The sequence below is a fragment of the Streptomyces venezuelae genome (genome assembly GCF_008642375.1).
Classification (GTDB): Bacteria; Actinomycetota; Actinomycetes; order Streptomycetales; family Streptomycetaceae; genus Streptomyces; species Streptomyces venezuelae_G.
In genome coordinates this window covers 8394051-8451242 of record NZ_CP029194.1, presented here as the reverse complement: position 1 = coordinate 8451242, position 57192 = coordinate 8394051, and the positions used below count along the sequence as shown (strand labels likewise).

General features: G+C 70.4%; 51 protein-coding genes and 2 pseudogenes (2 of these 53 running past the window's edge). 26 read left to right on the top strand and 27 right to left on the bottom strand.

Annotated elements, in window-relative coordinates; translation table 11 throughout:
- From DEJ46_RS38340 to DEJ46_RS38325, 4 genes are all read right to left on the bottom strand, one after another.
- Positions 1-845, bottom strand: partial view of a hypothetical protein gene (locus DEJ46_RS38340; protein ID WP_223835407.1) — the 5' portion only. 289 nt of this gene lie to the left of the window's left edge; only the first 845 of its 1134 coding nucleotides appear in the window; its start codon is at positions 843-845; its stop codon lies beyond the left edge, outside the window.
- 83 nt (positions 846-928) lie between these two features.
- Complete coding sequence (locus DEJ46_RS38335; protein ID WP_150273795.1) at positions 929-1732, bottom strand: hypothetical protein; 804 nt, start codon at positions 1730-1732, stop codon at positions 929-931.
- A 411-nt stretch (positions 1733-2143) separates the two neighbouring features.
- On the bottom strand, positions 2144-3391 hold the full coding sequence (locus DEJ46_RS38330) for an MFS transporter (protein ID WP_150273793.1): 1248 nt from the start codon (positions 3389-3391) through the stop codon (positions 2144-2146).
- Entirely contained in the window at positions 3388-4755 is a 1368-nt protein-coding gene (locus tag DEJ46_RS38325) for a GH1 family beta-glucosidase (RefSeq protein ID WP_150273791.1), read from the bottom strand. Before DEJ46_RS38325 ends, DEJ46_RS38330 begins: the two co-directional genes overlap by 4 nt.
- Positions 4756-5099: 344 nt before the next feature.
- Here DEJ46_RS38325 and DEJ46_RS38320 point away from each other — a divergent pair, with 344 nt between their 5' ends.
- The 11 genes from DEJ46_RS38320 to DEJ46_RS38270 all read left to right on the top strand — a co-directional run bounded on the left by DEJ46_RS38320 (position 5100) and on the right by DEJ46_RS38270 (position 18994).
- Positions 5100-7160: a discoidin domain-containing protein gene (locus DEJ46_RS38320; RefSeq protein ID WP_411757806.1), complete on the top strand. Its 2061-nt coding sequence runs from the start codon at positions 5100-5102 to the stop codon at positions 7158-7160.
- Between the two features lie 208 nt (positions 7161-7368).
- The gene (locus DEJ46_RS38315) at positions 7369-8496 is read left to right on the top strand and encodes a hypothetical protein (protein WP_150273788.1); all 1128 of its coding nucleotides are present in this window, start codon (positions 7369-7371) and stop codon (positions 8494-8496) included.
- A gap of 935 nt (positions 8497-9431) precedes the next feature.
- Complete coding sequence (locus tag DEJ46_RS38310; protein WP_223835406.1) at positions 9432-9911, top strand: HPP family protein; 480 nt, start codon at positions 9432-9434, stop codon at positions 9909-9911.
- A gap of 61 nt (positions 9912-9972) precedes the next feature.
- Positions 9973-10611 (top strand): HD domain-containing protein, encoded by a 639-nt coding sequence (locus tag DEJ46_RS38305; protein WP_150273784.1) that lies wholly within the window; start codon positions 9973-9975, stop codon positions 10609-10611.
- Between the two features lie 69 nt (positions 10612-10680).
- Complete coding sequence (locus tag DEJ46_RS38300) at positions 10681-12177, top strand: vanadium-dependent haloperoxidase (protein ID WP_150273782.1); 1497 nt, start codon at positions 10681-10683, stop codon at positions 12175-12177.
- The gene (locus DEJ46_RS38295; protein ID WP_150273780.1) at positions 12177-12596 is read left to right on the top strand and encodes a cupin domain-containing protein; all 420 of its coding nucleotides are present in this window, start codon (positions 12177-12179) and stop codon (positions 12594-12596) included. Before DEJ46_RS38300 ends, DEJ46_RS38295 begins: the two co-directional genes overlap by 1 nt.
- A 106-nt stretch (positions 12597-12702) precedes the next feature.
- Entirely contained in the window at positions 12703-13179 is a 477-nt protein-coding gene (locus DEJ46_RS38290) for a cobalamin B12-binding domain-containing protein (RefSeq protein WP_150273778.1), read from the top strand.
- Positions 13176-14468 carry a methylaspartate mutase gene (locus DEJ46_RS38285; protein WP_150273776.1) on the top strand — a complete coding sequence of 431 codons (1293 nt, stop codon included), beginning with the start codon at positions 13176-13178 and terminating at the stop codon, positions 14466-14468. Before DEJ46_RS38290 ends, DEJ46_RS38285 begins: the two co-directional genes overlap by 4 nt.
- On the top strand, positions 14465-16321 hold the full coding sequence (locus tag DEJ46_RS38280) for an FAD/NAD(P)-binding protein (protein WP_150273774.1): 1857 nt from the start codon (positions 14465-14467) through the stop codon (positions 16319-16321). Before DEJ46_RS38285 ends, DEJ46_RS38280 begins: the two co-directional genes overlap by 4 nt.
- Positions 16318-17997 carry an AMP-binding protein gene (locus DEJ46_RS38275; RefSeq protein WP_150273772.1) on the top strand — a complete coding sequence of 560 codons (1680 nt, stop codon included), beginning with the start codon at positions 16318-16320 and terminating at the stop codon, positions 17995-17997. The genes DEJ46_RS38280 and DEJ46_RS38275 overlap by 4 nt, the downstream gene beginning before the upstream one ends.
- Positions 17998-18106: 109 nt before the next feature.
- Positions 18107-18994, top strand: coding sequence for a LysR family transcriptional regulator (locus DEJ46_RS38270; RefSeq protein WP_223835405.1), 888 nt, complete (start codon positions 18107-18109; stop codon positions 18992-18994).
- On the opposite strand, the gene DEJ46_RS38265 is transcribed toward DEJ46_RS38270, so the two are convergent.
- From DEJ46_RS38265 to DEJ46_RS38250, 4 genes are all read right to left on the bottom strand, one after another.
- On the bottom strand, positions 18937-19341 hold the full coding sequence (locus tag DEJ46_RS38265) for a hypothetical protein (RefSeq protein ID WP_150273770.1): 405 nt from the start codon (positions 19339-19341) through the stop codon (positions 18937-18939). The genes DEJ46_RS38270 and DEJ46_RS38265 overlap by 58 nt on opposite strands.
- Positions 19342-19644: 303 nt before the next feature.
- Positions 19645-21786 carry a SpoIIE family protein phosphatase gene (locus DEJ46_RS38260; RefSeq protein WP_190623101.1) on the bottom strand — a complete coding sequence of 714 codons (2142 nt, stop codon included), beginning with the start codon at positions 21784-21786 and terminating at the stop codon, positions 19645-19647.
- A gap of 153 nt (positions 21787-21939) precedes the next feature.
- On the bottom strand, positions 21940-25053 hold the full coding sequence (locus tag DEJ46_RS38255; protein WP_150273766.1) for a glycoside hydrolase family 3 protein: 3114 nt from the start codon (positions 25051-25053) through the stop codon (positions 21940-21942).
- Positions 25054-25101: 48 nt separating this feature from the next.
- Positions 25102-27015 (bottom strand): ricin-type beta-trefoil lectin domain protein, encoded by a 1914-nt coding sequence (locus DEJ46_RS38250; RefSeq protein ID WP_150273760.1) that lies wholly within the window; start codon positions 27013-27015, stop codon positions 25102-25104.
- Between the two features lie 321 nt (positions 27016-27336).
- Here DEJ46_RS38250 and DEJ46_RS38245 point away from each other — a divergent pair, with 321 nt between their 5' ends.
- Positions 27337-28518 carry a glycoside hydrolase family 16 protein gene (locus tag DEJ46_RS38245; protein WP_150275165.1) on the top strand — a complete coding sequence of 394 codons (1182 nt, stop codon included), beginning with the start codon at positions 27337-27339 and terminating at the stop codon, positions 28516-28518.
- A 229-nt stretch (positions 28519-28747) separates the two neighbouring features.
- Here the strand turns inward: DEJ46_RS38245 and DEJ46_RS38240 are convergent, their stop codons facing one another.
- Positions 28748-30169 (bottom strand): DUF5685 family protein, encoded by a 1422-nt coding sequence (locus tag DEJ46_RS38240; protein ID WP_150273757.1) that lies wholly within the window; start codon positions 30167-30169, stop codon positions 28748-28750.
- Between the two features lie 243 nt (positions 30170-30412).
- A complete protein-coding gene (locus DEJ46_RS38235) occupies positions 30413-31927 on the bottom strand; it encodes a DHA2 family efflux MFS transporter permease subunit (protein ID WP_223835404.1) in 1515 nt (504 codons plus the stop codon).
- 410 nt (positions 31928-32337) lie between these two features.
- Here DEJ46_RS38235 and DEJ46_RS38230 point away from each other — a divergent pair, with 410 nt between their 5' ends.
- The gene (locus DEJ46_RS38230) at positions 32338-33261 is read left to right on the top strand and encodes a serine hydrolase (RefSeq protein ID WP_150273756.1); all 924 of its coding nucleotides are present in this window, start codon (positions 32338-32340) and stop codon (positions 33259-33261) included.
- A gap of 170 nt (positions 33262-33431) precedes the next feature.
- Here the strand turns inward: DEJ46_RS38230 and DEJ46_RS39435 are convergent, their stop codons facing one another.
- On the bottom strand, positions 33432-33608 hold the full coding sequence (locus DEJ46_RS39435) for a hypothetical protein (RefSeq protein WP_190623097.1): 177 nt from the start codon (positions 33606-33608) through the stop codon (positions 33432-33434).
- A gap of 183 nt (positions 33609-33791) precedes the next feature.
- On the opposite strand from DEJ46_RS39435, the gene DEJ46_RS38225 reads away from it, so the two are divergent.
- Entirely contained in the window at positions 33792-34244 is a 453-nt protein-coding gene (locus DEJ46_RS38225) for a hypothetical protein (RefSeq protein WP_223835403.1), read from the top strand.
- A gap of 472 nt (positions 34245-34716) precedes the next feature.
- Here DEJ46_RS38225 and DEJ46_RS38220 read toward each other — a convergent pair whose 3' ends face one another.
- Positions 34717-35367, bottom strand: coding sequence for a carbonic anhydrase (locus DEJ46_RS38220; protein ID WP_150273754.1), 651 nt, complete (start codon positions 35365-35367; stop codon positions 34717-34719).
- 461 nt (positions 35368-35828) lie between these two features.
- Between DEJ46_RS38220 and DEJ46_RS38215 the strand changes: the two genes are divergently transcribed.
- Entirely contained in the window at positions 35829-36539 is a 711-nt protein-coding gene (locus tag DEJ46_RS38215; protein WP_223835402.1) for a helix-turn-helix domain-containing protein, read from the top strand.
- 58 nt (positions 36540-36597) lie between these two features.
- Complete coding sequence (locus tag DEJ46_RS38210) at positions 36598-37152, top strand: dihydrofolate reductase family protein (protein WP_150273750.1); 555 nt, start codon at positions 36598-36600, stop codon at positions 37150-37152.
- 220 nt (positions 37153-37372) lie between these two features.
- On the opposite strand, the gene DEJ46_RS38205 is transcribed toward DEJ46_RS38210, so the two are convergent.
- The 10 genes and pseudogenes from DEJ46_RS38205 to DEJ46_RS39430 all read right to left on the bottom strand — a co-directional run bounded on the left by DEJ46_RS38205 (position 37373) and on the right by DEJ46_RS39430 (position 46549).
- A complete protein-coding gene (locus tag DEJ46_RS38205; RefSeq protein ID WP_150275160.1) occupies positions 37373-38188 on the bottom strand; it encodes an NAD(P)H-binding protein in 816 nt (271 codons plus the stop codon).
- 361 nt (positions 38189-38549) lie between these two features.
- Positions 38550-38657 (bottom strand): annotated as a pseudogene (locus DEJ46_RS38200) (IS5/IS1182 family transposase); the annotation flags it as partial.
- Between the two features lie 186 nt (positions 38658-38843).
- Positions 38844-39776 (bottom strand): hypothetical protein, encoded by a 933-nt coding sequence (locus DEJ46_RS38195; RefSeq protein WP_223835401.1) that lies wholly within the window; start codon positions 39774-39776, stop codon positions 38844-38846.
- A gap of 114 nt (positions 39777-39890) precedes the next feature.
- The gene (locus tag DEJ46_RS38190) at positions 39891-40541 is read right to left on the bottom strand and encodes a Type 1 glutamine amidotransferase-like domain-containing protein (RefSeq protein WP_150273747.1); all 651 of its coding nucleotides are present in this window, start codon (positions 40539-40541) and stop codon (positions 39891-39893) included.
- A gap of 343 nt (positions 40542-40884) precedes the next feature.
- Positions 40885-41574 carry an alpha/beta fold hydrolase gene (locus tag DEJ46_RS38185; RefSeq protein ID WP_150273745.1) on the bottom strand — a complete coding sequence of 230 codons (690 nt, stop codon included), beginning with the start codon at positions 41572-41574 and terminating at the stop codon, positions 40885-40887.
- Positions 41571-42326, bottom strand: a complete 756-nt coding sequence (locus DEJ46_RS38180; RefSeq protein WP_150275159.1) for a DUF1295 domain-containing protein — start codon at positions 42324-42326, stop codon at positions 41571-41573. Before DEJ46_RS38180 ends, DEJ46_RS38185 begins: the two co-directional genes overlap by 4 nt.
- Positions 42327-42382: 56 nt before the next feature.
- Positions 42383-43693, bottom strand: coding sequence for an SAM-dependent methyltransferase (locus DEJ46_RS38175; RefSeq protein ID WP_150273743.1), 1311 nt, complete (start codon positions 43691-43693; stop codon positions 42383-42385).
- A complete protein-coding gene (locus DEJ46_RS38170) occupies positions 43690-44442 on the bottom strand; it encodes a DUF1365 domain-containing protein (protein WP_223835400.1) in 753 nt (250 codons plus the stop codon). The genes DEJ46_RS38175 and DEJ46_RS38170 overlap by 4 nt, the downstream gene beginning before the upstream one ends.
- Positions 44439-45695 carry an NAD(P)/FAD-dependent oxidoreductase gene (locus tag DEJ46_RS38165; protein ID WP_150273741.1) on the bottom strand — a complete coding sequence of 419 codons (1257 nt, stop codon included), beginning with the start codon at positions 45693-45695 and terminating at the stop codon, positions 44439-44441. Before DEJ46_RS38165 ends, DEJ46_RS38170 begins: the two co-directional genes overlap by 4 nt.
- Entirely contained in the window at positions 45692-46549 is an 858-nt protein-coding gene (locus DEJ46_RS39430; RefSeq protein WP_190623095.1) for an RNA polymerase sigma factor, read from the bottom strand. The genes DEJ46_RS38165 and DEJ46_RS39430 overlap by 4 nt, the downstream gene beginning before the upstream one ends.
- A 416-nt stretch (positions 46550-46965) precedes the next feature.
- Between DEJ46_RS39430 and DEJ46_RS38155 the strand changes: the two genes are divergently transcribed.
- Together DEJ46_RS38155 and DEJ46_RS40650 are read left to right on the top strand one after the other, a co-directional pair.
- A complete protein-coding gene (locus DEJ46_RS38155) occupies positions 46966-47406 on the top strand; it encodes an SRPBCC family protein (RefSeq protein ID WP_150273740.1) in 441 nt (146 codons plus the stop codon).
- A 258-nt stretch (positions 47407-47664) separates the two neighbouring features.
- Positions 47665-47787 (top strand): hypothetical protein, encoded by a 123-nt coding sequence (locus tag DEJ46_RS40650; protein WP_263411773.1) that lies wholly within the window; start codon positions 47665-47667, stop codon positions 47785-47787.
- Positions 47788-47800: 13 nt separating this feature from the next.
- Here DEJ46_RS40650 and DEJ46_RS38145 read toward each other — a convergent pair whose 3' ends face one another.
- Positions 47801-48280, bottom strand: coding sequence for a hypothetical protein (locus tag DEJ46_RS38145; protein ID WP_223835549.1), 480 nt, complete (start codon positions 48278-48280; stop codon positions 47801-47803).
- A 217-nt stretch (positions 48281-48497) separates the two neighbouring features.
- Here DEJ46_RS38145 and DEJ46_RS38140 point away from each other — a divergent pair, with 217 nt between their 5' ends.
- The 3 genes from DEJ46_RS38140 to DEJ46_RS40355 all read left to right on the top strand — a co-directional run bounded on the left by DEJ46_RS38140 (position 48498) and on the right by DEJ46_RS40355 (position 49308).
- Positions 48498-48788, top strand: a complete 291-nt coding sequence (locus DEJ46_RS38140) for a LysE family transporter (protein WP_317852224.1) — start codon at positions 48498-48500, stop codon at positions 48786-48788.
- Complete coding sequence (locus tag DEJ46_RS40360) at positions 48710-48937, top strand: hypothetical protein (RefSeq protein ID WP_223835399.1); 228 nt, start codon at positions 48710-48712, stop codon at positions 48935-48937. Before DEJ46_RS38140 ends, DEJ46_RS40360 begins: the two co-directional genes overlap by 79 nt.
- Positions 48938-49134: 197 nt before the next feature.
- The gene (locus DEJ46_RS40355; protein WP_223835398.1) at positions 49135-49308 is read left to right on the top strand and encodes a hypothetical protein; all 174 of its coding nucleotides are present in this window, start codon (positions 49135-49137) and stop codon (positions 49306-49308) included.
- Here DEJ46_RS40355 and DEJ46_RS38130 read toward each other — a convergent pair.
- Positions 49275-49946 carry a response regulator gene (locus tag DEJ46_RS38130; protein ID WP_150273736.1) on the bottom strand — a complete coding sequence of 224 codons (672 nt, stop codon included), beginning with the start codon at positions 49944-49946 and terminating at the stop codon, positions 49275-49277. The genes DEJ46_RS40355 and DEJ46_RS38130 overlap by 34 nt on opposite strands.
- Positions 49943-51142 (bottom strand): sensor histidine kinase, encoded by a 1200-nt coding sequence (locus tag DEJ46_RS38125; protein WP_190623093.1) that lies wholly within the window; start codon positions 51140-51142, stop codon positions 49943-49945. Before DEJ46_RS38125 ends, DEJ46_RS38130 begins: the two co-directional genes overlap by 4 nt.
- Positions 51143-51274: 132 nt before the next feature.
- Between DEJ46_RS38125 and DEJ46_RS38120 the strand changes: the two genes are divergently transcribed.
- Together DEJ46_RS38120 and DEJ46_RS38115 are read left to right on the top strand one after the other, a co-directional pair.
- Positions 51275-52186 carry an ABC transporter ATP-binding protein gene (locus DEJ46_RS38120; RefSeq protein ID WP_223835397.1) on the top strand — a complete coding sequence of 304 codons (912 nt, stop codon included), beginning with the start codon at positions 51275-51277 and terminating at the stop codon, positions 52184-52186.
- A complete protein-coding gene (locus DEJ46_RS38115; protein ID WP_150273732.1) occupies positions 52183-53064 on the top strand; it encodes an ABC transporter permease subunit in 882 nt (293 codons plus the stop codon). Before DEJ46_RS38120 ends, DEJ46_RS38115 begins: the two co-directional genes overlap by 4 nt.
- A 224-nt stretch (positions 53065-53288) precedes the next feature.
- Here the strand turns inward: DEJ46_RS38115 and DEJ46_RS38110 are convergent, their stop codons facing one another.
- A complete protein-coding gene (locus DEJ46_RS38110) occupies positions 53289-53825 on the bottom strand; it encodes an NUDIX domain-containing protein (protein WP_150273731.1) in 537 nt (178 codons plus the stop codon).
- A gap of 129 nt (positions 53826-53954) precedes the next feature.
- On the opposite strand from DEJ46_RS38110, the pseudogene DEJ46_RS38105 reads away from it, so the two are divergent.
- A pseudogene (locus DEJ46_RS38105) lies at positions 53955-54357 on the top strand (transposase); the annotation flags it as partial.
- Between the two features lie 307 nt (positions 54358-54664).
- Positions 54665-55198 (top strand): GNAT family N-acetyltransferase, encoded by a 534-nt coding sequence (locus DEJ46_RS38100; RefSeq protein ID WP_150275153.1) that lies wholly within the window; start codon positions 54665-54667, stop codon positions 55196-55198.
- Between the two features lie 317 nt (positions 55199-55515).
- Here the strand turns inward: DEJ46_RS38100 and DEJ46_RS38095 are convergent, their stop codons facing one another.
- Positions 55516-55758, bottom strand: coding sequence for a hypothetical protein (locus tag DEJ46_RS38095; RefSeq protein WP_150273729.1), 243 nt, complete (start codon positions 55756-55758; stop codon positions 55516-55518).
- Positions 55759-56852: 1094 nt separating this feature from the next.
- Between DEJ46_RS38095 and DEJ46_RS38090 the strand changes: the two genes are divergently transcribed.
- Positions 56853-57192, top strand: partial view of an NUDIX domain-containing protein gene (locus DEJ46_RS38090; RefSeq protein WP_150273727.1) — the beginning only. Its footprint extends 755 nt past the window's final position; the window shows 340 of its 1095 coding nt (coding positions 1-340); the start codon lies at positions 56853-56855; its stop codon lies off the right edge, out of view.

Sequence of the window (57192 nt, the reverse complement as noted above, 5' to 3'; positions counted from 1 at the left end):
AGCCGGAAGGTGATGTCGTCGACGGTGCGGACGATGTCGATGTACTTCTTGCCTCCGGGGTTGCCCGTATAGCCCTCGCCGAGATGGACCCCGGCGCCCGGGATGAGCGGCGGGTCGACCAGCCAGTTGACGCCCTTGCCGGCCGGGCCGCCGGTGTCCGCGGCCTCGGAGCCGTTCAGCTTGATGAGCTCCTGGGCGGAGAAGGCGTCGGAACTCACCTTGACCTTCTTCAGGAGCAGGGAGACGTGCGGTTCGTGGCCCGCGATGGTGCCGGCCACGGCCGCCGCGACATCCTCGTTGCTCTTGTGCGCCACGTACACCATGCGCTCGCTGACGAGGCTGCCGACCACCACGGCGGGGTCGGAGGCTCCCTTGGCGAGCATCGCGACGCCGATGCGCTCCATGCCGTCGGCCACGGGGGCGACGACGTGCTCGGCCAGCTTCACGATGGCGGGGGTGGGCGTCGGCTGGCCGCCCGTCGGGGTGCTGACGGACAGTGCGGTGCCGGCGAAGAGGACCAGCTGCACGTTGACCGTGCCCATCTTGGCGAGCGCGTCATCGTAGGCGTTGGCCTGGGCGAGCCGCACGCCCCAGACCTCGCTCGGCCCCGGCTCCTGCACGAGGGCCGTCGCGATGGCATCACCGAGGGGCCCGGCGGCGATCCTGCGGGCCTCGTTGACGTCGGTGAACAGCGTGGGGACGTTGGGTGCGAGGAAGTCCTCGGGCGGGTTGGCCGGCGGGGTCGCGACGCCGATGATGCCGACGTTGCCGTAGGCGCGGACGGCGGGGGCGAAGGGGACGCCCTCGGTCTTGACGCGGACGTAGCGGACGGGACTGTCGGGCATGGGACCTGCTTCCTTCCGGAACGGGGACGGTCTTCGGGCTCGCCGGCCGGTGGCCCGGACGAGCCCGGCGGGCGGCGGTCGCGTCAGGTCAGGAACACCGCAGCCATGCCCGCGCCCTCCAGCAGACTCTCGATCTGCGCCCGGGTGAGCCCCGGCTCGGCGGGCGGCGGCAGCGGTACGGGGGCGGGGAAGGCGGCGACGAGCGCGTACGGCGCGACGCGCACCCCGAAGGAGCCCGGCGGCAGCGGACGGTCGCGGGCCGCGGCGGCGACCAGACGGGCCGCCCGTACCGCTCCCGCGACGTCGTCGGTGGCGCCGACGATCACGGCGGCGTCCACGGTGACGGTCCGCCGGTTGCCGGGGTGCCCCGGGTCGAAGACGGGCGGGCGGCGCAGCTTCACCTCGGTACGGAGGTACTCGCCGGACTCGCGCAGGTCCTCCACGGTGACGAGGCCATGGCTGCGCATGAAAGCGTCCAGGTCCAGGAAGCGGAACCGGTCGCGGAACTCGTCCAGGGTGTCGTACGCGTCGACGGCCTTCACCACGAGGGAGTCGAGGCCGCCGGGGTCGGTCTCGGCGACGACGTCGATCTCCAGCTCGGCGAGCACGTCGATCCACACCGGCTCGGTCGTATCGCCTTCCCAGCGGAAGTCGGACAGGGTCGTGCCCGGGACGACCTGGCTCCAGCTCCCCCGGCGGGCGTCGAGCGGGAAGACCGGCCACTGGGCCGCGACCTTCCGGACCCGCAGCGCCGCCACCGAGTCGATCCGCTCGTACTCCAGCTCATGGGTCCGCTCGACGAGGAGCCGGGCCCGGGGTTCGAGCAGCTCGCCGAGTAGGACCGGATCGGCGAGCCGGGCCATGGCCCGGTCCTGGATGACACCCATGCAACGCGTCCTTTCGCACCGCGGCGGACCGCGGAGCGACTGCGCGGCTCCGGCTGGCGGCAGGACATAGGGACGCACGTCGGAACACCGCGCGACAAGGCCTTCTACTCCGAGCGGTGGAGAAGAAGCACCGATCGAGCGATTGCACCGCGATGGGCGTTTTCGCCGCCCTCCCCCGCCCCTTCGGGCGAGCGCACGTGCGCGGTGGAAGGGTTGTGCGGCGGGGGCGCGCGTTCGGTTGGGTCCGTCGGCAATTTCCCTGATCTGCAAGGGTCCTGACGCCACCTCACGTGCATTCGACGCCGTTCCGGCGTCAACGCGAGTCCCTCGGACGCGGCCGGTGGCCGCGAAGGATCAACCGACGGCGAATCCTGCCGACGGGGAGGATCGAGGTCGGCGCGGAAGTCGTGTTCAGAGCACCGAGCGAATACGGCGGACCAGGAGCGAGCCCGCGAGGGCCAGGCCGCCCGCGAGGGCGTAGAGGGCTGTGTATCCGCCGAGGTGGGTGACGACCGGGGCCGCGATCACCGGGGCCAGGACCTGGGGCAGTGCGTTGGCGATGTTGATCACGCCCAGGTCCCTGCCCCGGTCCTGCGCGGTCGGCAGCACGTCCGTGAGCAGGGCGAAGTCCACCGCCGTGTACACGCCGAAGCCGAGGCCGAGGACGAGAGAGGCGACGATCGCGCCGGGCCAGGTCTGCCAGACGGCGAGCAGCAGGGTGGCCGCGGCGATGACCAGCCCCGACCGGATGACGTAGGACTTCCGGCGACCGCTGCGGTCGGAGCGGATGCCGCTGATCACCACCGTGGAGAGCAGGGTGAGCGCGTTGAGCGCCGTGAGGATCAGTACGCCGGTGTCCGCGTCGCCCCCGTAGCGCACCGCGTCGGTCAGGTAGTAGAGCAGGTACATCGTGCTGATGGAGTACGACAGGTTCATCAGGAACCGGGTGAGCCAGGCCCAGCCGAAGTCGGGATGGCGGCGCGGGTCGATCCAGAAGCCGGCGAGGAAGGTCCGCCACCGGAAGGCCGGCCGGGCGGCGGGGGCGAGCACCGAGTCGCGCCGCATCAGGACGTACGGCACGGCCGCGAGCACCGAGAAGCCCGCGCAGGCCAGGTAGCCCGCGGTGATCCCGCCCGCGACGGTGGCCAGCGCCGTGCCGACCAGGATGCCGACGACCTGGGAGACCCCGAGCCAGCCGCCGACCATGCCGCGCCGCCGGGCCGGGACCTGGTCGGGGACGGCGGCGGTGAGTGCGGCGAAGGCCGCGTTGAGGGCGAGCTGGACCAGGCACCAGCCCGCGATCACGGCCGTGACGCTCGCCGCCAGGGAAAGGGCCACCAGGCCGGCGGCCCCGCCCGCCACCCCGGCGACGACCCAGGGGATCCGACGGCCCGTGCGCGCCGTCGTACGATCGGACAGCGCTCCGAAGACGGGGTTGGCGACCATCGAGACGGTCGCCCCCAGTCCCGTCACCAGGGCGAGAGTGGACGCCTTGTGGTCGGGGGTGAGGTGCTCGGCCTGGCGCGCCAGGAGCAGTTGCAGCGGGCCGAACCAGCCGACCCACACCCCGAGGTTGGCGAGGGACAGCGCGCTCACCCACCGGCCGCCGGGCGCAGTGCCCGCATCGACGGCTACCGCGGCCTTCGGCTCGGCGGTCATCTGCAGCTCTTGATCAGGTCGCGGTACCAGGCGTAGGACTCCTTGGGCGTCCGCGCCAGCGTCTCGTAGTCGACGTGGACGAGCCCGAACCGCTGCCGGTACCCCTCCGCCCATTCGAAGTTGTCGAGGATCGACCAGATGAAGTAGCCGCGTACGTCGGCCCCTTCGGCCATCGCCTGGTGCAAGGCGCGTACGTGGCCGTCGTGGTAGGCGATCCGGCGCGCGTCCTCGACCCTGCCGGTGCCGGCGTCCGGCCCGTCGCCGTACGAGCAGCCGTTCTCGGTGATGTACAGGGGCGGCAGCCGGTCGCCGTAACGTTCGCGCAGGGTGCCGAGCAGCTCGCGCAGTCCGTCCGGGACCACCGGCCAGTCGAAGTCGGTGCGTTCGTACCCCTCGATCTCCCGGAGGGCGAAGGGGAGTCCGGAGGGGATCTCGATTCCGCCGAAGGCGGAGGCGCCGGCCGGCGTCGGCGCGCCGACGAGCATCGGGTTGTAGTAGTTGACCCCGTACCAGTCCAGCGGGGCCGAGATCGTCCTGAGGTCATCCGCCACCGGGCCGGGCAGGAGGGAATCCAGGCCGTCCGGATAGGTGCCGGTCAGGATCGGGTCGGCGAAGAGGCGGTTGGTGAGCGTGTCGTACAGCTCGGCGGCGGCACGGTCCTCGTCGCTGTCGTCGGCGGTCCAGACGGGACTGTGCGAGGCGGCTATGCCGATCTGGCGGGCACCCGCCGCGCGCAGGGCCTGTACACCAAGACCGTGAGCCAGGAGCTGGTGGTGGGCGGCGGGCAGGGCGTCGAAGACGAGCTGCTTACCGGGGGCGTGTTCGCCCAGACCGTATCCGAGGAGGGTGACTTCGGCGGGCTCGTTGATGGTGATCCACATGGGCACGCGGTCGGCGAGGCGCTGCGCGACCACCGAGGCATAGGCGGCGAACTGCTCGGCGGTGTCGCGCTCCAGCCAGCCGCCCCGTTCCTCCAGGGCGAGCGGGGTGTCCCAGTGGAAGAGGGTGGGCACCGGGGCGATCCCCGCGGCGCACAGCTCGTCGACGAGCCGGTCGTAGAAGTCCAACCCCGCGCGGTTGACCGGGCCGTGGCCGTCGGGCAGGACGCGGGACCAGGAGACCGAGAACCGGTAGGCATCTACGCCGAGTTCGCCCATCAAGGCCACGTCCTCGCGGTAGCGGCGGTAGTGGTCGGTGGCCACCTCCGCGTGCGAGCCGTCCTTGACGCGTCCCTGCTCCCTGGTGAAGGCGTCCCAGGAGGAGGGGCCCCGGCCGTCGGCCGTGGGCGAGCCCTCGATCTGGAAGGCGGAGGCGGAGACTCCCCAGAGGAAGCCTGCCGGGAACTCGGGCACGGGCGCTGTCATGCGGACTCGCTTCGGTCGGGGGAACGCGGATCCCCGACACGGGTGCGGGGGCGCTGTCGGGCCAGCTGCTCCAGGCACTTTCGGGTCCCGGGGCCCGCCCTGTCAATGGAAAGTGAACAATCCTCAACTTCTGTCGGATGAGGCCACGCCCCGCCGTCCCGACTCGGCCCCAGGACCGCTCGACTCTCCGCCGGCCCCTCAACTGGCGACACCGGGGCATGAGTTCACCGGAATCATCAGGTCAGTTGTCCCGGACTATTGACTTCACCGACGGCGGTCGCGACTCTCAACTCGCCAGTAACCTAACGGGGCATGTCAACCAAGGGTGAGTGATGGTGATGGCCATGATTCGACCTCAGCGCCGCAGACTCAGATCCCTCACGGTGGTGTCACTTCTCCTCGCCGTGATCACCCTGCTCATCGGCCCGATGCCCAGCTCCGCGGCCGAGCCCGACTGGTGGACCCCGGCCGCGCGGCCCGCACCCGACTCCCGGATCGACGTCACGGGCGAGCCCTTCAAGGGCACCGACGCCCAGGGGCGCGTCAGGGGCTTCGTCGACGCCCACGACCACATCACGTCCAACGAGGGCTTCGGTGGCCGGCTGATCTGCGGCAAGCCGTTCTCGGAGCAGGGCGTCGCCGACGCGCTGAAGGACTGCCCCGAGCACTACCCCGACGGCACGCTCGCCGTCTTCGACTTCATCACCAAGGGCGGGGACGGCAAGCATGATCCCAACGGCTGGCCCACGTTCAAGGACTGGCCCGCCCACGACTCGCTGACCCACCAGCAGAACTACTACGCCTGGATCGAGCGGGCCTGGCGCGGCGGCCAGCGGGTGCTGGTCAACGACCTGGTCACCAACGGCCTGATCTGCTCGGTCTACTTCTTCAAGGACCGCGGCTGCGACGAGATGACCTCCATACGTCTCCAGGCGCAGAAGACGTACGACATGCAGGCCTACATCGACAGAATGCACGGCGGCCCGGGCAAGGGCTGGTTCCGCATCGTCACCGACAGCGCGCAGGCCCGCGAGGTCATCGAGCAGGGCAAACTCGCCGTCGTCCTGGGCGTCGAGACCTCCGAGCCGTTCGGCTGCAAGCAGATCCTGGACATCGCGCAGTGCTCCAAGGCGGACATCGACCGCGGCCTGGACGAGCTGCACAAGCTGGGCGTGCGCAGCATGTTCCTGTGCCACAAGTTCGACAACGCCCTGTGCGGGGTTCGCTTCGACTCCGGCGCCCTCGGTACGGCCATCAACGTGGGCCAGTTCCTGTCGACCGGCACCTACTGGAAGACGGAGACCTGCCGCGGACCGCAGCACGACAACCCCATCGGCAACGCGGTGGCCTCGGAGGCGGAGAAGCAACTGCCGGCCGGGGAGGAAGTCCCCACGTACGCCTCGGACGCGCAGTGCAACACCCGCGGGCTGACCGCCCTGGGTGAGTACGCGGTGCGCGGCATGATGAAGCGCAAGATGATGCTGGAGATCGACCACATGAGCGTCAAGGCCGCGGGTCAGGCCTTCGACATCCTCGAATCCGAGTCGTACCCGGGCATCATCTCCTCGCACAGCTGGATGGACCTGGGCTGGACCGAGCGGCTCTACAAGCTCGGCGGGTTCATCGGCCGGTACATGAGCGGATCCGAGGCGTTCAGCACGGAGGCCAGGCGCACGGACGCCCTGCGCGAGAAGTACGGGGTCGGCTACGGCTACGGCACCGACATGAACGGTGTCGGCGGCTGGCCGGGCCCACGGGGCGGGGACACCTCGAACCCGGTGAAGTACCCCTTCCGCAGCACGGACGGCGGCTCGGTGATCGACAAGCAAACCACCGGCGAGCGCACGTGGGACTTCAACACCGACGGCGCTGCGCACTACGGCATGGTCCCGGACTGGATCGAGGACATCCGGATCGTCGGCGGCCAAGACGTCGTGGACGACCTCTTCGCGGGCGCCGAGTCCTACCTCCGCACCTGGGGGAACTCCGAGAAGCACAAGTCCGGGGTGAACCTCGCCTCGGGCGCGGCCGCCTCGGCCTCCACGTCGGAATGGTGGAACCCCTTCGTCAGCTTCGCACCCGGCCGGGCCGTGGACGGCTACAAGGGCACCCGCTGGGCCAGCGAGTGGAACAACAACCAGTGGCTGCAGATCGACCTCGGATCCGCCAACCTGGTCAAGCGCATCACCCTCGACTGGGAGGCGGCGTACGGAAAGTCGTACCGCATCGACCTGTCGCCGGACGGTGCGAACTGGCACACCGCCTGGTCCACGACCACCGGTGACGGCGGCCTGGACACGGCACGGTTCGCAGGAACCCCGGCACGCTACGTACGGATCCAGGGGCTGCAGCGCGGCACCCAGTGGGGCTACTCGCTCCACGAGGTCGGCGTCTACAGCGACTGACGGCAGCGGGGGTGCGGTGCCCAGGGCCGGGGCCGGTCCGATCAGCTCTCCTGATCGGGCCGGCCCCGGCCGGCTTCCGGGCGCGCCACGCAGAGCGGCTCGCGCTCTGCCCTGAGCTGTTTCAAAGAGGTGAAACATCCTCCGTGGGCCGGCGCGTCAAGGAGATGAGCACCCGTACGACACCCGACTCCCTGCGAGGAATCCCGTCATGAACCTCTCCCTGCCCCGTGCGGCCACCGCCGTCGCCGTCGGCCTCGCCTCGTTCGTCGCCGTCGCCGCGGCCCCTGCCGCCGCGGAGACCCGGAACTGGCGGAACGTCAGCCCGCCGGGCAGCAACGGCAGCGTGCTGTTCGACGTCGAGACCGCGGGCGGCGCGACCTGGGCCGTCGGCAAGCACGACGACGCGACCACCCGGCCCTTCGCCCCGGTCGCGCTGCGCTGGACCGGCACCGGCTGGCAGGCTCCCCCGCAGCCCGCCGAGCACGGCCGCCTGGAGGACCTCGCCGTCGGCGCGCCCGATCAGGTGTGGGCCGTGGGCACCCGCTACGAAGCCGTCGGCGAAGCCGACTGGGACCAGGGGCGCGCGCTGCTCCAGCGCTGGAACGGCAAAGCCTGGAGCGCGGTCGAGCTGCCCTTCCCGACGGGGGCGGAAGGCACGTCGCTGTCGGCCGTCGACGTGGACGCGCGCGGTGCGGTCTGGGTGCACGGCGGATACACCGACGCGACCGGCGAGTACCGGCCGGCCCTGTTCCGCGGCAGGGCGGACGGCAGCGGCGGATGGATCCTGCTGCCGGCCGACACCGGGCTCAACTGGGTCTCCCAGCTTGAGGTGGAACCCGGCGGGGTCGCCCTCGCCATCGGCGACGGCGTCTCGCGGTTCGACGGCACGTCGTGGACGAAGCAGCAGCTGCCGAGCGGGCTCGACGGCGTCATGTTCGACGGCATCGAGAGGCGGTCCGCGAACGACATCTGGGCCGTCGGACACATACGGGACGAGAACCTGTGGCGCCGTCCCGTCGTCGTGCGTTTCGACGGCCGCGCCTGGTCCACCGTCCGCACGCCCGCCGAGACGGGCCAGCTGTTCGACATCGCCTTCGACGGGTCCGGCCGCCCGGTGATCGTGGGCGAGACCCTGAACCCCGACGTCAACCCGGCCGGGAACTACGTCCTGACGCTCGGACCCGACGGCCGGCTCCAGCGCACAGAGAACCCGCGCGGAGCCGGGTACCTCTACGGCGCCGCGACCGACGCGACGGGCCGGGTCTGGACGGTCGGCGGCGCCGAGGGCGCGGAGGGCGGAATCTCCCCGTCGGCGTACGCGGGCATCCGTCGCTGACCCGGCACGCTGGGGAAGCCGGGCGGAGCCTCTTCGGCCTCGTGGACGGCGGCGACGGTGCGCGGAGGTGCCGTGTGCTGACCGTCCTCGGGCCGAACGGCTCCTGACCGGGGGCGTCGGTGACGCCGGAGAAACACGAACCTTGGGCCGAGCGGCCCGACGACCGGGACCGTCGGCGTGATGCCGGGGCCCTGCCGTCGGGTCCCGGAAGCCGTTGAAGTCCGTGGCCCCGGCGTCGGTACTCGGGTGCCCGTAAGAACCTTCTCACCACCCGCGAACGGCGGTGACCTTGCCAGGGCGTCCCTCGTGCGGTTGAGAGATCAGCAGAGTCGCCCGTTCACTCAGGAACCTGAAGAGCTCCCCCATGACGTACGCCGTCTCGATCGCGATCCCCCTGCCGCGGGAGAGGGTGGTCCAGCCCCGGACCGTGGAACAGCGGGGCGATCGCGATGCTGACGCCCGCGCCGGGCGGCACGGTCCCCGGCGGCGGGTCGCCGAGGGGAGTGCCGCGCAGCCCTGCGCGTGTGCAGGTGGCGTCTCCGCACTCGAATTGTTCTTGCCGATGAGGGCCGACTGGCCGACCACGACGCTCGCCGACAACCGGGGCTCCGCTGCGTCACCTCAGCTGACGACTCCTCATACCCCTCATGGAGAGGATGAAAAAGGTTCGCTGAGCGATGCGGGGAGGCCCTGTTGTCGTTGTTGTGCGCGCACGTGCACGGAAACGCAGCCGGTCAACCGGACCATGAACGTCGTTGCCCCTGTGACGGAGGGAACCATAGGTGATCGCAACCCCCGTCATAGAGATCCTTTAGGGGTCGGTGGGCTTATGGGCCCCATGTATGGACGTATTTGAGCTTGGAGTTGCACGCGAATTAGCGTTCCCGTGTCCGGTTGAAAAAGACACCGGCATCCGAAAGGTGGTATCTGTCCCTGTGAGTAAGGCACCACCCAGGGCCTCATGGAACGTCATCGCCTCCGCCACCGCAGCGGCGGTGATCGGGCTGGTCGCCCTGGTCGCAGTAGGCAAGGCCACCGGGCAAGTCCTGCTGATCCCGCCACTCGCGGCAAGCGCAGCACTCGTCTACGGGGCGCCCGCCCTCCCGCTCGCCCAGCCCCGCAGCGTGGTAGGAGGTCAGCTCCTTTCAGCAATCACCGGCTTCGTGGTCCTCGCGGTAGCGGGAAGTTCCGTCTGGTCCGCGGCGGTCGCCGGCGGTCTGGCGCTCGGCGTGATGATGATCGCCCGCACCCCGCACTCCCCCGCCGCCGCCACCGCTGTCATCGTCGCCGCGACAGCGCCGGACGCACTGGTGTTCCTGCCGCTGCTCGCGCTCGCGTCGGTCATCCTCGTCGCCGTCGGCGCCGCAGCGGGCCGGGTCAAAGCCCAGGCGGTCTACCCCGCCTACTGGTGGTAGACCCCGCCATCCCTTTTGTTCACCCCATTGCCCCATGCAGGGCAGAAACCGAGGTACCCCCATGCCTGAAACCATCGCCGGAATCGCCCTCCCCGACAGCCAGATCGCCAAGGAGGCGACCGAGCTGATCCGCGAGGCCACCGATGACCTGATTTACCACCACTCCCGCCGCGTGTTCATCTGGGGTGCGATCCAGGGAGGCCGCCGCGGCCTCACCTTCGACGCCGAACTCCTTTACGTCGGCGCCATGTTCCACGACCTCGGGCTGACAGAGCCCTACCGCGACAACGGCACCCGGTTCGAGATCGACGGCGCCGACGAGGCCCGCAAGTTCCTTCTCTCCCACGGCATCGACGAGGACAAGGCCCGCTTGGTGTGGGAGGGCATCGCCCTGCACACCACCCCCGAGATCCCCGCCCTGATGGCCCCCGAAGTCGCCCTGGTCACCGCCGGCGTCGAACTCGACGTCCTGGGCATCGGCTACCACGACGTGTCGGACGAGGTCCGCGCCGCCGTCACGGCCGCCCACCCGCGCCCGGACTTCAAGCGCCGGATCCTCCAGGCTTTCAACGACGGCATCACCCGCCGCCCTGCCACCACCTTCGGCAATGTCAAGGCCGACGTCCTGGAGCGCTTCACCGACGGCTACGTACGGCCCAACTTCGTTCAGGTCATCGAAAGCTCCGCCTGGCCCGAGTAGCCCTCCCGCCCAGGCCCATCACGCGCCAACCCTGAGGACACGGACACCTTGAGTACCCAGCACCGCCGCATGTCGACAACCCGCATCCGTTGGAGCGTCGGCATCGCCGCCGCCGTCGCCCTGACCGCCGGCACGGTCACCCTGACCGCCAACGCTGCGCCCCCCGCCACGGACAAGCCGTCGGCGACGGCCGGAAGCACCAACGTCGTCATCCAGTGGAACAGGACGATGACCGGTGCCCTGAGCACCGCCCAGGCCGGGAAGATGCACCCCACCTCCCCGCCCGTCGGCGCCCGCGCCTTCGCCGTCATCCACATGGCCATGTACGACGCCTGGGCCGCATACGACAGCAAGGCCGTCGGCACCCAGTACGGCGCAGACCTGCGCCGACCGGCAGCCGAACGCACCGACGCCAACAAGCAGGCCGCGATCAGCTATGCCGCCCACCGTGTTCTGACGGACTTCTTCCCCGAGCAGAAGGCGACCTTCGACAAAAAGCTGACCGATCTCGGCTACACCCTCGCCTACACCGACAACCCCAAGGCCGGATCGGCGCAGGACGTAGCCCTCAAGGCCGCCGACGCGGTCATCGAGGACCGCGCCGACGACGGCAGCAACCAGAAGGCCGATCCGCCGTACAAGGTCCCCGCCGGCTACTACACACCGGTCAACCCGCCCCAGGAGATCGCGAAGTTCGACAAGGACGCCCTGAAGTACCCCGACCGGTGGGCGCCGCTCAAGACGCCCGACGGCATGGTGCACAACTTCCTGACCCCGCAGTTCGCCACCGGGAAGCCGTACGCGGTCAAGGACTCCAGGACCTACCTGTCCCCGAAGCCGCCCAAGTACGGCAGCGCGGAGGCGAGGAGGGCCATCGCCGAGCAGATGAAGGTCAACGCGAGCCTCACCGAACGTCAGAAGGCCATCGCCGAACACTGGCAGTACCCCGGTTCCACCTCCTCCTCCATCCCGCAGGAGTGGGCCGCGTTCGTCTCCCAGCGCGACAGGCACACCCTGGACGAGGACGTGAAGATGTTCTTCGCCCTCAACCTCGCCGAGGGAGACGAGTCCGTCGTCGACTGGATGACGAAGGTCACCCACGACTACGCCCGCCCGATCACGATGATCCGCTACGCCATGGCAGGCAAGGACATCCGGGGCTGGGCCGGTCCCGGCAACGGCACCCGGACCATCAAGGGCGAGACCTGGACTCCGTACCTGAAGACACCCGCGTTCGCCGCCTACGGCTCCGGCCACACCGGCTTCACCGCCGTCGCCGCCGAGACCCTCAAGCTCTACACCGGCTCCGACCGCTACGGAAACACCGGCGTCATCAAGGCCGGCTCTTCCAAGATCGAGCCCGGTATGCCGTCCAAGGACGTCCACCTGAAGTGGAACACCTTCTCGGAAGCGGCCAAGGAAGTCGGCGACTCCCGCATCTACGGCGGAGCCCACTGGCAGTTCGACCACGACTCCGCCGACGAACAGGGCCGCGTCCTGGCCAAGGACGTGTGGAAGGTCTCCCTGTCCTACTTCAACGGAACCCGCACCAAGGAGCAGCAGTAATGGCCACAGAGGCATTGAAGTACATCAGGAACGTCTTCCGCTCCGGATTCGAGCTGAAGGACATCGACTGGACCCCGTGGTCCGAGCCCGGCCGGATCGGCGTCGACCACCACGTCCTTTGGGCACCGGACGAGGCGACCGGCGAGGACTCGGTGGGCCTGCTGCTGCGCTTCCCGCCGACCGCCCACGGCGACTTCCACGAGCACCTGGGCTACGAGCTGATGCTCGTCCTGGACGGCCAGCTCGACCACAGCGACGGCGTGTCCTACTTCAAGGGAGACCTCGTCGTCGAAGGCCCCGGCACCGAGCACCGCATGTCGTCCGGCTCCGGCTGCACCGTGCTCGCCGTCCGGACCCGTCCGGCCAGCCCCCGTGCCCCGAAGAAGCCGATCCGAGAGGTCGTCTCCGCCGCGTCCTGACGGGACGAAGGGCTGTGCTCCGGGTCGCACCCCGGGGCACAGCCCCTTCTTTTGCGCGCCACACCCACCCACACCACCCACACCATGACGAGTGGAAGCACGGAGCATGACTCTTCCTGCGCCCGCACAGGCTATCCATCCCGACCGGGATCCGAAACGGCGTGTCCTGGTCTCCTCCACCTCATCCGATTCCCACACCTGGAATCTGGTGTTCCTCCAGATCCTCCTCGAGGACATGGGACACGAGGTCATCAACATCGGCTCCTGCGTCCCCGATGACCTCCTGATCGAACAAACCCGCCGCCACCGGCCGGACATGGTCGTCATCTCCAGCGTCAACGGTCACGGCGCCCTCGACGGAAGACGCCTCATCACCCGCATGCGCACCCTTGTCGACCTCGCGGAACTTCCGGTCGTCATCGGCGGGAAGCTCGACATCAAGGCCGGAGAAGGGGGCCAGGCCGGCCCTGAGCTGATGGACGCCGGGTTCACCGCCGTCTTCGAGGACCGCCAGGGCATCGACGCCTTCCGGAACTACCTCGCCCTGCCCGGCCGGCGGCGTGAGCTGGAGGCCACCGGATGAGCAGCGAACACGTCGCGCCGCTGTTCGGTGATGCCGTCGCCCGGGCCGCGCGCAAGGGCCGTCTGGTGGTGCAGCCGCGCATGGGGATGCCGACCGTCTCCCAGATGCGGCAGGGGCTGTACGCGGTCTCCCGGGCCGAGGCGACGACGGTGGGGACCATCACCCTCGACAGCTACACCCGCGTCGGTGACCACGCCTCCGCGCGCAAGGCCCTGGACGAGGGCAGCGACCTGAACGGGTTCCCGATCGTCGCGCACGGCGCGGGCGTCACCCGGGCCATGCTCGCCGGCCTGGATGCGCCGGGGTTCGCGATCCAGGTACGCCACGGGTCGCCGCTGCCGGCCGGGATCGTCCAGGGGCTCATCGACGCCGGTCTGAACGCCACCGAGGGCGGACCCGTCTCCTACTGCCTGCCCTACAGTCGCACCCCCCTCACACAAGCACACGACGCCTGGGCGAAAAGCTGCGAGCTCCTCGCGGAGAAGGTACCCGGCGCGCACCTGGAAAGCTTCGGCGGCTGCATGCTGGGACAGCTCTGCCCTCCGAGCCTCCTCATCGCCATCTCCCTCCTCGAAGGGATCTTCTTCCGCCAGCACGGCATCACCAGCATCTCCCTGTCCTACGCGCAGCAGACCCACCTCGACCAGGACGCCGAAGCCATCGCCGCCCTGCGCCGCCTGGCCGCCGAATACCTGGGCGGCACGCAATGGCACGTCGTCCTCTACACCTACATGGGTGTCTTCCCCCAGACCCACGGCGGGGCCCTCGACCTGCTGCGTGCCTCAGCACTGCTGGCGAAGTCCACCGGCATCGAGCGGATGATCGTCAAAACCCCTGCCGAAGCGCACCGGATCCCGACCGTCGAGGACAACATCGAGGCTCTGGAAACCGCATCCGAAGCATCGCAGGAGCAGTCTCTGGTGTTCGGGCCCGCCCAGGAGGGCCTGTACGAGGAGGCCCGCGCGCTGGTCGAAGCGGTCCTGGACCTTTCCGACGACGTCGGCCAGGGACTGTTGACGGCGTTCGAGCGCGGCTACCTCGACGTGCCGTACTGCCTCCATGCCGACAACGCCCAGAAGACCCGGGCCTACATCGCCCCCGACGGCCGCCTGAAGTGGCTGACCACCGGATCGATGCCCATCTCCGTGGAGCGGCCGGCCTCCAGGCAGCGGCTGACCGCCGACGGGTTCCTGACGATGCTCGGGAACGTCCAGCGCCGCTACGACGCCCCGCACCTCGAAACCGGCCGCGGCCTCGCCCTCACCTCCGCAGCAAAGGACGCTTCATGACCATGCAGCCCCTGACTCTGGCCGTCATCGGCACCGGCCCGCGCGGCATCTCCGTCCTCGAACGCCTCGCCGTCCGCCTCGCCGAGGCCCCGCCCAACCGGCCGGTACGCATCCACGCCATCGACGACACCGAGATCGGCGCCGGGCGGATCTGGCGTACCAGCCAGGACGACTGGTACACGATGAACACCGTCGCCGGGCAGATCACCATGTACTCCGGCACCCCCGACGAAGGCCCGTGGCGGCCCGGCGCCGGCCCCGCGCTGGACGAGTGGTCGCTCAGCCGTGCCGACATCCTCTCGCTGGGCTCGGACGACTACGCCACGCGCCGCACCTACGGTCACTACCTGCGCGACGTCTACCGCAGCATCGAACAGCACCTCCCCGAAGGCGTGGAGCTGGTCTCCACCCGCACCCGCGTCAAGTCCCTCGCCGCCCGCCCGGCCGGGGGATGGTTCGTCGAAGTCGATCGCTCCCCGTACGTGATCGCGGCCGACCACGTCCTGCTGGCCACCGGGCACCCCAAGAACCTTCCCGACCCGTTCGAACGCCGCATGATCGACTTCTGTGCCCGCAACGCGGACGGCCCGCACTACGAGTGCGGGGACTCCGCGGCCGACATGGACCTCAGCGAACGCGCCATCCCGGCCGGCTCCACGGTCGCCATCCGCGGACTCGGCCTGTCGTTCTACGACGTCATGCTGTCCCTGACCATCGGGCGCGGCGGCACGTTCAAGACCAACGGCGACCGCATGACCTACATCCCCTCGGGCCGAGAGCCCTACATCGTCGCCGGATCACGCTCCGGCCTGCCCATCCCCGCCCGGGGGGTCAACCAGAAGCGACCCGACCACACCCACAAGGCACGCCACCTCACCAAGCAGGCCGTCGCGGCCGCCCGCGCCCGGCGTCGGGAGACCACTGGAAACGACCAGTTGTCCTTCGCGGAAGATGTCTGGCCGCTGCTGATGCGCGAAGTCGACCAGGTCTACCAGGACACCCACCGCGCTCAGGGCGGTGTGGGAAGCCTCCCCGAACTCGACCTGCACAAGCTGGCCCGCCCGTTCGCCGGCAAGACGTTCTCCAGCCCCGGCCACTTCCGCACCCACCTGCTGCAAACGATGCGCGCCGACCTGGACGATGCCGGGCTCGGCAACGCCCGCGGACCGCTGAAGGCAGCCCTCGACGTCTTGCGAGACATCCGTAACGTCGTACGCGAAGCCGTCGACTACAACGGGCTGCTCCCGGCCTCCCACGACGACGACTTCAACCGCCGGTTCCTGCCCGTCAACTCTCTGCTGTCCGCGGGGCCTCCGGCCGAACGCGTCGAACAGCTCTACGCCCTGATCGAAGCCGGCCACGTCGATGTCATCGGCCCCGCGACCGAGTTCACCGAGGACGACGCCAAGGGCTTGTTCAAGATCACTTCCCCGCAGGTCCGCGGAGCCGTCAAGTGGGCCGCGGCCCTCATCGACGCCCGCATCCCCACCCCCGACCTGCACCGCGACACCTCAGAGCTGACGTTCTCCCTCATCTCCACCGGCATCGTCTCCGAGTTCTTCCGCACCGGACCCGGCACTGCACCCCCCGCCCCGACCGGCGGACTGAACGTCACCCACGCCCCCTTCCATGTCATCGGCGCGGACGGGGAAGTCCACGCCGACCTGTATGCGCTGGGTATCCCCACCGAGCACACCCGCTGGTTCACCCAGGTCGGCTCCGGCAAGCCCGGCCTGAACACCCTGTTCAAGCAGGACGCCGATGCCATCGCCCAGTCCATGCTCGCCGCCCTCGACGACGACACCGAGACCTCCGTCCCCCGATCCGTCACCATGATGGGAAGCATCCGATGAGGAGCCCCTGCGCCACCCGGACGTTCCGCGCCGTCCGCGACGTCCTCCTGGAGCACCGCGACGACCTCGATGCCGCACGGCAGAAGTTCACCTGGCCTCAGATCCCTCGCTTCAACTGGGCACTGGACTGGTTCGACGTCATCGCCCGCGACAACGACCAAACCGCCCTCCATCTGATCGGAACCGTCACCGACGACGCCGCCAGCTACCGCCGACTCGCCCAGCGCTCAGACCAGGTCGCCAACTGGCTCACCGAACACGGAGTGGCCCGCGGCGACCGCGTCCTGATCGCGCTGCACAACCTGCTGCCCCTGTGGGAGGTGATGATCGCCGCCATCAAGGTCAGCGCCATCATCGTCCCCACCTATCCCACCGCCTCTCCCACGGAGCTGAAGGACCGCATCGAACGCGCCGGCGTCAGCCACGTCGTCACCTCTGCCGAGCTCGCCCCCAAGTTCGCAGGAATCTCCGGCCACCTCACCGGGATCTGCACCGACGGCCCCGTTCCCGAAGGCTGGCTCGACTACTGCACCTCCTACGAGGCGTCGAACGAGCCCTACGAACCGGTCCATCACACCGGCGCCGACGACCCCCTCTTCTGCTACTTCACCTCCGGCACCACCTCCCGGCCCAAGATGGTCATCCATACCCACACCAGCTACCCCGTCGGGCACCTGTCCGGCATGTACTGGAACGGAGTCCAGCCCGGAGACCGGCATCTCAACATCGCCGCACCCGGCTGGGCCAAGCACGCCTGGAGTTCCTTCTTCGTCCCCTTCAACGCCGAAGCCACCGCAGTCGCCTTCTCCCAGCCCAACCCCGAGCCCCACCGCATCCTGCGCGCCCTCCACCAGCACGACATCACCAGCTTCTGCGCACCTCCCACCGTGTGGCGGGCCATGTTCGCCCACGGCCTCGGAAACCCGCCCGGCCGCCTCACCTCCGCGACCTCCGCCGGAGAGCCCCTCGACACCTATCTGGTCGACGCCGTCCGTGACTCCTGGGGCATCACCCTCAGGAACGGCTACGGGCAGACCGAAACCACCTGCCAGATCGGCATCCCCCCCGGCCGGGAAGGCAAGCCCGGCAGCATGGGATGGCCCATGCCCGGCTACCGGCCCGCTGTCCTGAACACCGCCACCGGCAACCCGGTCCGCGAGGACGAGCCCGGGGAACTGTGCCTGGATCTGTCCGAGATGTCCGCCGGAGTCATGGCCGGCTACCACGACGACGGCAAGCGAACCGCCCGCGCATTCGCCGGTGGCATCTACCACACCGGCGACATCGTCACCCAGGACGAGGACGGCGCCCTTTACTACTCGGGCCGCGACGACGACATGTTCAAGTCCTTCGACCATCGCATCTCTCCCCTGGAACTGGAGACCGCAGCCCTGACCCACCCCGCTGTGGCCGCCGCGGCCGTCATCCCCGTACCCGACCCGATCGGCATGTTCATCCCCAAGGCGCACATCGTGCTGGCCCCCGGATGGACCGCAACCGAGGTCACCGCCCGGCAGATCCTCGCCCACGTCTCCGAGAAACTCCCGGACGAAAAGATGATCAAGGCCGTAGAGTTCACTGAGGAACTCCCGCTGACCGCATCAGGGAAGATCCAGCGAAGCGTTCTGCGAAACGGGCACCACGAGAGCACCAGGGAGACCTGGACTGTCGAATAGGAACGGCCCGTGGCGGCCCTCTCCGCCCTGAGGATGGACCGCCACGGGCTCAGCATGGACCACGCCGCGCGGCGCGCCATGCGCAATCCGGCACGGGGGCCGGATCCTCATGCAACTCACCTGGCTGCAAACCTTCATGGCTGTGTACCAGACCGGGTCCTTCACCAAAGCAGCACGCCACCTCGGCGTGACCCAGCCAACCGTCACCCAGCAGATCCGCAACCTTGAGCAGGAGTTCGGACGCCCACTGTTCGAACGGACCGCCAAAGGGGCATTTCCCACCCCCAGCGGGTCCGTCTTGGCCCGCGACGTCCAGACGTCACTCAAGGGCCTGAACTCCGCGATCCACCGACACTTCGGCCACGCCGACGAAGAACGACCCATCCGCATCGGAGCAACCGCCGAACTGACCGCCGCCCGGGTCGTCCCCGCCATCTCCAGCCTCGTATCCGGCGGCCTGGGAATCCGGCTGTCCATCGGCGCCAGCCACGAACTCCTCCCGCAGCTCGAAGAAGGCTTCCTCGATCTGGTCGTCTCCACCGTCCGCCCCTCCCGCCGAGGGCTGGAAACCGCACCCCTGGCCGACGAAGAACTCATCCTCGTCGCCTCACCCGAAGCCGTCGAAGACTTCTTCCCTTCCGGCGTCGACCAACACAGCATCCGCAAAGCACCGATGATCGCCTACGCCGACACGATGCCACTGATCCGCCTCTACTGGCAGACCGTGTTCAACAGCGAACCCGACTGCCCCATCACCGCCGTCATCCCCGACCTGCGCGGCATCCTCGCCGCCGTCATCTCCTCCGCCGGCGTCTCCGTACTGCCCAAATGCCTGTGCTCCGCAGCCCTCGCCTCCGGCGCCATCACCATCCTCATAGAACCCGAAATACCACCCATCAACACCCTCTATCTCGCCGTCCATCCAGGGTCACTGTCCGACTACCGCCTCTCCCAGGTCCACAGCACACTCCTGAAGAACGCCCGCAACTGGAGCTGACCGGAAGGCGGAAAGGAGGCCCTCAGCGCCTGATGCGGCACGGTACGGACGGCCGCCGCCGAGCACGGTGCGCGGACGCTCGGACTGTGCAGGTCCGGGGCCGAGGTGTTGTCCTCGCACCTCAAGAGTCCGTCGACGGTGGTGCCGCTCAAGGCAGTACCACCCACGTTGGCCACCAGGGTGACGGGGCCGGTGATCGAGCTTCCGTCGCCCGGGACGACGGGTCCGGCGGTGTCGCGGACGGCGAACCGGCCGTCGAGCCGTACGCCGCAGAGGGACAGGGCGAGCGCGCCGTCGGCGGAGAACGGTCCGGTGAGTGCAGCACGGACGACATCGACCTCAAGCATGTCTCCACGACGGTCCGCTTCGCCGAGGTCAGCGGCCCGAACACGGCCTCCACGGGACGTGACCACGACCGACTTCAGCAAGGCGACCGCGGGCGGCCCCCACCTCAACGGAGCTACTCCGACATCTGGGCGCTCTGCCTCGACGTGCGGCACGGGCACAAGCGATAGTTACGCCCCGTAGCGGCCCCACCTGCTCCAGGAGGGGCCGCTCGTCCATCGTGCGGGGCGATCCGCCTGTCGATTCCGCTGGTCGGCGCGGACGCCACTGCTGTACCACCAGCAGACGGGGCGGTGGCCCGACAGTCACTCCGCGGCGGCAGCGTCGTGACCGGAGGCCGGAGTCACTGGGAGGGTTCGTGCCGCCCAGAGGGTCTTGCCTCGTCCAGAGGGCCGCACGCCCCAGCGCTGGGTGAGGTGGGCGGTGATGAACAGGCCCCGGCCGTTCTCGTCCGTGTCCAGGGCACGGCGCAGGTGCGGACTGGCGCTGCTGTCGTCGGTGACCTCGCACACGAGCGTGCCGTCGTGGATGAGGCGCAACTGGATCGGCCCCTTCGCGTAGCGCACGGAGTTGGTGACCAGCTCACTGACGACGAGGGCGGTGTCGTCGATGACCTCCTGGGCCAGTCCCCATTCCGCGAGTTGACTCACGGCCGTCCTCCGAGCCTGCCCGGCGCTCTCCGGGCTGTTGGGGAAGGTCCACGCCTTCGTCCGGGAGTAGTCCAGCACCCGGGTGCGGGCCAGCAGCAGATAGGCGTCCCGAGACGGCTGCTCGGGCGCGAGGGCGTCGGCGCACGTGTCGCACGCGGCCTGGAGAGAGGGCTGCGGTTCTGCGAACAGGTCGGTCAACCGGCTCAGCATCGACTCCCGGCCACCGGCCGCGGCCAGCAGAGCGGTGTTGCAGATCAGCAGGGTGCTCCCCTCGGGCAGGACGCGTTCCGTGAGCCTGTACTCCGCGAGGCCCTGCCCGAGTGGTGGCCCTGCCGCGACGTCGAGCAGTTCTACGGCTCCGCCCGGATGCACCAGAACCGGTGACGGGTGTCCCGCGCTCGCCGCGGAGCACAGGCGGGAGACCGGATCGTAGACGAGGCAGAGGCAGGTGGCGGGCGGCTGGTCACCGGCATCGGGTTCGGCTGCGTCCGGCAAAGTGCTCGGGCGACTGGCGAGGTCGTGAAGACGCTGGAGGATGTCGTCCGGCGACAGGTCGAGGTCGGCAAGCGCCTCGATCGCCGCACGCAGCTCGCTCATCGCCGCCGGACGTGATGTCCCGGAGGTGGTGTCCCCGGCCACGAGGGCGACCCTGGATCCGGAGAGGGCGACGGCGTCGGACCAGCCGCCGCCCGTGCCGGCCGGCAGGTGGGTGCGGGCCAGTTCGACGGCCGTGACCGCGGATGCCTGCGCGTGGGCGAAACCGCCGGACAGAATGCGGGCGGCGGAGCGCTCACGCCCGTAGAGGCGAGCGTTGTCCAGGCACTGGCCCGCGTGCGTGGTGAGCTGCTGCGCGAGCCTCAGGTGCCGGTGGTCGAACGGTGCCGGTTCGCGCCAGCGGTAGAAACAGGCCAGGCCGAGCACCACACCCCGTGCCCGGATCGGAACCAGCAGCATGGAATGCGCCCCCGCGCCCAGGATCCGGGCATCTCGTCGGCGCCGGAGATCGAGCCAGGGTGCGTCCGGGCGCAGTCGCCGGATCAGCTTGGGGGCCAGGGTGTCCAGGACGGTCCGGTAGGGCGTGCCGGGTGGGTACACGTCCACCTCGCCGACGGCGGGGACGCCCTGCCGGTCCGGTCCGGCGACCGAGCGGTACCCCACGCGTCGAAGAGTCTGATCACGGTCGAGAGCGTCCGCGGTGGGAGCCCGGCCGCCCAGGACGACGTCGTAGACGTCGACGGTCACGGTGTCGGCCAGGGCCGGCGAGACGACCTCGCAGAACTCGGCCGCCGTACGGAAGATGTCGAGCGTCGTTCCGATCCGCGCGGCCGCCTCGTTCTGCAGACGCACCTCCGCTTCGGCCCGTACCCGGGCGGTGATGTCGGTCAGCGCGGCGGCCAGACCCAGCACGGTGCCGTCGGCCCGCTGCAGGCGGAACGCGGACACCGAGGAGACGGTCTCGACCGGGGGGACACGGCGGTCGCGGAACCGGATGCTCAGATCGAGCTCGGGCACGCCGGTCTCCAGCACCCGGCGGGCGGCCCGTTCCACGGCGGCGGGGTCGGTGATGTCGAAGGAACGCAGGAGCTCCGGCAGCGTACGGCCGAGCAGCCGGTCGATCGGGAACGTCCGCATCAGCCTGGCGGCGGTGTTCACCCGCACCAGACGCAGCTCCCGGTCGTACACGTGCAGGCCCACGGGCGACTGGGAGAAGAGCGCGTCCAGCACGGCGTCCCCCAGCCCCTCGGGGACGGACCGGCTGTCCGGATGATCCTCACCGACCACTGTGTGAACGCCCATTCGACGAGACGGGTGGACTGCGCTGCGTACCATGCAACGCCCGCCCCGCCCACCCGGCCACCGCAGTGGAGTGAACGGGTGATCCGGGTGACGGAAGCGGCCCGTGGCTCCGCCTTGTGCGGGGCCACGGGCCGCACCCGTATTCCGGGAGGTTCAGCGCGCCGCGCGGAATGCCTCGGTCAGCTTGCCGACCGCGCCGGCGGGGTCGCCGACGAGCAGCAGATGGTCCGCGTCGGCGAACGGCTTCGCCGACCGCTCGGTGATGTTCTGGCCGATGCGGTCCTGGACGATCAGCCGGGCCCGGCCCACGAGTCGGGCTGCCGCGGCGGACTTCCCCTGCCCGGCCTTCTGGAGGGCGCGGGCGGCCAGGCCGATCGCGCGCAGGGCCGGCTCGCCGCCCTGCGGGGCGGCGCGGAGCGTGGTCAGGCCCCAGCCGTACGGGAACTGGGGGTCGTAGCGCGTGTCGCCCACGTTCAGCGGCAGCTGGCTCTCCGACTTCGGCCAGCTCACCGGCAGTTGACCGGTGAAGGGCTTGCGGCCGTAGAGGACGTCGGCCACCCCGTCGCCCTCCGTGCCCGGCAGCCAGGACGCGACCAGGGCGTCGATCGCGGGCAGCCGGTCCCCGATGAGCTGTGGGCGGCCGGAGACGACGAGGACCGCGCAGGGCATCGCGGCGCAGACCCGGTCGACGGCGGCCTTGTCCGCCGCGCTCAGTTCCAGGTCGTGGCCGTTGCCGACGTCGCCCATGCCCTCGGCGTACGGCGTCTCGCCGACCACGACCACACCGACCTCGTGGCCCGCGGTGGGCGCGGAGGCGTCCTTGGAATAGGTGAGCGCGGCCCCGGGACCGGCGGACTTCCGCATGGCCTCCAGGATGGTGGTGCCGGTCGTCGTCCGGCCGGAGGCGCCCTGCCAGCTGACGGTCCAGCCACCGGCCTGATTGCCGAGGTCGTCCGCGTTCGAGCCGGCCACGTACACGTTCTGGGCGGGCTTGAGCGGCAGCACGCCGCCCGTGTTCTTCAGGAGCACCTGTGAGGCGGCGGCCGCCTCGCGCGCCACCGCGCGGTGCTCCGCCGAGCCGACGCCGGCCAGATGCGTGGTGTCCGCGTACGGCTTCTCGAAGAGGCCCAGCCGGAACTTCTGGGTGAGGATCCGGGCGACGGCGTCGTCGATCCGGGCGGTGGCGATGCGGCCCGCCTCCGTCTCGGCGACCAGGGTCCTGGTGAACTCCTGGTAGTTCGTCGGCACCATGATCATGTCGAGACCGGCATTGACCGAGGTCCGCACGTCGCTCGGGTAGTCGCCGGGGATCTGGTCGATGGCCTGCCAGTCGCTGATGACGAAGCCTTCGAAGCCCATCCGGTCCTTGAGCACTCCGTTGATCATCTCGGCGTTGGCGTGCATCTTCACGGGGCCCTGGTCGTCGCCGAGGACGTCGAGCGAGGAGTACGAGGGCATGACGGTGCCCACGCCGCGCTTGACGGCCTCGGTGAAGGGCGCGAGGTGCACGGCCTCCAGTTCCTCGCGGGTGACCCGGGTGACACCCTGGTCGATCGTGTACGAGCCGGTGGTCGACGAGCCGAAGGCCGTCCCGCCGTCGCCGACGAAGTGCTTGGCGGTGGCCAGCACCTTGTCGTTCCGGTCCAGGTCCCGGCCGTCCCGCGCGCCCTGCATCCCGTCGATGACGGTCTCCATGGCGGTGACGAGCGCCGGGTCCTCGCCGAAGGCCTCGTAGGAGCGGCCCCAGCGCTCGTCCCGGGTCACGCACACACAGGGGGCGAAGTCCCAGGGCACCCCGGTGGCCCGGACCTCCTTCGCCGTCACGGCGCCGGTGCGGGCGGCGAGGGCGGCGTCGCGTCCGGCGCCGATGCCGATGTTGTGCGGCATGATCGTCGAGCCGATGACGTTGTTGTGCCCGTGCACGGCGTCCACGCCGTAGATCAGCGGGATCTGCCAGCGGGTGGCCTGGGCTCGCAGCTGGTACGCGTCGACCATCCGGGCCCATGCTTCGGGCGTGTTGGGAGTCGGAACCGAGCCGCCGCCGGAGAGCAGCGAGCCGATGCCGTAGCCCGCGATGTCGCCGGGCGAGCGCAGCGCGTTGCGCTCGGCCTGCGTCATCTGGCCGGCCTTCTCCTGGAGCGTCATCCGGGAGAGGAGGTCCGCGACCCGCTTCTTCACCGGAAGCCGCCGGTCCAGGTAGGGCAGTCCGTGCGCGTTCACCGCGACGGCAGGGGTCTCCGTCGGCGCCTTCGCACCGTCGACCGTCAGTCTCACCGGGATCGTCTCGGCCGCTTCGCCGGACTCGTCCTTCAGGGTGGTCACGGTGATCGAGCGGGTCGTCCCGGAGGGCGTCCCGGCGGGGAAGACGAGGGTGCCGCTGACCGGGGTGTAGTCGGTGCCGGGCCGCGCGGGCCCGCCGTCGTCCGTGGTGTACGCGACGGTGACCGGTTCGCCTGTCGGCTGGGAGCCGGTGGTGGCGACCGAGACGTCGATCCGGGCGGTGCCGCCCTCGTCGACCGGGTGCACCACGGCGCCTGTGACGACCTTGGTGTTCAGGGCCGGTTCGGCCTTGCCGTACAGCTCGATCGCGTCGACGGCGAAGCGGCCGCCCGGCGCGCCGGTGGGCAGCGTGAGCGCGTAGCCCCACATCTTGTCCAGGCCGAGGACCTGGTCGATGCCGCCGACCGGCTGGTAGTCGGCTCGGTAGTGGAACTCCGAGAAGGGGATCTCGACGAGATGCCAGCCCTCCCAGTCGTCGGTGAAGGAAGTGGTCCAGAGCTCGGACGCCTCGCCGTTGGCGCCACCGTCCTTGAGTTCGAAGTTGATCCGCTTGCCGGAGCCGGGGGGCAGCGGGGCGGTGTTCTGGCCGTACCACCAGAAGCGGATGCCCTTGTACGCGGTCCAGTCGTGCGCCGGCTTGTCGAAGGCGAAGTCGTGGGTGAAACCGCCCCAGCCGCTGATGTCGTAGCGCCCTTCGAGGACCTTGGCGCCCTCGGGGGCGTCGGCGCGCTCGGCGAGGGTGAGCTCCGGGTGGTCGTCGGTGTCGCTGCCCCAGGTGAACAGGCCCTCGGCGGGCGGTCCGGCGAAGGGAATCTCGCCCTCGAAGCGGTCGACGGCCCGGGGCGCCGGTTCGGCCCCGGGAGCGGACGCGGTGGCGCTCGGTACGGCTCCGCCGAGCAGTCCGGCCAGGACGGCGGTCACGGCGGTGACGGCGAGCGGCGGGGCGCCGCGGGCCCTCCTGCGACGGAGGGGGTGCGGATGTGGCATGCGGTGGTCTCCTGGAGAGAGGGGTACGGGGTGGTGGCTGCTGCTTCGTCAGGAGGGCTGGTGGGTCCACTTCTGGTTGGCGGCGCCCGTGCAGGACCAGATCTGGGTGCGGGTCCCGTCCGCCGAGGCGTTGCCGGTGACGTCGAGGCACTTGCCGGCCGCCGTGTTGACGACGTCGTGCGTCGCGGCGTTGTACGACCAGCGTTGTGCACCCGTGCCGTTGCAGGTGTGGAGCTGGATCTTGGTGCCGTCGGCGGTCCCGCCCCCGGTCACGTCCAGGCACTTGCCGAGCGCCCGGACGGTGCCGTCGGCGGCGAGGGTCCACCGCTGGGCCGTGGTGCCGTTGCAGGTGTAGAGCTGCACCGGGGTACCGTCGGCGGTGGCCGCGCCGGCCACGTCCAGACACTTCCCGGCGAGACCGGTCAGCGGTCCCGCGGGTGCGTTCGTCGTCGTACCGGACCAGGTGAAGGTGGCGGTGGTGCGGGCCGGCAGGGTGTACGTGAAGGACTGACCGCCCCAGTCGACGCGGACGGACTGGGCGGAGGCGCCGCCGTTGTGGGCGATGAGCGCCTTGGACCCGTCGGGGTTGCGCCAGGCGACGTTCTGCACGGTGGAGTCGGCCGTGGAGGCGATGCGGTACGCGCCGGGGCGCACGAACTTGGTGAGATGGCCGGTCGTGTAGTACTCGACCGTGTAGTCGACCTGCCCGGCGCGCGGGCCGCCCTCCTGGACCGTGATCAGCCCCGTGCAGGTGCCGCATCCCCCGTTGTGCGGGCCCATGTCCTGGTTGAGGGCCAGGCTCCACTTCGTCAGGCTGCTGCTCCAGTTGCGGGCGTAGTCGACGATGTCCTTCAGGTCCTCGTTGTGCTGGTTGCCGACCCAGGTGCCGCCGGAGTGCTCGGTGCTGAACTGCTTGACCGTCGGGTACTGGTCGTGGACCTGGCTGCCGACGGCGGGGTCACCGGCGTAGCCGTGCCAGGCGATGCCGCCGAAGAGCGGGTCGTTGCGCACGCCCGCGTCGTTCAGGACGCCGGAGCCGAAGTTCGCGTAGTCGCCGTAGTTCCAGTCGTGCACCAGGACCTTGGTGGTGATCCCGGCGGCCCGGAAGGCCGGGTAGACGTGGTTCTTGGTGAACTCGACGAGGCCGGACGGGTTCCAGCTCATGCCCGGGTAGTTCATGGCGGTGGGGTTGCCCGCCTGGCAGCAGTTCGGCTCGTTCTGCACGGAGAGGTAGTCGACCTTGACGCCTGCCGCCTGGTAGCTCTGGACGTACTTGACCAGATACTGGGCGTAGAGCGGGTAGTACTCCCACTTCAGCCAGCCCATCTGGTCCATCCGGCCGTTGTCCTTCATCCAGCCGGGGGCGCTCCAGGGCACGCCCTTGAGACGCATCGCCGGGTTGAGCTGCTTGGCCTGGACGGTGAGGAGCCGCACATCGGTGTCGTAGCCGTTGGCCCCGAAGTCGTTCAGGTCGCAGCAGGTGTCGTCGAGGGAGATGTTGCCGGGCCGGGAGAGGTCGGACGCGCCGATCGGGTTGCGGACGAAGGAGAGGCCGATGCCGTCGGTCGGCGAGAAGAGCCTGCGCATGACCTCGTCGCGGGTGGCGGTGCTGATCGCGCCGCCGCGCAGGAGGTGAGCGGTGGTGTCGGTGATCGACGCGCCGCCGCCCTCGAACTGCTGGTAGGTGGTGTTCTCGTCGACGGTGATGGTGCGGTTCGCGCTGCCGCCGGCGGGGCCGAAGGCGATCGGCGGCTGCGGGGCGAGACCTCGCGTGACGGTACGGCCGCCGGCGTCCGAGGTGGTGGTCAGCCAGACGTCGACGCGCTCACCGGCGGCTTCGGCCACGCCGGGACCGGTCATGACCAGGCCGCTCGCGAGCAGGGCACCGGTCACGAGAGCGGCGAGACGGCGGGGGCGCCGCCCGCGGCGGGGGCCGGACCAGGAGCTGTTCCTGTAATGCACCTGACAGACCTTTCAGTGGGGGGAGCGCGGACCTTCGCTCTTTCTTTAAGGTGTGAAGCTATGGAGGTGCCCCAGGCACGTCAACCCCTCCCGCATACAACTCCCGAACGAATAAAACCGCTTGGGAGCGGATTCGACTCAAGGTCTTGTCGGCTTGGTCCAGACAATGGCACTGTTCGTTGCCGTCCACGACACACCCGACCGTCGGCGGTGACATCGATGTCCGCACTACCTTCTCGACGATCACGGCTTCTCCTGGCCTTAGGCCTCGGATGCGCCACGGTGGTGGCTCTGCTGAGCCCCGCCGCCCAGCCGTCCGCGATGGCGGCGACAACCTCGGCCTCAACAGCCACGGCCGAAGCCGGCGTCCAGGCCACCACGTTCAGCGACGAGTTCAACGCCCCGGCAGGCACACCGGTCGACGGCTCCAAGTGGAACCTGGAGACCGGCGACAACGTGAACAACCACGAGCGCCAGTACTACACGAACTCGACCCGCAACGCCGCGCACGACGGCCAGGGCAACCTGGTCATCACCGCGCGACGCGAGAACCCGGGCAACTACAACTGCTGGTACGGCCGTTGCGAGTACACCTCGGCCCGGCTCAACACGTCCGGCAAGTTCACCCAGACGTACGGCACCTTCGAGGCCCGGCTGAAGATGTCGCGCGGCCAGGGCATGTGGCCGGCGTTCTGGATGCTCGGCAACGACATCGGCAGCGTCGGCTGGCCGCAGAGCGGTGAGATCGACGTGATGGAGAACGTCGGCTTCGAGCCGAACACCGTGCACGGCACCATCCACGGTCCGGGCTACTCGGGTTCGGGCGGCATCGGTGCCGGCCACTCGATCGGCGCACCGTTCGCGGACGGCTTCCACACCTTCCGTGTCGAATGGGCGCCGGACAAGCTGGTCTGGAAGGTCGACGGCGTCACGTACCAGACGCGCACACCGGCCGATCTCGGCGGCCGGCAGTGGGTGTTCGACCACCCGTTCTTCCTCATCCTCAACCTCGCCGTCGGCGGCTACTGGCCGGGCGACCCGGACGGCAGCACCCCGTTGCCGAACACCCTGACCGTCGACTACGTCCGGGTCACGAACGACCAGCCCGCCCCGCCGACCGGCACCGGCGGCCCGATCACCGGCCTCGGCGGCAAGTGCGTCGACGTGGCCGGGGCGAACCCCGCGAACGGCACCCCGGTCCAGCTCTACGACTGCAACGGCAGCGCGGCCCAGCGATGGACCGTGAACGCCGACGGATCGATCCGTGCACTCGGCAAGTGCCTGGACGTCACCGCCGGATCCGCGGCGGACGGCGCCAAGCTCCAGCTGTACGACTGCAACGGCACCGGCGCCCAGAAATGGCGGGTGGAGGCGGCCCGCGACATCGTGAACGTCGCGGCGGACAAGTGCCTGGACATCCCGAGCGGCAACACGGCGAACGGCACCCGGCTGCAGACCTGGACCTGCAACGGCACCACGGCACAGAAGTGGACCGTGGGCTGAGTCACCGGTCCCGACGCATGCGGGAGGCCCTAGGTCCTCCCGCACGAGGCGGACGCTCCCGGCGGCCAGGCCCTCCTGGTCGCACGGGAGCGCAGGTCGCCACCCGAGGGTCTCCGGCTCGCCGTGGCAGTCGGGCGTCGGGGATGCCGCGCCGCCGCCCCCGAACGCATTGCCGGGAAGCTCCCGTACCCGGCTCCCCTTCGGGGGCCCCGCACGGTTCGTCCGCTGTTCAGTCGCAGCAGTCGCAGCAGCACTTGCAGGGGTTGCAGCAACCCCCGCCACAGCCGTCACCCGAGCCCCCGCCTGAACCACCGGAGCCACCGGAGCCACCGGAGCCACCGGACGAGTGGCCTCCGCCCGAACCGCCGGAGGATCCTCCCGAGTGACCGCCGCCGTGCCCGCCGAACCAGCCGTCGCCCCCGGAACCGTCCCTGCCAGAACCGTCCCGGCCGGAGGCGTCCCGGCTTGAGCCGCCCTGGCGGTTGCCGTCGCCGAACTGCCAGGACTCTCCCTCACCCGAGTCCGCGTCGTCGTCGCAGCGGCAGCAGTTGTAGCAGAGCCTGCAATCGGCACACAGGCGCCGCTGCTCACGACACCGGCGGCACTCCCCCTCCGGCGGTCGGCCCGACGCCGTCGGCGCGCCCTCCGGGGCCGCACCCGCCAGCGCTCCGACTCCGCAAGCCGCGCCACTGCCGGTCTGCGAGGGCTCCTCCGTCGCCGTACGACGGCCCAGCCAAGGCAGTATGCGCAGGCCACGTGCCTGCTTGCTGTGCTGATGGTGGCGATGGTGGCGATGCCGGGGGTCGAAGACCCGGTCGACAGCGCGCTCCAACTCGCCGCCCAGAAGGGCCTGCACCAACCGCCCGTCGACGAACTCGGCGTCGGACAGGGAAAGCCGGATTCCGTGAACGGCGTCGTCGCAGAGCCTGCGCACCTCAGCACGGTCCGCGCCGGTCGCGGCGATCGGGTTCCACGCACCCGACGCCTCGTCCGCGTCCAGGTCCTCCACGGCGTCAAGCAGATGAGCCAGCCGACCGAAGAGCCGGCCGGCTTCCGTCAGCGGTTCCGCGTTGTCCGGGCGGTTCGTGAGTACGGCGGTGTACGCGAAGGCCGCGGCGGTCGCCGTTTCCGTGGGCTCCGTGACCGTCAGCAACGAGCCGCCCCGCCCGGTCGACCGCTCGATCTGCGGCTGGCGCTCGACAGCCTCGAGCAGCACCGAGGTGTCGAAGCCGAGCCGGTCGCCACCCGCCGCACCCGCACGATCCCAGCCGTGTGCGATCCGGCGTGCCGCCATCGCCACGGGGCGGCGCCCCAACAGACCGTCACCGTCGGCGACATGGTCACGTATCTTCGCTGCGGCGAGCACCAGCGACACCGTCGCGGCCAATCGCGCACCCTCGCCCTGCGCCACGTCCGCCGACCGCATCCCGCGCAGCGGGCAGGGACCGGCCCCTCGCCGCCAGTCGCCGGTTCGCTCCGACTGCGCTTCGGTCAGTACCGAGACGATCAGGCCGTCGTAGTTGGTGGCCACCCTCGCGAACTGCCCGTACTCGCCGCGCAACGTCAGGCACAGCCCGCACAAGTGCGCCATCCACTCGGTACGCAAGCCCTCGCCCAGCCGATGACGGCATGGCCTGATGATTCCGAACACCGAAAATCTCCCCCGTAGGACCTCTACCCGGATGCATCCGGTGGGACGCCCCACGGAGGGACGACCCACGGACGAAGGACCGCGCCACCGGCACGACCGCACAGGACGTCTGCCGCAATGCGCCGTCCACGCGCGGTCGTCATCCTAGATGGGTCCCTTCCAGGAGTGCCCGCGGAGGCCCGACGCGGCCCCGGGCGCGTGCACCAGAGCCGTCGGCGACCCTCGCCCAAGACCGCCAGACCACTAGGTGGGCGTAGCGGCGGTCTTGTCCGTCGCGGTGCCGTCTTCGTCCTGGACCTCCGGCGCACCGGGCTGTTGCGGAACGGGCGGAGTGCGGACCAGCAGCGCGACCAGCACCGTCAGTCCCCCGAGCACGGCGCCGATGCCGAATCCCCACCGGATGCCCGTGGCCAGAGCGTCCGTGGGGTCGGCGCCGTCGGCCGCCGCCGTGGCGGCGCGTCCCGACATGACACTGATGACCAGGGCGGTGCCGGCGGCGGCCGCGACCTGTTGCAGCGAGCCCAGGATCGCGGAGCCGTGGGGGTAGAGGGGCGGCGGAAGGACGGACAGGCCGGACGTGAAGACGGGGGTGAAGACGAACGCCATGCCCGCGCTCAGTGCCACGTGAACGGCGAGCACCAGCCACGGCGAGGTCGCTTCGCCCATGAGGGCGAACAGCGCGAGGCAGAGCGCCGTGAGTACGGCTCCGGGCACGACGAGCCGTGGTGCGCCGAGCCGGTCGTAGAGCTTTCCGACCTGTGGTCCGAGCAGGCCCATGGTCAGGCCGCCGGGGATGAGGAGCAGCCCGGTCTGCAGTGAGGTCAGGCCGCACACCTCCTGCAGGTAGATCGGCAGCAGGATGAACGCGCCCATGAGCGCCATGAAGGACAGGCACATCAGGCCGAGCGCCACGGAGAAGTGACGATAGGTCAGGGCCCGCAGGTCCAACAGCGGTGTGGACGAGCGCTGCAGCGCCAGCTGTCTCCATGTGAACAGGCCTACCAGCACCGCACCGACCAGGGTCGTGACCTCCGGAGGCACGACCGCCGAGGCTTCGCCCCCGGCACCGAGGCCGCTCAGACCGTAGACCAGGGCGCCGAAACCCGCTGCCGCGAGAGGGACGGACAGCCAGTCGATCGGGCCGGCCTGCGGCTCGCCGACGTTGACCAGTCTGCGCTGACCGAACACCGCCATGGCTCCGGCGATGGGCAGTACCGCCAGGAACAGCAGGCGCCATGATCCCAGCTGGAGCAGCACGCCGGACACGGCGGGGCCGAGGGCGGGTGCGACGGAGATGACGAGGGTGATGTTGCCCATCACACGGCCACGGTCGTGCGGGGGCACGAGCGTCATCAGTGTCGTCATGAGCAGCGGCATCATGACGGCGGTGCCGCCGGCCTGGATGACGCGGGCGACCAGGAGCACGGGGAAGGCGGGCGCCGCCGCGGCCAGGGCCGTGCCGGCGAGAAACAGCGCCATGGCCAGGCCGAAGGCGGTCCGGGTCGTCACGCGCTGGAGGAACCACCCGGTAACCGGGATGACGACGGCCATGGTGAGCATGAAGGCCGTGGACAACCACCCCGCGGCCGCCGCGGTGACCTCGAACTCGCGCATGAGTCGCGGGATCGCGTTGACCATGATCGTCTCGTTGAGGAGGACGACGAACGTGGACAGCACGAGGATCCTCAGCACGGCGGTGACACGGCCGGGCGAGAGGGTGGGTGCTGCGTGTGGTGCGAGCATGGTGCCTTCCGTCATGTGAGTGTCCTCCGTACGTGGCCGGCCACACCGGCAGACCGCAGCGCCGGGAGGAACTCATCGGTGTCGCCCGATCCTGCCGGTGCCGCCGCCCGTACTCAAACCATTTCTTCCGGCGCGACCTGGCCGAAGCACGGCTGCCGGAGCAGGCCTCTTCGACCAGTCCCTCCAGTCGCACCGACTCAGGACTCCGGACGCTGACACCGACACCGACGCCGATGCCGACGCCGGAGTGACCGGACGGCATGTCACAGGACCTGCGGCCCGGTCCTTCCCCGCGGCGGAATCATGTCCATGGGGCGCCCGATCCCCCGGTTTCGCTGGATTCGTACAACCATCCGCACGCTGGGGAGTCATCTAAGGCGAGTGCGCACCGTAAGCGCGTTCGTTTCGTTTCCAGGGGGACCCACATGACTCACCACATATTCCTGCGCGCCCGCGTGCTTCCTGCCGCAGTTGCTGCCGGGGTGCTCGTGCCCGTCGTCGCGGGCGCGGCGCCCGCTTCCGCCGCCACGGCGCCGCGGGTCAGCTGCACGTCGGGCAAGGCCGGGCTCGCCGCCAAGCTTCAGAGGGACATCACCGCCGCCCTCGCCACGCGCACCGGTACCGTCGCCGTCGGCCTGCGCGACCGCTCCACGAACACCACCTGCACCCTGCGCGCCACGACCTCGTACGACTCGGCCAGCATCGTGAAGGTGACCGTCCTCGCCACGCTCCTGTGGGACGCCAAGAAGACCAACCGGTACCTGACGACACGCGAGTCCAACCTCGCCACCGCCATGATCACCAAGTCCGACAACGCGGCCACCACCTCCCTGTGGAACCAGCTCGGCGTCAGCAAGGTGAAGGGCTTCCTGGCGGCCGCCGGCATGACGCGGACGGTGCCGGGGTCCGGCGGCTACTGGGGGCTCACCCGGATCAACGTCACCGACGAGCAGCGGCTCCTCTCGCTGATCACCGCCAGGAACTCGGTCCTGAGCGACAACTCCCGCGCCTACATCCTCAAGCTCATGGGGCGCGTCATCACCTCGCAGAGGTGGGGAACCCCGGCCGGCGCACCCTCCTCCGTGTCGAAGCAGGTCAAGAACGGCTGGCTGCAGCGCTCCACGCGCGGCTGGCGGGTGCACAGCATCGGCACGTTCAAGGGCGGGGGCCACGACTACACCATCACCGTGCTCACCGACGGCAACAGCACGATGAACTACGGCGTGAACACCATCCAGGCCGTGGCCAAGGTGATCCACCGGGATCTGTTCCCGACCGCGCCCGCCGCGTCCCGCTACACCCCGACTGCCACACCGAAGGAGGCGTTCATCGCGGTGCCTCAGGGCTGACACCCCCATCCCACGGCCGTCCCTGGGCACCGTCAAGGGCGGCGGTGATGAGTTCCGCCGACGTCTGCGGGCGGTCTTCCCGGACCGCCCGCAACAGCACGGCCGCCGCGTCCGTCGGGGCCAGTCGGTGTCACCACAGGGGGTGGCGTGCGTCGCCGCGCACTGGGCGGTCAGGGCTTCGACGGGGCGGGCAGCTCGGCTCCACACCGGCGCAGGAGGACCGCCGGGCCGTACTGGTTCATGAGCCCGCAGATCTCCTCGGCCAGGGCCTGGTTGCGGTGGTGCGCGTCGTGGATCTCGCGGACCACGACGTGGACGAGCGCGCGTTCCCGCTCCGTGCGCGGCATCGGGAGCGGCTCATCCTTCGACATCGGCCAGGAGCTGCCCGGCCGATCATGCCGACGGCCTTGGTGTGCGAGGGGCGGCTGTGGGCGCGACCGAGGCTGGGGGTACCTTGCGTCTGAATCCAGCCGCAGGTTACCGGCCGCAGGATGCGGTCCGGAGTTGCGCGAGCGAGATGGGGATGCAGTATGACCTGGAGTTCCCGGCGTAGAGCGGTCACCGCCGTGACGGCGGTGTTCCTGCTGGGCATGGGAGGTTGCATCGCCGGGATCGTCGAGCGGCCCGAAAAGATCGAACGCACGCGGATAGCCGGTACGTGGACGGGCGACGACGGCGCCCGGGTGGAGTTGCACACGAACGGCCGGTTCGAGATGTCCGGCATTCCCCGCAGTGCCATCGTCTTCGCCTTCAGCGATCCCCCACCCGGCGACGGAAAGCTGTCCGGAAGCGGAACCTGGGAGCCCAGGTACCCCGGCGACAAGGTGGACGAGATCCTCCTGTACGTCGAGGCCGGCGGGTCGTTCGCGGATACGCAGATCGCGAATCTGGGAGTGGCGGAGAACGGGCAGAAGCCAGTGCTCTACTTCTCCACCAACGCCGACGAGTGGTACGGGTTCGAGATCCGCAAAACCCACACGTGATCGGCCTGACGGACGAGCGGAAGAGCGGAAGAGGGGACGACGGCGGCCCGTGCCGGTGCAGGAGCTCGTCAGGCGGACCGTGCCGCGTACGACGGCGCCCTGGGAAAGCGTCCGCTCGTACCGAAGGTTCTCCTTCGCCTCCGGATCGGCCTCTTGGCAACCGGACCGCTCTGCCCCGATCGCACCGTCCCGGTGGAGGTCGAGGCCGGACCGTTCGAAGAGCCTGCGGGCAGGTCGGCGAAGGCTCGTCGCGCGGTCGGACGTCATCGGACTCCAGTACCCACCGGCCCCGGCCCCGGACCCACACACCGGTTCGGCCGTTGAGGAGCACCGCTCCCCCTGGCCCAATTGCATGGCTGCGGGCCGATCCGCCGGAGACAACCGGCGCGCAGCGTCGCCCCGGGCCTCAGCGCGGGACACCTCGAGGCCCGTCGCAGTGGCAACCGGGGCGAGTCCGGTCCTGCCGGAACCGTCAGTGGTCCGGGGTACCCCGGACGGAGGCCGTCTCGCCGACGTCGACGCCGTGCGCGGTCACGACGCGGGCGCTGCCCTCGGCCAGCTGGTAGCCCAGACCGACGACGGCGGTCTCGCCGGCCGCGACCTGGTCGGCGAGGATCCGGGAGCGGTCGAGCACCAGGTCCGCGGTGTGGCGGATGTGCTCGTCGATGATGTCGCTGTCGGCGGTCAGGCCGGCGGCGCGAGCGGCCAGGACGCTCGGCATGACGCGCTCCACCACGTCGCGGACGAAACCGCCGACGGGGAAGCCGTCATCGACCGCCGCACGAGCGGCCGCGACGGCACCGCACGAGTCGTGCCCGAGGACAACGACGAGGCGGGCCCCAAGAACAGTGGTGGCGTACTCGACGCTGCCCAGCACCTCGGGCCCGACGACGTGACCGGCGGTCCGGACGACGAACAGGTCCCCGAGGCCCTGGTCGAAGATGATCTCGGCGGCGAGGCGTGAGTCGGAGCAGCCAAGGATGACGGCGAACGGGTCCTGTCCGGGAGCGAGCTCGGTGCGGCGGGCGGCGTCCTGGTTCGGGTGCGCGGGCCTGCCCTCGACGAAGCGCCTGTTTCCGGCGAGGAGGGCGTCGAAAGCGACTGTGGGAGAGGTTCTGGGCATGGCATCACCCTACGATCCGACCTGCGCCTGCGCGGCTCCGACCCTTCCTCTTCGATAAGCCGCTTCAGGTTCCGCTGTCCTCCCCCGGTGCCGCCGGGCCGCTCCCTGGCCTCCGGATCCCGAGACATCCGTTCCCGCCGAGGATCTGGAGCATCGCCGCCATGCAGCACCGCCTCGCTCTTGGTGTCGGGCCAGGCTCAGTCGCAGTCGCGACGGCGGCGGGCGTGCGGGGCTCGGCGCCGAGTTCGGCGTGGACGCGGCCGAGCGGGATTCGGCGGTCGATTCGATGACACCCTGCCGGCCGACCCGACCCCGTCGCCCTGGTCCACGGCCATCTGTGACGGGCGGAGGACGACCGGGCAGCGGTCCGCTCGCGAAGGGACGGGCCCGTGTCAGACTGGCGGCCTCAGCAGGGGGTGGTGTGCCTGTGTGCTGTGTGAGGGGGGACCACGTTGGGTCTGGTGATCGAGAGCCGGCCGTCGGAGCTGCCGCACATCGAGCGGGTGTGGCGCAGCCGCAGCGAGGACGTCGGCCGGATGATGTCGGTCGCGACATCGCACTGGGAGCTGGTGTTCTGGGAGCACCGCGGTGAGATACAGGCGGCCGTGCTCGGTCCGGAGCCGAGGGCGAGCCGGGCGCCGGTCCCCGCGGACGCCGACTTCTTCGGGATCAGTTTCGCGCTGGGCACGTCGATGCCGCACATCCCGGTCAGCACGCTGGTGGGCGGCAGCGCGGCGATCCCCGACCTGACGCGGCGCTCGCTGTGGCTGAAGGGGTCCGCCTGGCACGTCCCCGACTACGACAACGCCGAGGCGTTCGTACGGCGGATGGTGCGCGAGGGCATCGTGGACCTGGACCCGGTCGTACCCTCCGTGCTCGAAGGCGCCGCCCCCGACGTATCCGACCGCACCCTGCAACGGCGCTTCGTCGCGGCGACCGGCCAGACCCAGGGCGCCGTCCGGCAGATCCACCGCGCCCGCCAGGCAGCGGTACTGATCCAGGAGGGGGTGGCCGCCCAGGAGGTCGTCCATCTGCTGGGGTACTTCGACCAGCCTCACCTGGCGCGTTCCTTGAAGCGGTACGTCGGACGGACGGCCACGCAGCTGTCCGTGCCGGACACGGCGGAGCCGCTGTCGCTTCTGTACAAGACTTCACCCGTGGCGCCCTCTTAGTGTTCCTGACGTAGCCCAACCGGGCCGGTTCGCCGCCCGGAATCGTGATGGAGGAATCATGCGCAAGGTCGTCTCGGGTCTGTTCGTCTCGCTCGACGGTGTCGTCCAGTCGCCCGACCAGTGGCAGTTCGCGTTCGACGAGGAGATGGGCGCGGCGCTGGCCGGCACGCTGGAGACTGCCGACACGATCCTGCTGGGCCGCGTGACGTTCACCGAGTGGGCCGGGTACTGGCCGACGGTGACCAGCGGTGAGGACGCCGGCTTCGCCCAGTGGATCAACGAGTCGCCGAAGTACGTCGTCTCCTCGACTCTGAACGGCGTCGACGACTGGTCCAACAGCACGCTGGTCAAGGGCGATCTGGCCGCCGCGGTCAAGGAGCTCAAGGCGGGCGAGGGCAAGGACATCACCGTCGCGGGCAGCCCGACGCTGGTGCGCTCGCTCCTCGATCAGGACCTGCTGGACGAGCTGGTCCTGCTGATCCACCCGGTCGTCGCCGGCGAAGGCCGCAAGAAGCTGTTCGCCGACGACGCCGCACTGAAGAAGCTGGAGCTGATCAGCGCCCAGCCCACCAGCAGCGGCGTGATCATCGCGACCTACCGCCCGGCACGCTGAGGCCGGTACCGACCGCACTCCGGAACGGCCTGGCAGCAACCCGAACGCCTCACCGCTCGGCTCCCCGCCCAGCACACCCACCCGCCCAGCCTCCGGCTGCTTCACGTGCACTGCTCGGCCGGATGCACGGAATCAGGCGGAGGCTGCTCACAGCTGGTGAATCCCCCGGTGAGGAACCAACTACGAGCCGCCGTTCGACGTAATGAACCCAACGCCGAGCTCAGCGGAACGCGGCCGCGTTCTGCTGAGCCCACTGCGCGAACGTGCGCGCCGGGCGTCCGGTCACCTTCTCGACCACGCCGTTCGGGGTGTTGTACTCGGCCGGCGGGTCGGCGAACACCTCCAGCTGAAAGTCGATCATGTGCTCCGGCACGCCCTGCGCCCGCATCGCTACCCGCGCCTGGTCCGGTGTCAGCTCCACGAACTCCACCTTCCGGTCGACCGCAGAGCCCAGCGCGGCGATCTTCTCCCGCAGCGAGATCCGCTCCGGGCCGGTCAGCAGGTACTCCGCACCGGCGTGCCCGTCCTCCAGCAGAACCGTTGCGGCCACCGCGCCGATGTCCCCCTCGTGCACCATCGCGGTGCGAGAGTCCCCGTACGGCCGCTCGACCCGTCCAAGGCGTACCTCGTCCGCCCACTCGAGGGCGTTGGCCATGATCTCGGTCGGCGCCACCGTGGTCCATGCCAGACCCGACGCACGCACGGCCGGCTCCAGAGTCGACTCCGACCAGCCGGCCAGCATGGTCACCCGGCGTACCCCCGCCGACTCGATCACGGCCACCAGCTCCCCGCCGTTCTCCAGTGGGGCGTAGTCGTCTCCCCCGAAGTTGATCAGGTGCAAGGCGGTCACGCCGTGCAGCGCCGACGCCAGCGAGGACACGTCGGTCAGGTCTCCGCCGACGACCTCGACCCCCGGACCGAACGTCGCCGCCCCGGGCCGCCGGGTCAGCGCCCGCACCGGCGCACCGGCATCCCTCAGCGCCGCGACGACCTGCCGCCCGACCGTGCCGGTCGCACCCGCCACCAAAAACGTCATGCCAGTCTCCCCACGCCGTTCGTCGCCGGTCTGCCCGGCCACACGCACATGCTGTCCCCCCTTGCGGACAGGTAGCGTCCGCATGAGCCACCCGTTGCGGATCCCTCCCCGCATCTCAGCGGGCCTGACCTGGCCACAGTTGAGGGGCACGGCGGCGAGTGTGTCGAACAGCGTCAGCGACGACCAGGAGAGGTTGAGCCGGCTCGGCGCCCAGTCGTACGGGTGGAGACCGTGGCTGAGGAAGTCGATGACGTGAGTGGAAGCGCCGACGAAGAGCAGGACTGCTGCGATGACGCAGGCCGATATGACCGTCCAGCGCGGGGTGTGGTGCATCCATCCGATCACGCTGTGGATCGTCTCATCTGCGGGCGATGCGGTGGCGGAGGCCGCGCGAGCGGAGCCATCGGTGCAGGTGCCCGTAGTCGTGTCCCTTGTCAGCGTGGAGCTTGGCGAGCCGTCGCCGACGCGGTGGGAATTCTGTTGGCACATCCGCTCCTGCAGCGCCGTCCAGCTGGGCACACCCTCCCCTCACCCGCGTCCTGGGCTACCGCCTCCGGCTCGGGGGGACCGAACGACGGTCTGTCGGCGCGTTCGGAATGGCCTGCGCAGCCGAGGTGGCCCGTCGGGCATGAGCGACACACTCCCTCCGCTGCCATCAGGCTTCGATGCGAAGCCACGTGTCGCCAGCGCGAAGCCACAGCACACCGTCACGCCCCTGACCGCAGCGCATGACCACCCGTCCGGGCACGCGAATCCTGCGCCGCTCGGTCACATTCCAGTCATCACCGTCAAACTCGGCTCGCACCACTTCGGTTGACCGCTGGTTGTGAACGCGCTTGGTCAGGACTGCCCGACGCCCGCGCACGGCGAACCCGTCCGGGTCACGCACCGGGCTGGGCCAGCTGGTCACCTCACCGTTCGACGGGTGGATCCGCGTCAGGAACGTGCCTCCCCGCCGACTGCCGGAATACCAGATCAACCAGACCCGGTCCCCCTCCGTGGCAGCGGTGCATCCCTCCAACGGCACGTCAGGAAGGCGACTTCCCGGGGCCCAGATCGCCTCGCCTTCGACACTCCAGCCGGCCAGACCGGCTGCGGACTCCGGATGCCCTCCGTAGATGCCTTCGTCTCCGTGAGCCGTCCAGATCGATCCCCCGCGATCGGTCACCAGAGCCGGGATGTCGTCGCCGATGCAGAAGGCGGCCTCTTGTTGACCACTTTCCAGAGAGACCACCACAGCGTTCGGGCCCCACTCTCCCGAATCCTCCTTGCCCGCTCGACCCCTTGCCAGGAGAAGTCGGGAGTCCGGGAGCAGAGCGATGTGGCTCGGCCTGACCTGGACATCCTTGATCGGTCGACGTTGAAGCGACCCGTCAGCGTGGCGCATCACGAGCACACCGTCGAAAGGGACCTGCGGGCGCCATCGCAGCCAGCCCTTCACATAGCGGCTTCGACGTAGCCACTGCCGATGGACGAACAGAACAGCGAGCTCCCCCGCAGAGCCAACCGTCCACCACAGAGGGCGTCGCCCCGTCCAGAGTTCCGATACGGACGGCTTCCAGATCCTCTGCACGTCGATCGTCGACACCACGCCCCCCTGCTTTCGACAGCAGCACTCGAACGTAGGTGCTGTTGGGAGAAGCAGTGTATTGATGCCAGAACCAGGCACCGTCCCCTGTGTCGTTCGTCGGCAAGGTGCCGGTCAGTGGACGCGCGTGTCTTCACCGTTGATCACTATGGCCTGGCCGTCGCGGAGGGTCCGGTGGGCGGTGCCCTGTGCCCGGTAGTGGTCGGCGACAGTTGTGAGGATCTCGTTCTCGGGGTGTCCGGGTGAGTCGATGTGTGGCACCACGACGTAGTCGAGGAGAGCCAGGCCGTCGAAACGCGCCGGGGCTTCGTAGGCGAGGGCGACGGCGTTCGGGTCGTCGCACCGGTCCAGTCCGTGCAGGTCGGGGGCGAGGACGCAGACGCCGGCGCTGTAGCCGGCATAGACGACGGCGTCCCGTCGGAGCAGTTCGGACAGGGCGCGGTCTGCGCCGCTGCGGGCGAGCGCGTGTCGCAGGACGAACACGTTGCCTCCGCGGACCCAGACCGCCGGGAAGCGTTCGAGAGCGGCGGCGACCCCCTCCGGCGCCCCGTCGAAGTAGTCGCGCAGGTCGAGTTCGACCGGCCGCAGGCCGAGCGCGGCGAGCGCGGCGATCTCGCGCTCGACCGCGGCTCGCCGTTCGGCGGTGGGCAGGGCGTCGACGGCGTTGGCGATCACGGCCACCTGATGCGTGCCGGGGCCGTCCAGCAGGGCCAGGAGCTGCTCGGGGTGGTCACCGGTCCGCCAGGAGGAGAGGTACATGCGCATTCGTGCACGGTAGTCGCCGCCAGGTGATGATCGGTCGGTCGGCCGAGCACTCGCTGACCGCGGAGCGGGTCGCGGCCTCGTCGACGAGGTTCTTGCCGGCGGCGAATGCGGAGACGGCTCTCGCCACCTGGCTCGGTGTGGCCGGGCGGGAGGTCCGTCTCGATCGCCTCAGGGTCATGGACGTTCGGACGCCGCACCCGAGCACCACCTCTTCGCTGCTCACGCGACAGTGGGTACCGCCCCGACGTCGGGCGGCCCTGGCACAGACCCCGTGAAGGGCGTCCGCGAGCACATGGTCCTCCCGGTCCTCGACGCACGAGCCGCTGAATCGGCGCGGCCCCCGTCACACCGGCCTCCCTTCCCCGGTTCCCCCGCCCGGTTGCGGGGTGGCCAGCAGTGCGACGACGAGTTCCGTGGTGCGGCGCTGCCAGTCGGCGGCACCGCGGAGCATCGCGTGCCCTCCGCGTCGCATGGCGATCCCCTCGGCATGGGCTCCGACCGCGGCCGCGCGGCGGACGAACTCCCAGGTCTCCCGCGCGGACGTGACCCGGTCGGCCTCGTCGTGCAACAGGTGGATCCATCGCCCGACGAGGTGCTCGACGGGCTCCTCCGGGGGGCACCAGGGCGCCAGGCCGACCACGCCCCGGACCGCCGGGTGCCCCGCTGCTCGCAGCGCCGCCCGGGCGCCCATCGAATGCCCGACGAGGGCGACCGGGATGTCCCCCGCGGTCCGCAGCACCACCGCGAGGGCGGCCTCGGCGTCCCGGGCCGGGTCGGCACGCACCCCGTTCCAGCCCCGGCGGCGGTACCGGACCATCGCGACGAGCACGTCCCGCTCGGCGAGCGCCCGCCTGAGGTCCGCCGCGAACGGGCGCATGCGCAGCGCGGGCAGGTTGACCAGAGGCGGAGGCTCCGGGCCTTCGGAGCGTCCGCCGTGCAGGAAGAGTACGGCCGCGGTGGGGACGGCAGGGGCGACGAGTACGTCCAGGATGCCCCTCTCACCACAGCGGACGCCCCGGGCGGCCGAGGTCACCGGGGGCCCGTCCGGCTCGGCACGCGGCGCGGCGGGCGAGGGAAGAAGCCGCTCGTCCGGGCCGCGTAGGCCGACCAACCGGGGCGGTCGGCCATGTGGGCGTCCAGCAGCCGCTTGCCGCTCCCCCAGATGAGGAGTCCGCTCATCACCAAGGGCGATACGAGGGCGAGCGCCGCGCTGGGCCAACTCGCGCACGCGGTCAGGTAGAGGCCCCACCACACCAGGAAGTCGCCGAAGTAGTTGGGGTGCCGGGTCCAGTTCCAGAGCCCCTGGTCCATGATGCGTCCGCGGTGGGCGGGATCGGCCTTGAAGCGGGCCAGCTGGTGGTCCCCCACGGCCTCGAAGGTCACGCCCACGGCCCACAGCACCAGGCCCGCGACCAGGAGAACGTCCACTCCTTCGGGGAGGTACGCGGCAGCCTGGACGGGGAGCGAGACGAGCCAGACCAGGGCGCCTTGGAGGAGGTAGACCTTGCGCAGCGCGTAGAGGGCCGGGCTGCCCGGGGCGCGGGCGAGCATCCGAGCGTAGCGGGGGTCCTCGCCGTGGCCGCGTCCTCTGCGGGCGATGTGGACCGCGAGCCGCAGGCCCCAGAGGCAGGTCGCGAGGGTGACGGCGAGGCGCCGGGTGTCGTCCCCGTACCCGGCGGAGAGCGCCCAGGTGACGAGCGCGACGGCGGTGAAGGCGAGGCCCCAGGCGACGTCGACGATCCGGTGGACGCCCTTCACGAGGGCCACGGCGAAGGTGACCAGCATGACCGCGAGAGCCGCGGCGGCCGAAGCTGCCAGGTTGACGGCGAAGGCGGATCCGTTCACGGCAAAGCCTCCCCGTCCTGGCCGGTGGCGACCAGCCGAAGCTGCCGGACGTCGAGGTAGTGCGAACGGAACCCGGCCTCCGAGTAGGCGAGGTACAGCTCCCACATGCGGCGGAAGGTCCGGTCAAAGCCGAGTGCGTCGACCGCGTCCGGATCGTTGACGAAGCGTTCGCGCCAGAGGCGCAGCGTTTCGGCGTAGTGGTCGCCGAATCCGGTGTCGTCGGTGATGTGCAGGCCGGCGGCGGCACTCTCGCGGGCGATGGCGTCCGGTGAGGGGATGAGGCCGCCGGGGAAGACGTACTTGCTGATCCAGGTGTGCGTCCGGGCGGTGGCGAGCATCCGGTCGTGCGGCATCGTGATGGCCTGGAGGGCCACGCTGCCGCCGGGGGCGAGGAGCCGGCTCAGGGCGGTGAAGTACGCGGGCCAGAACTCGGCGCCGACCGCCTCGATCATCTCGACGCTGACGACGGCGTCGTACCGGCCCTCGACCTCACGGTAGTCGCGCAGTTCGACGGTCACCTGCCCGGCCACCCCCGCGTCGGCGATCCGGCGCAGCGCGAGGTCGCGCTGCTCCTCGGAGAGGGTGACGGTCAGGACGTCGGCGCCGCGCGTCGCGGCCCGGATCGCGAGTTCGCCCCAGCCGGTGCCGATCTCCAGGAGCCGGGTGCCGGGGCCGACGCCCGCGAGGTCGAGCATCCGGTCGATCTTGCGGTGCTGCGCCGCCGTCAGTGCGTCAGGTGTCGCGGGGAGGGTGCCGAACACGGCCGAGGAGTACGTCAGGCTCGGGTCCAGGAAGAGTGCGAACAGCTCGTTCGACAGGTCGTAGTGCCGGTGGATGTTGTCGCGCGCGCCTTCGATGGTGCTGCGGTCCCGGAGCGGTCGGCGGTGTGCCCAGAGCCCGCGGAGGCGGCGCAGCGGGGCCGGTACGAGGTCGTCGACGTGGGCGGCGAGCACGGTGAGCAGGCCGACGAGGTCGTCGCTGTCCCATTCGCCGGCCATGTAGGACTCGCCGAAGCCGATGAGGCCGTCGACGCCGATCCGCCGGTGAAAGGCCGCCAGGTCGTGCAACGTCAGGGTGGGCACGCCCTGCTGCGGGGTGCCGGGCCGGGGGACGCGCCCGTGCCCGTCACCGTGGCGTACCCGCAACGGCAGCCGGGCCAGGGCGCGTTCGACGAGATGTCGGGCGATGGCGGTGCGCAGGGCGGAGGCTCGTGGAAGGAGCGCGACGTCGGGCCAGCGTTTCGGATCGACGGACGGGCGACGCCCGGTCGCGCCGGCGGGTGCGTCCGGCGAGGTGGAAAGAGTCACAGCATGCCTTGTCGGGTCGGCGGGGCAGGGCGCGGACGGACGGGAAGTCCCTTGAGGTACAGGCGGATTCCGTGCCAGCGGATGCCGACACTCACGGCCGCGGTGGACCAGGGGTGGCGGAGCGCCGCGGTCAGCAGGCCGCGTGCGTCGGCGGGGTGGCAGCGGCCCCGGACGGTCGCGGTGAGCGGTCGGCTCCCGTCCCCGAGCCGCAGTTGGACGGTGAGGTCGAGGTGCTCCCCGGGGAGCGGCAGCCGCATGCGGTAGGAGCCTTCGACGTCGAAGAACGGTGAGACGTAGAAGTCCTTGGCGACGTCGGCGCGTCCGTCGGCGTCGGGCCGCAGCAGGTAGCAGTGCCGCCCGCCGTACGTGTTGTGCACCTCGGCCACGACGCAGACGGGGCGGCCGGCCTTGTCGTGACACCAGTACAGCGTGAGCGGGTTGAACACATGGCCGAGGACGCGGGCGTGGGCCAGCATCAGGACCCGGCCATCGGCGTCCCGTACGCCGTGGGACGCCAGGTAGGCGTCGAGACCGGCACGGATGGTAGGGGCCCGGCCGCCGAAGTGGTCGTGGGCGTCGAAGCGGGCGAGGGGGCGGAGGAGGAGGGGCAGGGAAGGCAGGGCGTCGAGGTCCACGAGCCAGAGGTAGGTGCGCCGGCGCAGCGAGTGGCGTACCGGCTGGACACGCGTATGTGCGACCTCGCAGGTGTACAGCGCGGGTATCGGTGGGGCGGTGCCGGCGGACGTCACCAGTTCACCCCCAGGGCCCGGGCGGCCGCGACGCCGGAGCGGCAGCCGTCCTCGTGGAAGCCCCAGCCGTGGTAGGCACCGGCGAAGGCGGTGACGGACGTGACGAGGCCGGGGAGCTCGCGCTGGGAGGCGACCGAGCGGGGGGTGTAGACGGGATGCTCGTACACCATCCGTGCGAGCACCGTGCTCTCGTCGACGCGCCCGTCGGGGTTGAGGGTCACCAGGTGCGGCTCGGGCACCGCGAGGCGCTGGAGCCGGTTCATGTCGTAGCTCACCTGGACGGCCCCGGGCCGTGCCGTGCAGGACGGGAGCCAGTAGTTCCACGAGGCCCGCGCTCGGGGTGAGCGCGGCAGGACGGTGTCGTCCCGGTGCAGCACGGCGGGGTTACGGGAGTAGGTGAACGCTCCGAGGACGCGCCGCTCGTCGGGCGTGGCATCGGCGAGCATCCGCAGGGCCTGGTCGGGGTGGACGGCCACGACGACAGCCGCGTGCACCTCGGAGTGGCCGTCCTCGGTGGTCACGCGCGCGTGGTCGGGGCCGCGCTCGATCGCCCGTACAGGCGTGGAGGTACGGACGGAGGCGAGGCGCTTGGCCACCTTGTCGACATAGACCGACGACCCCCCGGTCACGGTCTTCCACTGGGGCGAGCCGGTGACGGAGAGAAGCCCGTGGTGGTCGAGGAAGCGGAAGAGGTAGGCCGCCGGGTAGAGCAGGGCGGTGTCCGGGGCGCAGGACCAGACGGCGGACACGAGCGGGACGGCGAAGTGGCCGACGAAGTACGAGGAGAATCCGCCACGTCGCAGGAACGCCCCGAGAGTCTGGGTGTCGTCGCCGGAGGCGAGCAGCCGTCGCGCCGCCCGATGGAACCGGGGGACGTCGGCGAGCATCCGCAGATGGCGGGGGCGGCGCAGGTTCCCGCCGCTCAGCAGCCCGCGGGGGCCACGAGCGCCCGCGTATTCGAGGCCGCAGCCGTCGCATCGGACGGACATGCTCATCTCTGAGTCCTGGGTGGCCACGCCCAGCTCACGGAAAAGCCTCAGAAGGTACGGGTAGGTGCGGTCGTTGTGGACGATGAATCCGGTGTCCACGCGCACTGTGCCACCCGCTCCGGTCGGGAGTTCGTGGGTGTGCGCGTGGCCCCCGAGCCGGGAGTCGGCCTCGTACAGGACCACGTCGTAGGCCCGCGAGAGCACGTACCCGGCGGTCAGGCCCGCCACCCCCGACCCGACCACCGCGACGCTGCGCCGGTTCATCCCTGCCCCCTCATGTCCGTCGATTGCCCGCGCACCGGTTGCGCGGGCCGCCTGCTCTGTCGATTCGGTGCCGTCGCCCCTGCGGATGGGTACGGATCCGCAGGCCCGGCCAGATGCCCCTGAGCGTGGGCGCTTCGGCCTGCCGCGGGGGCCGGTCGTCCGACGTACGACCGGCCGAGTCCGGAGCAAGGTCGCCGCGCATCCGCCGGAGCCCGCGCCGGGCATGGCTGTTCGCCGTGCCGAGAGGCATCCCGGTACGCCGAGCGATCGTGGTCCGGGGTCAGATCGCCGAAGTACGCGAGGGCGAGGACGTCGCGCTGCACGCGAGGCAGCCGGGCGAGCGCGCCGCTGATCACGGCAGGGTCGAGCACGTACTCAGTGCCGCGCGCGGACACCACGTAGAACAGCAACGCGGCTCCAGCCGCAGCGACGAGTTCGGTGCGGCGCGTCCGAGCGGAAGGGGCATCGGCGATCTTGCGGCGCGCGATCCCGATCGGCCATGCGGGAACGGGCCCCGGCTCGGGGCGGCAGCCCTGAAGGCCCCAGCACGCGGCGAGAGAGACCTGATGAGTGACGTCCTCCGCCTCGCGTGCCTCCCGCATCGCCCGAGTTGCCGGCGTGTGCACGGGCCCGGCCCAGCGCTGGTGAGCGAGCGCGAGGGGGTCCTGGTCGCCCTGGACGAGTCCCGTGCCGACCTCGTCGGCCGTCGGCCGGCGCGGAGCCGAAAGCGCGCACGAGATGTGGTCCTCGTTCCCCGAACCATCAGGTCTCGGTACCGAACGACTGCCCGCGTGCAGGACGCCACCGTCGCAGGTGTACGGGCCGAGGCGCCGTGCGCCGAACGCTGCGATCATGACGACTCCTCTTGACCCGTACTGCGGGCGGGAAGGCGAGGGATTCTGCTTCCGCGAGGGGCGGGCCACGGACCGGGCGAGTACGCCCCGGCCTGCTCAGGATCCGGCGAGATGGAGTCTCGGCTCAAGACGAATCGTTTGTGCATCGATTGACCGGGATGCGGAGCCTCCGGCCGCGGTGTGGTGGGAAAGCACCCGGCTACCTTCCGCGGCGTCCGCGGCGGGCCCACGAATGGTCATGGGGATGGGCGGGCGCACGCGCCGGACACCGTGCGTCGCGCCGCCCCGACGGATGCGACGCGGCGGTCCGGCGGGAGCCGCGCGGCCTCGCGCACACCCGCATCCGCACGTCGCTCTTCGGGTGAAGCAATGGGTGACGCTCACGGGCATCGTGAGTACCGACCGAGGAGGTTTCAGTGATCACGGTGGAGCGGACCATCCTCCTCCCCCTCCCACTCGAGAAGGCGTTCTCCTACCTGGAGGACTTCGAGCGAACCGAGGAATGGGATCCCGGCACGGTGCGCTGTGTCCGCGTCGACAGGGGTGCCGTACGACCGGGTGCCACCTGGCACAACACCTCACGGTTCCGAGGGCGCACCACTGAACTCTCCTACAGGCTTGAGGTCAGGGAGCCCGCACGCCTGGTGTTCGTAGGAGCGAACTCGTCCGTGGTCGCGAAGGACGAGATGCTCTTCGGGGCACCCTCAGCAGAAGCGACCTTGCTGACCTACCGGGCGTCATTCCGGTTCAAGGGCCTGGCCAGGCTGGCGGAACGCTTCCTGAGAGCCGAGTTCGAACGGCTCGCGGACGACGTGACCGAGCGCCTGCCGTCCGCGCTGGCGCAGCACGCGCGCTGACGTGAGGTCGGTAGGAGCGCCGACAGACCTTGACAGCAAGCGACCCCGGCTCGTGCCCGAACCGGAGCATCCACCGCCGGCGTCTCTTCCGCCTCGCCTGGAACCACGCCAAAGCCGGAGGCACGCTGCCGACACAGGTGGGTCTGGTCGTCGTGGACGGTGAAGACCTGGGCAGATGGGCCGCCGCCCCGCCGCCCCTCCGCCCAGCAGGCCGGTTTCCCCAAGCTGACCGCGACCCGGCAGTGGATGCTCACTCGCATGATGAGCATCACGGCGGCGCCGGCCAAGCGCACACGGGCCGAGGCGAGTGCCGGGTCCCTTCGGTCAGCGGGCGTCCTCCTGCCCGTCTCGGTGGAGTCGACGAGGCTCACCGAGGTGTGACCGGCATGGGGATCTAGTCCGCGGTGCAGCCCCAATAGGCGATCTCGGCTGGTTCGCCATCCCGGTACAGCACTGCGCACCGGCCGATTCCGCGGCCGATCGGGTCGAGCAGTCCCGTCGCGGAAGTGGCGTGGTCCTCGAACCAGTCCACCCACAGCGAATAGGTGACGGCCTCGGCCTCCCGGTCCGCCTCCAGCCGCTGACGGTAGCCGTCCCACAGCACGTCGGTCGGCAGGGGACCCTCCGCACCCTCGTTCGCGAACCGGATCTCGCACGTGACCCAGTACTCGTCGAGGAGGTCCAGCAGCCCGAAAGCCAACCGCACCTGGTCGGCTGCATGCAGGTCTTCGGCGAACGCATCACCGGCCCAGGAGTGCGCCACCTGGTTGGCGGTGAGCAACGCGTCCGGCTTCTCGTCGCTCACCCACCCGTCGCGCACCTGGCTGACGCCCTGATCAGCCAGCCAACGCCGCGCTGCCTCCTCGGCTTGCATCTCCACTCGGGAAGTATGGCAAGCCTCGCAAGATCCGAACGAAACGGCCTAGAGACCGTGGTCCCTTCCGGGGTGACTGTCTGGCGCTGCCGACTGTGGGACTGGACCGAGATCGATCCCGGGGGCTTCGGGGACGCCCGCGCCTCAAATCCCGGCGGTTGTACGCAGACCGGGGCTGCTGGCCGCGGCCGCCGGCCTGTCCGCGTTGTTCGCCGCCGTGCCGCTGGCCTTCACCGTGGTCAAGCTCGCCGGGGCCGCCTACCTGGCCTACCTGGCCTGGGACATGCTCAAGCCCGGTGGACGCTCGCCCTTCGCTCCGGCCCAGGACCTGCCTCCCGTCTCCGACACCCGCCTGTTCTCGATGGGGCTCCTGACCAACCTGCTGAACCCAAAGATCGCTCTCATGTACGCCGCTCTTCTGCCCAGTTCATGGACCCGCAGGCGGGTCCGGCCTGGGCGCAACTGCTGCAGCTCGGTGGCGTGCAGATCATCGTGGGCCTCTCCGTGAACGCTCTGATCATGCTGGGCGCAGCGCGGGTGTCGGGGCTTCTGGCTGCCCGGCCCCGCGTGATGACCGCTCAGCGGTTCGCGGCAGGCGGCTTGCTCGGTGTCTTCGCGCTGCGCACTGCCCTGTCCCGTACGCCTGCCTCTGCCTGAGCCATGCAGGTGCGGGAACTCGCCGACCAGGTGGACCGCGTGCCGGATGCCGATCTCCCGGCCTGCCTCGGCGTTTCGCGCCGCGCGCCGAGGCCGTCGTGGGGCCGCGTGTGACGGGCACCCGCAGCAGGCGTTCCGCCTGGGCGTCAGCACCTGGGGCGTACGTTTCCTGACGGGCGCCCCGCTCGGGACGTGGGGTGAGCGGCTGTTGCGCCGGTTCGTCGCGCTCGTGGCCGACCTCGGCGGGACTGCTCGACCACCTCCCCGATCCGCGCGCGACCCTCGTCGAATGGGCCCGCGTCAGCGCCCCGGACGCCGTCCTGCTGCTGGCCGGCGGTCAGCGCGACGGCGACACCAAGCCCAGCTCGTAGGCGGTGATGACCAGCTGGACGCGGTCACGGGCCGTCAGCTTCGTGAACAGCCGCCCCACATGGGCCTTGGCCGTGGCCGGGCTGATGGAGAGCCGGTCGGCGATCTCGTGGTTGGACAGGCCGCGTCCGATGAGGGTGAGCACCTCGCGTTCCCGCTCGGTGATGCCTTCGATCGCTCCGTGCGGAGGTGTGGCTGCGGGTTCGGGGCGGGCGGCGAACTCCTCGATGAGGCGGCGGGTCACGCTCGGTGCGATCAGGGCATCGCCGGCGGCGACCACGCGGATCGCGGTGAGGATGTCGTCCAGGTCCATGTCCTTGACGAGGAATCCGCTCGCTCCCGAGCGCAGCGCGCCGTAGACGTACTCGTCGTCGTCGAAGGTGGTGAGGACGAGGACCCGTGCCGGGCTCGGGCCTGCCGTGATCAGTCCGGTCGCCTCGATGCCGTTCATGCCGGGCATGCGGATGTCCATCACCATCACATCGGGCCGGAGCTCCTGGGCCAGTCGGACCGCCTGGTCGCCGGTTTCCGCCTCTCCCACGATCTCGAGGCCGTCGCTGTCGTTGATGAGTACGCGCAGCCCGGCACGCACCAGCGGCTGGTCGTCGACCAGCACGACACGGACGGGGGGCGTGGTCATCGCGCCTCCACGGGCACCGGTAGCCGCACGGCCACGCGGAAGCCGCCTTCGGGGCGGGGTCCGGCGGTGAACCGGCCGTGCAGCAGAGCGGCCCGCTCGCGCATTCCGGTGATGCCGTAGCCGGTGCCGGCAGAGCTGGGCCCGTGGCCGTGGCCGTGGTCGGTGATCTCGATGGACAGTTCGTCCTCCTGATAGTCGATGACCACCCGGCACTCGTGCGTGCCCGCGTGGCGGACCACGTTGGTGATCGCTTCCTGGATGACGCGGAAGGCGGACAGTTCGACGTCCGCGGGCAGTGGGCGCCGTTCGCCCCGCCACTTCACGTCGGCCCGTACGCCGCCGTCCCTCGAGGTCGCGACCAGCCGGTCGACGTCTGCCAGGCCCGGCGCGGGGGCCAACGGTGCTTCTTCCGGATCGGTCTTGCGGAGGGCTCCCAGCATGCGCCGCAGCCCGGCCAGGGTGTCTCTGCTGGTGGTCTCGATGGAGGCCAGCGCGTTGCGGGCCTCGGCCGGCTGGGTGTCGATGACCCGGCGGCCCGTGCCGGCCTGGATGGCGATGATGCCGATGCTGTGGGCGACCATGTCGTGCAGCTCGCGGGCGATCCGCAGCCGCTCGGCGGTGACCGCCTGGACCGCGGCCTGGGCACGTACCGTCGCGGCGTGCTCGCGCCGCTCCTGGACGAGGTAGCCGGTCATCCAGGCCAGGGCGAGCACCAGGACGAGGAACGCGACGGCCGAGACAAAGGCGTCCTGCCCACTCCGGTGGAAGGAGGCCGCGGCGATCTGCACGGTGAGGGCACAGCCCGCGGCGACGAGCGCGGTCCGGCGCCTTCGGGTGGCGGCGATCCAGCCGACGGCGCCGTCGGTCACCAGCGCCTGCAGACAGCCGATCTGCCATGCCTGTGTCGGCGCCATGAAGGGGAAGGACGCGGCCAGTTTCGAGGCGGCCAGCACGGTCGCGGCGAACGAACCGGCGAGCATCAGCGCCAGCGTCGGCAGCGGTCGGCGCCGCAGCAGGGGCAGGGCCAGAACCGGGAGTACGGCCGGCAGGAGGAGCCGCATGCCGGTGGGTTCGGGTTCCGCCAGCACCGCGACGTACAGGAGGATCGGGTAGGCGACGGCCCCGCACCAGGCCAGGGCCTGGGCCGTGGCCGGTCGCATGCGCCACGAGCGGGCGGCGCGGGGTGTGAGGCTCATGTCGCGATCATAGGTACGGGCCGGTGCAGGGGCATCGGCCCGCGGGCGTACGCCCGCGGGCTACAAGCGGCCCCCGAGAGTCTGACCTGCGGGCCGATGCCGCGCGGGCACGGCCCGCGGCACCGTGGTCGGGTGATCGAAGTCAACGAACTGACGAAGCGTTACGGTGCCACCACCGCCGTCGACGGCCTGACCTTCACCGTCCGACCCGGCCACGTCACCGGGTTCCTCGGCCCGAACGGCGCCGGCAAATCCACGACACTGCGGACGATTCTCGGCCTCAACGCCCCCACCAGCGGCACCGTCACCGTCGACGGGCGGCCGTTCCGTGGACGGCCGCGCGGGCTGCGGCACGTCGGGGCACTGCTCGACGCCCATGACGTGCACGGCGGACGCAGCGCCCGGGCGCATCTGTCGGCTATCGCCCACAGCAACGGGCTGCCACGGAGCAGGGTGGCGGAGGTCCTGGAGGAGGTGGGGCTGTCCGCTGCCGCCCAGCGCCGCATCGGAGGATTCTCCCTGGGAATGAAACAGCGGCTCGGCATCGCCGCCGCGCTGCTCGGGGACCCACCCGTCCTGCTGTTCGACGAGCCGCTCAACGGGCTGGACCCGGAGGGCGTGCTCTGGGTGCGCGGCCTGTTCCGGAGGCTGGCCGCCGAGGGCCGCACGGTACTGGTCTCCAGCCATCTGATGCGCGAGATGGAGCACACGGCAGAGCAGCTGATCGTGATCGGCCGGGGCGAGCTGATCGCCGCGGAGAGCCTGGCCGAATTCGCCGCCCGCGGCACCCGGCGGAGCGTCAGCGTCCGCACGCCCGACATCGCCGGGCTGACCTCCGTCCTCGCCGCGGAAGGGGCGGCCGTCCGCCAGGAGGCCGACGGCTCGTGCACGGTGACCGGCCTGGACGCGGACCGTATCGGTGAACTCGCCTTCCACCACCGCGTCCTGCTGCACGAACTCGCCCCTCGATCCGCCTCCCTGGAAGAGGCCTTCATGGGACTCACCGCCGCCGGCGTCGAATACAGCGCAGGAGAAGCACGATGACCGCGCAGACGGTGTCCGAACCGAAGGTGTACGCGACCGCTGTCGACTCCCCCGCCCGGTTCCGCAATCTGCTCACCGCCGAGTGGATCAAGCTGTGGTCGCTCCGTTCCACCTACTGGGTCCTGGGGGTCGGCGCGGTGGCGGTCACCGCGATCAACGTGAACTCCGCCCGGACCAATGCCGAGCGGCTGGCGCATCAGCCCGAGCTGCCGCCCGCCCCGCCGCCCGGATTCCCCGCCAAGCCGGAGATGCTCTTCGATCCCCTGGCGGCCGCCTTCGTCGACCCGGCCTGGCAGCTCCTCATGGTCATCGCGGGCAGCGTCGGTGCCCTCGCGGTCTTCGGCGAGTACACGACAGGGCTGATCCGCACCACCTTCGCCGCCGTCCCCGCACGTCATGCGGTGATGACGGCCAAGGCGATCGTCATGGCGGCGGTCATGCTCGCCCTCGGAACGTCCGTCGCGGGCACGTCGTTCGGCGTGACCCAGGCGATCCTGCAGGACCACCACGGCATGTCCTTCGGCGACCCCGGGGCCCTGCGGGCCGTCGCCGCGTCGGCACTGCTCGCCCCGCTGTGTGCCCTCGCCGGCATGGCTCTCGGCGCCCTCATCCGGCACGCTGCGGGCACCGTCGTGGCGGTCGTCGGCGTACTCCTGATGTTGCCGATGCTCTTCATGGGCGAGACCTACCGGTGGGTCAAGGAGATCGGCAACGCGATGCCGCTCACTGCATGGCAGGCCTTGGTCCAGAACCCCGCGCGGGACTACACCGTGGACAAGTACCCGGTTTCGGTGGCCGAGGGGTGGACGGTGTTCGGGGCATGGTCGCTCGTCGCGGCGTTCATCACCGTGGCTGTCGCGCACCGCCGCGATGTGTGAGCCATGGAGGCGAATAGAGCGCGCGTCGCGGAGGGCATGCCGACGACGCTCGGAACTGCTCCGTCACCACGTCAAGCTGTCACGGGTGTCAGCGGAGACGACGTGGCCCGGTCGGGAGGAGACCTCCGCCGGGGTCGCCGTGGGGAACCGGCCTGTGGCGAAGGAGGGGGAGCCCCGACAATCCGCCACTCGCCGGCGGCGCCCCCCAGGGGGCGGGTCGGAGGTCACACCCAGGTGTAGGTCGCGTCGGTGACGGCTTCGAGGGCTGCGTCGGTGACAGCGGCGCGAGGGTCGGCGAGGGCGGCGAGTGCGGGGCCGATGGGCGGGAAGATCGGCAGTTCGGCGGTCTTGCGGTAGTCGATCCACTCGATGACGCCGGTCTCGTGGCTTCCATCGGGCAGCTCGTCCAGTTCCTGCTCGGCGAGCGTGGCGCGAACGTCGGGGCTGATGTGGAAGCGGTAGATCAGGTGGAGCTTGCGCGGAGGCGGAGTGGGGCCGGGGCGGGTGACGCGCTGATCTACAACCCAGAGCAGGTCCCCGCCTTCGGCGAGGGCAGTGTCGAGGAGGAGTTCCTCGGCAAGTTCACGGCCGAGAGCGACCTTGAGGTCCTCGCCGTGCTCGACGTTGCCGCCGGGCGGTGTGTAGTGGGTGGAGTCGGCGCGGTCGCGGCGGATCAGGGCGACTTCATCGCCACAGAACACCAGGGCCCCGGTGCGGATCTTGATCCGGGAGAACGACGGAGGTGGCGGAGTGCTTGTCATGGCCACCAGTATCTCGGAGGGCCCCAGGGCCTGGCGGGCTTCCCACGACTTTTCCCCCCGCCTCCCGGGGATCAGCGGCCGTGCCCCGGCGGTCAGGAGGCCGCGGGCCTCCGCCTGCCGGTAGGCAAGCTGATCACGCCAGGCCAGTGGGGTGACGCACCTCAGTTGATCCCGGTCCTCGAGCGCGTTCGCGTACCACGGCCGGGTGGCGGTCACCCGCGCACCCGGCCCGATCACCTCAGCGGCGATAAGGCGTACTCATCCCGTCGTAACCGACGGTACCTGCGCAGGCGCCAGATCAAGCACACCATCCCCGAAGCGAGAAACCAGCGAGCCAACAGGCAGCACCGCGGCAGCCGGGGGTCGGCCCACCGGCTTCGACAAGACGCTCTGCAAACGCAGGAACGAAGTCGAGCGAACGATCAACGCCCTCAAGGGCTTCCGCGCCGTAGCCACCCGAATTGATCAGAGGGCATACATCTCCCACGGCACCGTGACCGTCGCAGCCATTTGCCTCTGGCTGCGCTCATGACCCGCCGCACGGCCCTTAGGCGCGTGCGGTCAGCTCAGCCGGGCATCGGCGTACACGGTCATGGCATCGCGCTGGTAGGCGGCGAGTCCTTCGGCGGACCAGGAAGGCGCCGAAGATGCCGCCCAGCACGATCGCGACAATCGCCCCAGCCTGGGGCCATCGCGTGATCTTCTGTCTTCGCACACTGCTGATCAGCGGTGGCCGCACCTGTACGCGCACCAACCACCGCCCGTGCGACCGGGCACGTCGTTTGGCCGTCCTGGATTCTTTGATTGGCCAGGAGGCGACACGAAGGGATCATGGCGAGATGACGGATCACCACTCTTCCGCATCGCCAACTGTGGTGCGGCTCATGAAGTATTCGAAGGCCGACCAGACCGAGATCCTCGGCGACAGCGCCGATCCCTTCGGCGTCGCGGACGCCGGGTTGACCTGGCTACCCAAGAAAGATCATTTCGGCATCAGGCAGGAGGGGCGCCTCGTCGCGCACGCCGGCCTGCTCCGACTCCCCCTGTCGATCGACGGCGTCGACACGCAGGTGGTGGGCGTCGGCGGGGTGGCTGTCGCTCCGGACCTGCGGGGCCACGGACTGGCTCGGTCCGTCGTATCGGCGGCCCTGGACCACGCACGGACGATGGGCCCACAGTGGGGGCTCCTCTTCTGCCGTCCACCCCTCGTCCCGCTCTACCGCCGACTCAACTGGCGACCGCTTGAGCAGGACGTCCACGTCGAACAACCCGGCGGGCCCGTGATCATGCCGCTGCGGACCATGTGGACGCCCCTGCGCGGCGGCGCGCATTGGCCTGCCGGAGAGGTCCGCCTGCTCTCGCTCCCCATGTGATCGACGGTCCCGGTGAGTGCCGGACTCCGGCCCGACGACACTCACCGGGGCCGGTACCGAGCATGGGACCGGCCAACTCAGGAGCTCACCGACCAGCCCAGTCAGCAAGATCACTCACCACGGCTGGAGTGCCGGCGGGGTACCGCTCACGGGACTGCTGAGGGCGGATTCGCCGCCCAAGACCCGCTGCTTCAACCATCCCGCCGGTTCAGCAGAGCGCCCGCCCGGTGCAACGTGCGACGGCTTCCCGGGCGGGCTCTACTGCCATCATCCGTCGACTGGCCCCCCAGCGCACGCCGGGCGGAGTGTCAGCAGCCCTACTGCTTCTCGAGCTTCTTCCGGGCGGTCATTGCGGCGAGCGCGCGGCGGATGACCGGGGGGCGTTCCTGGTGCGGGATCGCCGCCTCGACGATGGTGGCCTTGGGGTGCGGACGGTGCAACAGGTGTCGGGGCGGTCGCCGCAGCGAGGGGCAGGTGACCGTGATCCAGCCGGCTTCCTTCACGGCCCGGATGTTGGGGTCCTTGTACGGGCGGGCGGTGCCTCCGCGGGCATGGGGCAAGGTGCGGGCGGGGTGACGGTGTGCGACTACCCCTTCCGCTCGCCGCAGCGAGGACCTTGCGTCATGCCGCAGCGTGTACGGCCCGGGTGACCTGCAACTGAACACCGGTCCTGGCGGGCGGGAAGTGCGCCGGCACCCAGACCGGTCGGACTCGCCTGCGCGTCACACGTCCTCGGCATCGGCGTTTCGGCCACGCCCGGCATCGACCAGTGCCCCTGTCCCGCTTGGGTCGATGCATTGAGCACGAACGCGCTTTCGCCTACTTCTGGGGTTCGAATGCCGTCCGAATCACATGTGTTCGAGATGCAACCCTGCGTCGTTGAGCCACCCGACACCCCAACTCGCCCCACGGAGAACATGATGCATCCCGCAGCCGTCCAGCCCATGTACGCCTCAGGATTCGAACGGCGACGGCCCTGCGGCCGCACGTACGCCGATTTTCGGTGCCCAGTGATCCCGTCTGCCGCCTCCGGTACAGGTGGTCGACATCAGCCAGTACGTCGACGAAGAAGCTCGCGGAAGCAAGGGTGCGGGCCGCCGGGCCGCCTCGCTGACCGCGCTGCCCCGGACGCTGACCGTCGGATCGCAGGACGGGGTCATGACCGAGGAGATGGAGGAGGCGCGCCGGTTCGTTCACGACGGTGCCGCAGCGCGGGCAACCGCAACCGTACGACAGGTCCCGGTGCGACTCCCCGCATGCCAACTGAGCTCGGCAGCCGCGAGCGCGTTGGTCCGAGCGCCTCCGTCGCGGTGTTCCCGGCGGCCACGCCAACTGCCACCTCTGCACGAAGGAGTTGTTCATCCGTACCGCCCGTCCCTGACGAGTACGTGACCACGGTCGTCGATGGAGGGCCGTGGGCCGAGGTGAAGGGGCGCGCGGCCCTCGCCCATCCAGGCGAGGTTGCCCACGAGCGGTCCCTGCCCCGCATCCTCGCCCCCCCTGCCCGAAGCCACCCGCCACACGATCATTCGGACCGAGTACTTCATCCGGCTCACGCCGGGCCCCGCCCCGGGCGACCGGCGCCAGCTCCCCGCCCGACGCGTCCCCACGGCAGCTTCTCCCCGGCACCATCAGCCCCTTTGATCGGAGAGACATGACGACCACGTCCACCCCTGACGAGCTGCCCGGCACGTCGATGACCGACGAGGCATACGGTGCCCTGCGCGCCTCTGCCGCCCTGTGGGCAGGCACCTCCGTGCTGATCACCGACCGACGAGGCCGGGTCCTGGTCCAGCACGTCGACTACCTCTCCACCTGCCTCCTGCCGGGCGGCGCCGTCGACCCCGGCGAAGCCCCCTCCCGCGCAGCCGCCCGCGAATTGGAGGAGGAGCTCGGCGTCACCGTGACCGTCGACCGGGGCCTCGCCGTCGACTGGGTCTCCCGCGACAGCTCCAGCGCGCCGGCCGCCATGCGATTCCCCGGCGAGATCCTCT

Bases quoted from the DNA above. Each gene is read 5' to 3' on its own strand.
- DEJ46_RS38335 (WP_150273795.1), bottom strand. From the start codon at position 1,732: ATGGGTGTCATCCAGGACCGGGCCATGGCCCGGCTCGCCGATCCGGTC.
- DEJ46_RS38330 (WP_150273793.1), bottom strand. From the start codon at position 3,391: ATGACCGCCGAGCCGAAGGCCGCGGTAGCCGTCGATGCGGGCACTGCG.
- DEJ46_RS38325 (WP_150273791.1), bottom strand. From the start codon at position 4,755: ATGACAGCGCCCGTGCCCGAGTTCCCGGCAGGCTTCCTCTGGGGAGTC.
- DEJ46_RS38320 (WP_411757806.1), top strand. From the start codon at position 5,100: ATGATTCGACCTCAGCGCCGCAGACTCAGATCCCTCACGGTGGTGTCA.
- DEJ46_RS38315 (WP_150273788.1), top strand. From the start codon at position 7,369: ATGAACCTCTCCCTGCCCCGTGCGGCCACCGCCGTCGCCGTCGGCCTC.
- DEJ46_RS38305 (WP_150273784.1), top strand. From the start codon at position 9,973: ATGCCTGAAACCATCGCCGGAATCGCCCTCCCCGACAGCCAGATCGCC.
- DEJ46_RS38300 (WP_150273782.1), top strand. From the start codon at position 10,681: ATGTCGACAACCCGCATCCGTTGGAGCGTCGGCATCGCCGCCGCCGTC.
- DEJ46_RS38295 (WP_150273780.1), top strand. From the start codon at position 12,177: ATGGCCACAGAGGCATTGAAGTACATCAGGAACGTCTTCCGCTCCGGA.
- DEJ46_RS38290 (WP_150273778.1), top strand. From the start codon at position 12,703: ATGACTCTTCCTGCGCCCGCACAGGCTATCCATCCCGACCGGGATCCG.
- DEJ46_RS38285 (WP_150273776.1), top strand. From the start codon at position 13,176: ATGAGCAGCGAACACGTCGCGCCGCTGTTCGGTGATGCCGTCGCCCGG.
- DEJ46_RS38280 (WP_150273774.1), top strand. From the start codon at position 14,465: ATGACCATGCAGCCCCTGACTCTGGCCGTCATCGGCACCGGCCCGCGC.
- DEJ46_RS38275 (WP_150273772.1), top strand. From the start codon at position 16,318: ATGAGGAGCCCCTGCGCCACCCGGACGTTCCGCGCCGTCCGCGACGTC.
- DEJ46_RS38270 (WP_223835405.1), top strand. From the start codon at position 18,107: ATGCAACTCACCTGGCTGCAAACCTTCATGGCTGTGTACCAGACCGGG.
- DEJ46_RS38265 (WP_150273770.1), bottom strand. From the start codon at position 19,341: ATGCTTGAGGTCGATGTCGTCCGTGCTGCACTCACCGGACCGTTCTCC.
- DEJ46_RS38260 (WP_190623101.1), bottom strand. From the start codon at position 21,786: ATGGGCGTTCACACAGTGGTCGGTGAGGATCATCCGGACAGCCGGTCC.
- DEJ46_RS38255 (WP_150273766.1), bottom strand. From the start codon at position 25,053: ATGCCACATCCGCACCCCCTCCGTCGCAGGAGGGCCCGCGGCGCCCCG.
- DEJ46_RS38245 (WP_150275165.1), top strand. From the start codon at position 27,337: ATGGCGGCGACAACCTCGGCCTCAACAGCCACGGCCGAAGCCGGCGTC.
- DEJ46_RS38235 (WP_223835404.1), bottom strand. From the start codon at position 31,927: ATGACGGAAGGCACCATGCTCGCACCACACGCAGCACCCACCCTCTCG.
- DEJ46_RS38230 (WP_150273756.1), top strand. From the start codon at position 32,338: ATGACTCACCACATATTCCTGCGCGCCCGCGTGCTTCCTGCCGCAGTT.
- DEJ46_RS39435 (WP_190623097.1), bottom strand. From the start codon at position 33,608: ATGCCGCGCACGGAGCGGGAACGCGCGCTCGTCCACGTCGTGGTCCGC.
- DEJ46_RS38225 (WP_223835403.1), top strand. From the start codon at position 33,792: ATGACCTGGAGTTCCCGGCGTAGAGCGGTCACCGCCGTGACGGCGGTG.
- DEJ46_RS38220 (WP_150273754.1), bottom strand. From the start codon at position 35,367: ATGCCCAGAACCTCTCCCACAGTCGCTTTCGACGCCCTCCTCGCCGGA.
- DEJ46_RS38210 (WP_150273750.1), top strand. From the start codon at position 36,598: ATGCGCAAGGTCGTCTCGGGTCTGTTCGTCTCGCTCGACGGTGTCGTC.
- DEJ46_RS38205 (WP_150275160.1), bottom strand. From the start codon at position 38,188: ATGACGTTTTTGGTGGCGGGTGCGACCGGCACGGTCGGGCGGCAGGTC.
- DEJ46_RS38190 (WP_150273747.1), bottom strand. From the start codon at position 40,541: ATGCGCATGTACCTCTCCTCCTGGCGGACCGGTGACCACCCCGAGCAG.
- DEJ46_RS38180 (WP_150275159.1), bottom strand. From the start codon at position 42,326: ATGCTGGTCACCTTCGCCGTGGCCCTCGTGAAGGGCGTCCACCGGATC.
- DEJ46_RS38165 (WP_150273741.1), bottom strand. From the start codon at position 45,695: ATGAACCGGCGCAGCGTCGCGGTGGTCGGGTCGGGGGTGGCGGGCCTG.
- DEJ46_RS39430 (WP_190623095.1), bottom strand. From the start codon at position 46,549: ATGATCGCAGCGTTCGGCGCACGGCGCCTCGGCCCGTACACCTGCGAC.
- DEJ46_RS40650 (WP_263411773.1), top strand. From the start codon at position 47,665: ATGATGAGCATCACGGCGGCGCCGGCCAAGCGCACACGGGCCGAGGCG.
- DEJ46_RS38145 (WP_223835549.1), bottom strand. From the start codon at position 48,280: ATGCAAGCCGAGGAGGCAGCGCGGCGTTGGCTGGCTGATCAGGGCGTC.
- DEJ46_RS40360 (WP_223835399.1), top strand. From the start codon at position 48,710: ATGGACCCGCAGGCGGGTCCGGCCTGGGCGCAACTGCTGCAGCTCGGT.
- DEJ46_RS38130 (WP_150273736.1), bottom strand. From the start codon at position 49,946: ATGACCACGCCCCCCGTCCGTGTCGTGCTGGTCGACGACCAGCCGCTG.
- DEJ46_RS38125 (WP_190623093.1), bottom strand. From the start codon at position 51,142: ATGAGCCTCACACCCCGCGCCGCCCGCTCGTGGCGCATGCGACCGGCC.
- DEJ46_RS38115 (WP_150273732.1), top strand. From the start codon at position 52,183: ATGACCGCGCAGACGGTGTCCGAACCGAAGGTGTACGCGACCGCTGTC.
- DEJ46_RS38110 (WP_150273731.1), bottom strand. From the start codon at position 53,825: ATGACAAGCACTCCGCCACCTCCGTCGTTCTCCCGGATCAAGATCCGC.
- DEJ46_RS38100 (WP_150275153.1), top strand. From the start codon at position 54,665: ATGACGGATCACCACTCTTCCGCATCGCCAACTGTGGTGCGGCTCATG.